We start from the raw sequence: 47,763 nt of genomic DNA, 5'->3' as shown, positions 1-47,763 counted from the left end.
GTTTGTTTCCGCCTGAGATTTGTCCGAATGATTGTGAACCAAAGCGCCGGTGCAAAGCTTGCACCGGCGCTTTGGCTTTGTTATCCACCGTCAGAGGAGGTGTTGATATTGCATCCTTGCAAAAGAAAGTCTATAATAAAGAAAACTGCGGACAGCAGGACGGAAAGGACAGAGGACAATGAAAACATCATACACCCATGAGCAGGCCTATGAGCTGCTCAAACAATATAACAAGGACCCATTTCATCTTCGCCATGCACGCACTGTAGAAGGCGTTATGCGCTATTTTGCCCGTGAACTGGGTTATGGAGAGGATGAGGATTTCTGGGGCGTTGTGGGCCTGCTGCACGACCTCGACTTTGAAATGTATCCCGAGGAGCATTGTGTCAAGAGCCGAGAGCTGATGCGCCAGGCAGGACTGGAGGAAGAGGTCATCCATGCCACTGCCAGCCACGGCTATGGTCTGGTCAGTGATATTCAGCCGGAGCACGAGATGGAAAAGGTGCTGTTCGCTACCGACGAGCTGACCGGTCTGATCGGTGCAGCAGCACTGATGCGTCCGTCCAAAAGCACCAAGGATATGGAGTTAAAATCGCTCAAGAAAAAGTTTAAGGACAAACGCTTTGCAGCCGGCTGCTCCCGTGAGGTAATCCAGCAGGGTGCAGAGATGCTGGGTTGGGAGTTGGACGACCTGCTGCAGCGCACACTGACCGCAATGCAGCAGATTGAGGACGATCTCAACGCTGAATTTGGAGCATAGGAGGACATCATGGCACTCAGAGCAATTCGCATTAACAATGACCCGATTCTGCGCCGCCGCTGCAAAGAGGTGGCAGTGGTGGACGACCACATCCGCAGCCTGCTCGACGACATGACCCAGACACTGCACGCCACCGACAACGGCGCTGCCATTGCCGCACCACAGGTCGGCATCAGCAAGCGTCTGGTGGTGATCGACCTGGGAGAGCTCAGCGGCGGTGTGCTCAAGCTGGTGAATCCCAAAATTGTCACCAGCGAAGGAGAACAGCTCTGCGAGGAAGGCTGTTTGAGCTTCCCTGATCGCTGGGTCAGAACACGCCGTCCACAGAAGGTGACAGTGGAAGCACTGGACGAATATGGAACACCGATCACCCTCACTGGAGAAGGATTGATGGCGCAGTGCTTCTGTCATGAACTGGAGCACCTGGACGGCATTGTCTTTCTTGACCACGCCGTCGAGCAGATTGTCCCTGTCAAACGTGTTCGCCGCGGCGCTCAGAACAGAAAGGACTGCCGATGATGGATTGGATTCAGCTGGTTCTGCCCACCGAGGGAATGCAGCGGGCATTGATAGAATATGTACAGGCATTCGAGGAGCAGGGACGAAGCTGCATGCACCTGTGCAGGGAACAGCTGGAAAACGATTATTATGAATGGCTGGAGAAGCTGCAGGACCGGATGCTGGGCCTTGATGGCGCGCAGGAAATCCTCTATTTGGCAGTGGATATGGAGGATCAGGTGGTTGGAAGTCTGCTGCTGTGTGCAGAGGAGGAACAGGCGCCATCTGTGCTTGTTCGTCCCGACCGTCAGGATCGGAATTATCCGCAGCAGATGTTGCAGCAGCTGCAGGATTTGATGGGAAAGAAGGAATTATAAATGGAGTACAAACGCTTTGGCAATCAGATTGTTATTCGTATGGACCGTGGAGAGGAAATTTATGAGCAGCTCAAACAGGTTGCTCTGAAAGAAAACATCAAGCTGGCACAGGTCAGTGCTCTGGGAGCGACCGATGACTTTGAGGCCGGTGTCTTTGATACCAAAGAAAAAGTATTCTGTCCCAACCACTTTCAGGGAGATCATGAGATCGTGTCGTTGACCGGCACCATCAATACCATGAACGGCGAATACTATGCACATCTGCACATGAGCGCCGGCGGAATGGATGGAAGGGTAGTAGGCGGCCACCTCAAGTGGGCGAAGATCAGCGTCACCTGCGAGATGGTCGTCACGGTGATCGACGGTGTGGTTGATCGCGTATTTGATGAGCAACTGCAGTTTAACCGCTTTCAGTTTTAAAAATGGCTTGATAAAATATACAGCATCAAAAAAAGACCTGCTTATGGAAAAGCAGGTCTTTTTTTGATGCTCAAGTGAAGATGGGATATGTACTGGAATGAATTTATCTTAGTATTATTTTTTACAAAATGAAAATAAAAAGAAGTAATTCACCAAATTAAGCAAAACAACCAGAATTTTTTGAAATTGTTGTAAAAATTAGAACAAAGTGATAAAACTGTATTGACACCTCAAAAATAGTTTGATAAAATGAAATTAAATTAAATGAAAAATAAAAATTGATAAAAAATAAGCAATATTTTTTAAAATTATTCATATTTGTTATAGATTTGGAGGTGTGATAAAAATTCGCTGATTCAATTATAACCACAAAGAAGGAGAGAGAAGAATTATGAAAAAAACAATATCCAAATGGTTGGCACTGCTTTTGACAGCAGCGATGGTTTTGACAGGTTGTTCGGGCGGCAGCACCGGTGCCGAAGGAGAAAACGGCGGCGAACAGGAACAACAGGAAAGCGCAGAGATTAAAGATCTGGTTATCCCAGTACTTGTCAGCCGTGAGCTTGAAACCTTTAACATTCTGTATGCACAGAGGGCAGAGGACAGCGAAAACCTGACCAATCTGGTGGACGGTCTGCTGGAAGTTGACCACGAAGGTAAGCTGGTTCCGGCGATTGCAGAAGATTGGGGAACCGAGGACGGCGGACTGACCTGGACTTTCCATCTGCGTGAAGGTGTCAAATGGGTCGATGTAAATGCGCAGGAAAAAGCAGACTGCACAGCGCAGGACTTTGTCACCGGTTTGGAATGGGTGCTCAACTTCCATAAAAACGATTCTTCCAATACCTCGATGCCTCTGGAGATGATCGAAGGCGCAGAGGAATATTATGAATATACCAAGAGCCTGTCCAAGGAAGAAGCTTATGAGCTCAATGCTGCGGAAGGCTCCAAGTTCCTGGAGACAGTCGGTATCGAAGCACCGGACGACTACACACTGGTTTATCACTGCCTAGCTCCAAAGCCATACTTTGATTCGCTGGCAACCTACAACTCGCTGTATCCAGCATCTCAGACACTGATTGATGAGCTGGGTATCGACGGCTTCAAAGCGATGGACAACACACAGATGTGGTACAACGGCTGCTACACCATGACCTCTTACTTGCAGGGAAATGAAAAGATTTATACCAAGAACCCAACCTACTGGGATCAGGATTGTAAGCTGTTTGATACGGTTACCTTCCGAATGGTAGAATCCAACGATGTTGCATTCCAGCTGTATGAAAGCGGTGAGCTGGATTCCGTCGGCCTGGGTGAAGCACAGATCAACACCATCGCTAAAAACCCTGATGACGAGATGTATGACTATATGGTACCGGCTGTACCATCCAAACATTCCTATCAGTTCCACTTTAACTACAACAAAAAGACTGAGGATGGAGCTCCGGACGACAACTGGAATACAGCCATTGCCAACGAGGCTTTCCGTAAATCCTGGTACTATGGTCTGAACCTGAAAGATTATTGGAAGAGAACCAACGCGATCGACCCAATGGCTTGCGAAAACAACTTCTACACCATGAAGGGCCTGTGCTACACCAGTGACGGTACCGACTACACCGAACTGGTAAGACAGGAACTGGGTCTGCCGGAAAGCAACGGTGAAACACCAGCAAGAGTGGATGCAGAAAAGGCAGAGCAGTATAAACAGCAGGCGATTGAGGAGCTGACAGCACTTGGCGTCACCTTCCCAGTACAGATTGATTACTACATCATCGCTTCCAACCAGACCGCTCTGGACAGCGCAAACGTGCTCAAACAGGCATTCTCTGACAGCCTGGGCGACGACTTTGTTCAGCTGAATATCAAGACCTATATCAAGAGCCTGCGTCAGGAAGTCCTTGACCCACATCTCCAGTCCTTCGTTTCCAATGGCTGGGGCGCAGACTATGGCGATCCACAGAACTTCCTGGGACAGGAAATGTACGGCTATGACAACGCAGACTATTCTGCAAACTACTCCTTTGTCAACGAAGTTTCTGAGGAGACCGAGGCAAACAAAGAGCTACTGGCAACCTATAAAGAGTATACTGCATTGGTAGAGGCTGCAGACGAGATCACCGACGATCTGGATGCGCGTTATGCAGCTTATGCAAAAGCAGAGGCTTACATGCTGGAGCATGTACTGGTACTGCCATGTAACTATGGTGTTGGCTGGTCCCTGACCAAGATCGACAACGACACCAAGATGAACGCAATGTTCGGTATTCAGAACAACAAGATGAAGAACTGGGATACCAATGTTAACGGCTATACCTCCGAAGATAAAGGCGTTGCAGATCAGATCGCAGCATATTCACAGCAATAACAGCTATAAAAGCCCCAGAACCATCCTGTGTGGTTCTGGGGCTTTATTTGCCATTATTTGTTTTTACACTGTACTAAAAACTTTAAGATCCTTTTTAGCAAGAGAACTTGTTTTATTATAAAAATATTTATAAAATTGTTTTAAAACATGAAATTGCAAAATGGAGGAAAAAGTCAAAAATAAGGGGATTTTGCAGGATTTTAGTTTATTACATGCATTGGATTTTTCTCCAAAAGCGAATAAATTCTTGATGATATATATAAAATATACAAAATAAAACTGGAGAATTCACAAAAAATAATATAAATATTCGAATAACTATTGACGAAATGTGAACTGTTTGGTATTATTTAAACTATTAAATGAAAAGGAACAGAACAAAAACTGAATTTTTGAGCGACGCATCCGTTTTTAGCCCGTTCAATCTTCTTTTAGGAAGGTGAAATTTAAAGAGGCAGGAAATTATTTTTGATTTTGAAGGAGAATTAATATTATGAAAAAAACAGTATCCAAATGGTTGGCGCTGCTTTTGACAGCAGCACTCGTATTGAGTGGATGTGGAACAACATCCGGCGAAACAGAAACCACCGATAACAACGAAAACACCACAACAGAAGAGAACACCGAAAAAGAAGAAACAACAGAATCCACAAGCGCAGACAACGAGATTAAGGACCTGTATACTTATCAGCTGGGCGTAAACGAGATTGAAAGCTTTAACATTCTGGGAAGCCAGAGCCAGAAGGAATTTGACGTTCTTTGTAATATGGTGGACGGCTTGCTGGAAGCTGATGCACACGGCAAGCTGGTACCATGTATTGCAGAAGACTGGGGCACCGAGGATGGCGGAAAAACATGGACCTTTAAACTGCGTGAAGGCGTTAAATGGGTCGATGTCAATGCACAGGAAAAAGCAGACTGCAACGCCTGGGACTTTGCAACCGGTCTGGAATGGGTACTTAACTTCCATAAAAATGACTCTGTCAACACCTCTATGCCTCTGGAAATGATCGAGGGCGCTGAGGAATACTACGAATATACAAAATCTCTGAGCAAAGAAGAAGCCTATGCACTGACCGCAGGAGAAGGCTCCAAGTTCCTGGAAATGGTCGGCATGGAAATTCCAGACGATTACACCATCGTTTATCACTGCACCGCTCCAAAGCCATACTTTGACTCGGTTGCAACCTATGCATGTCTGTTCCCAGCCTCCCAGGCTGTAATCGACGAACTGGGTGTTGATGGCTTCAAGGCAATGGACAACGAAACAATGTGGTACAATGGCTGCTACACCATGACCACCTATGTTCAGAACAACGAAAAGGTTCTGACCAAAAACCCAACCTATTGGGATCAGGACTGCAAACTGTTTGATACCGTCACCACAAAGATGGTAGAATCGGTCGACGTTGCTTTCCAGCTGTATCAGAATGGTGAAATTGATGAAATCGCACTGAGCGAAGGTAACCTGAACACCATCTACAATGATCCAAGCAACCAGTACTATGATTATCTGGTAGAGAAGATGCCTACTAAATACTCCTGGCAGATTCACTTTAACTTTGATAAGATGAATGAAGACGGCACTCCAGATACCAACTGGAACCTTGCAGTTGCCAACGAAGCATTCCGTCTGTCCTGGTACTATGGACTGGATCTGACCAATCACTGGAAGAGAACCAATGCAATCAACCCAATGAGCTGCGAAAACAATGCTTACACCATGAAGGGCCTGTGCTATACCAGCGACGGCACCGACTATGTTGACCTTGTAAGAGAAGCTCTGGGTCTGCCGGAACCAAACGGCGAAACTCCTGTCAGACTGGACCCTGAAAAAGCAGAACAGTACAAACAGCAGGCAATCGAAGAGCTGACCGCAGCAGGCGTTACCTTCCCAGTAGAGATTGACTACTACATCCAGGGCAGCAACCAGACCATGCTGGACAGCGCAAACGTTCTCAAACAGGTATTCTCCGACTGCCTGGGCGACGATTATGTCACTCTGAACATTCTGACCTATGTACAGAGCTCCACACAGGAAGTTTACAATGCGAAGAAACATTCGATCGTAGTCAACGGTTGGGGCGCTGACTATGGCGATCCACAGAACTACCTTGGTCAGGAGATCATGGGATACGACAACGCATACTATGCAAGACAGTATTCCTACATCGACGACGTTCAGGAAAATGAAAACACCAAAGCACTGCTGGATACCTACAGAGAGTTTACCAGCATGGTAGAGGCAGCCAACGAGATCAACGATGATCTGGATGCAAGATACCAGGCATTTGCTGAGGCAGAAGCTTATATGATCAGCCACGCACTGTGCTTCCCACACTACTATGATGTAGGCTGGTGTCTGACCAAGATCAACCCATACAGCAAGATCAACGCAATGTATGGATGCGTCAACGGTAAGATGAAGAATTGGGAAACCAATGCAGACGGTTACACCACCGAAGAGATGGCAGAAATCGCTGCTGCTTACAACGCATAAAACAGATAAAAAAAGAGACTTGCAATTTGCAAGTCTCTTTTTTGTGCTTGCCTTCAATGTGATAAAGGCAAAATCCTTTTAGCGCAAGAGGAAAGCTCTGTGCAGCCTTTATCATCAGGAAGCAGGAAAAAGGGTACCGCACCTGAAAAGATGATGTCAGAAGGAAAGAGAGGGCTTTTGTGTGATGCCTAAAGAAGTTTGTATAAAGAAAAAAAGAGGACCGGAAACTTGTCCGGTCCTCCAATGTGGATACGATTATTCGTAGATTGGGTATTTGCTGCAAAGTGCGGTGACACCGGCACGGATTTCATCTGCTTTTGCTTCAAAGTCGGTAGCTGCCCATTTGATGAACTTGGCAACCTCAACCATGTCCTCTTCTTTGAAGCCACGGGTGGTGACAGCAGGAGTGCCAACACGCAGACCGCTGGTGATGAACGGGCTGGTTGGATCGTTCGGGATAGCATTCTTGTTTGCGGTGATATAAACCTCATCCAGACGTTTTTCCAGCTCTTTACCGGTGATGTTCATGTTCTGCAGGTCGATCAGAATCAGATGGTTATCTGTGCCACCGGAAACAAGACGGAAGCCCTGATCCATCAGTGCTTTTGCAAAAGCCTGTGCGTTGTTGATAACCTGCTGCTGATATGCTTTAAATTCCGGTTTGAGTGCTTCGCCGAAGCAGACAGCCTTAGCAGCGATGATGTGCTCCAGAGGACCGCCCTGTGTACCTGGGAATACCGCTTTGTTGATCTGTTTTGCAAGAGCTTCCTTGCACAGGATCAGGCCGCCGCGAGGACCGCGCAGGGTTTTGTGGGTGGTGGTGGTAACAACATCAGCGTATGGAACAGGGTTCTGATGCAGGCCTGCTGCAACCAGACCAGCGATGTGTGCCATATCGACAAACAGATATGCGCCAACTTCATGGGCGATCTCTGCAAATTTATCAAAGCGGATCTCACGCGGATAAGCGGAAGCGCCGGCAACGATCAGTTTTGGTTTGTGTTCCAGAGCCAGTTCACGAACCTTGTCATAGTTGATGTGCTCGGTATCATCCAGGCTGTATGGAACAAAGTTGTAGTAGCTGCCCGACAGGTTGACAGGGCTGCCGTGGGTCAGGTGACCGCCGTGTGCAAGATTGAGGCCCAATACGGTGTCGCCTGGTTTGATCAGCGCAAAATAAACTGCCAGGTTTGCGCTTGCACCCGAGTGAGGCTGTACACAGGCATGTTCAGCGCCAAACAGCTTCTTAGCACGCTCGATAGCGATGTTTTCGACAACGTCAACACATTCGCAGCCGCCGTAGTAGCGTTTGCCAGGGAAACCTTCGGCATATTTGTTGGTCAGTACGGTGCCCATTGCAGCCATGACAGCTTCAGAAACGATATTTTCAGAAGCAATCAGCTCGATGTTGCGTTTCTGACGGGCATATTCTGCTTTGATAGCGTTGCCGACTTCAGGATCGTACTGTGCGATGAAATTCATGATTTCGTTTACCATAGAATGAGCCTCCTTGAAACTTAAGATAAAAATAACCGGACGGACGGCAAAGTCCGTCCGGCAAAGAACAATGAGAGCAGTACTCTCATAAAGTTTGGGGAACGAATTTAGCGTTTCTTTGGTGCAAGATGAATTGCCATGCCGTGAACATCTTCGACTGCCTCGGTGACACCCTCACAGAAGGTTGGGTGCGGACGGATGACTGCGGCCAGCTGATCAACGGTCAGACCATTGACAATGGCGGTAGACAACTCGGAAACGATGTCGGTTGCGCGGGAACACATCAGCTGTGCACCCAGAATGACATCGGTATCCTGATGAGCCAGAACCTTGATGAAGCCGCGCTCCTGTTCGTCGATGATGGATCTTCCATTTCCGGACATGATGAATTTGCCTTTCTTCACCGGAATACCTTGCTTTTTGGCTTCGTCCTCGCTCAGACCTACCGATGCGATCTCCGGATCGGTGTAGATACAGCCAGGAACAGCCTGCAGGTTGATCGGTGGGACTTTTCCCGCAATGATGTGTGCTGCACAGATTCCCTGTGCGCTTGCCATGTGGGCAAGCTGAATCTTGGCAGAAACATCTCCGATGGCATAGATCGAATCGACGCTGGTGCGGAAGGATTCATCGGTTACAATATGTCCGCGCTCCATCTCGACCGAAAAGTCGTTGCCGAACAGCCCCTGAGTGTTGGCGCGGCGGCCAATCGCAACCAGAATCTGCTGAGAGGAAATCTGCTGCGGCTTTTCCTTTTCGGTGAAGTGGCAGACCAGTTTGCCGTCGGATTGCTCCAGTCTTTCGACCATGGCGCCAGTATGGATTTCGACGCCGCGTTTTTTCAGAATCATGCTGAGATTCTGAGAGATCTCGCGGTCCATGGTGGAAAGGATACGATCAAGCGCTTCCACGATGGTAACTTTGCATCCAAAGGAGGAGAACACACTTGCAAACTCAACGCCGATGACGCCGCCGCCGATGATCAAAATTTCCTTTGGCAGGCTGTCGGTCTGCGCATAGGACGGATCATCCAGCAGCTCATCACTGGTGACGACCCCTGGCAGGTCAAGTCCCGGGATGGGTGGGCGGGATGGCACCGAGCCGGTTGCAATCAGAATGTTGTCTCCATAAAGAGTCGTTTCTTCCCCTTGCTCTAATTGTACCTCATGTGGGGAAAGAATGGAAGCGGATGTATTGAAAAAATCTATCTTATTTGCTTTGATAAGCTGTTCGATTCCACTGCGCAGCTTGGAAACGACGTCATTTTTGCGCTGGTGGATCTTTGCCCAGTCAAAGCTCGTGTTTTCGGTGTGAAGTCCAAACAGTTCGAAGTGAGCTGTTTCTTTGTAAAGCTGCGCAGAGTGCAGCATTGTTTTGGTAGGAATGCAGCCGCGGTTGAGGCAGGTGCCGCCGACCTGACGGCGTTCAATCAGTGCGGTGTGCAGACCCAGCTGTGCGGCGCGGATGGCGGCTTCATATCCGCCAGGGCCGGCGCCGATAACGATCAGTTGATATTGTTTCATGTTAAAATCCCCCTCGGCAGATGTAGTACAAAAGATGGTTCATCTAACTTTTTTGCATGGTCAGGCTGGCGATGTCCAGCAGAATCTGACGTTGTTCTTCGGTGTGGTCGATTTGCAAAAGACGCTGCTGTACCGCCTTTGGTTCCATGCGGCATCCGGTCAGATGAGCGGACACCGAGCCGATCAGCGGCGCATCCAGCGCGTCGGAGTAGAGGATAGCATCCTGGATCATTCCTTGGTCAACCTGTAATTGCAGCTGTACCTCGCCCCAGTCAAAGCGTTCATCGGCTTCCCAGGTGAAAGCCAGCTTTCTGCCGAACTTCCATTCCCAGGAGGCATTGCGCTCGTACATCGCCATCACCTTTTTGTGGTCGATATCCTCGTCCCGCAGAGCCACCGGCGTGTGTCCGTACACCTCGCCCAATGCCTGCAAAAGCTGCTGCTGCATCTGCTCGACGGTCAGGTCGGGAACAAAGTCGCACAGGTTGCATACGCGGGAGGAAACCGAGGCAACGCCTTTGGAGCGAAGCTTCTTTTCCGAAACGTTGAGGTACTGTGCCACCTGCTCCTTGTTCACCCGCAGCATCAAGGTGCCGTGGTGATAGGAGTTTTCTCCCTTCTGACAGAAGGCATTGCCGGAAAATTTCTTTCCGTCGACGGTGATGTCGTTGCGTCCGGTTTTTTCTGCGTCGATGCCAAGGATTCGGACTGCCTTGAGGATGACGGACATCTGACGCGAAAGGTCATAGTCTTTGGTGGAGACCAGGAAGGTAAAATTGAGATTGCCCAGGTCATGAAAGACCGCTCCGCCTCCCGAAAGACGGCGGGCCAGATGCCCGCCGTCGGCTTCGAGCTGCTGGAAACGACATTCTTTCCAGGCGTTTTGATTTTTTCCGATGACAACGGTGCGTTCATTCTGCCACAGATACAGGATCAGCTGGCCTGGGCGCACCGTATCCAGGAGGTACTCCTCGATGGAAAGATTGAGATAAGGGTTTTTCGATTTGCCAATCACATAGGACAGGTGTTCAATCATCGGGAAATACCTCCGTAGTTACAGTTTAAACTTAAAATTCAAAGCGCAGATGTGGATTTCTTGCTGCGCCAACTTCATCCAGACGGCGAACAGGAGTGTGCAGCGGCATTTCATGCAGCTTTTCCGGTTCGGTCTGTGCCATCTCGTAGATGTTGCGGAATACTTCGATGGCGTGGTCGAGCACCTCGCGAGGTTCGGTCTCGGTCGGCTCTACCATCAGTGCTTCGTGGACGATCAGAGGGAAGTACATTGTCGGCGGATGGATGCCGTTGTCAAGCAGCGCTTTGGCAACATCCATTGCGGAAACGTCCTTTTCCTTCTTCAGATTTTCCAGCGTCATGACAAACTCGTGCATGCAGCCGGTATCGAATGCCATCTCGTAGATATCCTTGAGGTGGGACATCATGTAGTTGCAGTTGAGCACGGCATTGGAGGAAGCCTCCGGAATGCCCTCTTTGCCCAGCGTCAGCACATAGGTCAGCGCACGGATGACAACCAGGAAGTTGCCGTAGAACTCTTTGACTGCACCGATCGACTGCGGATTGCAACGGCAGAGATGGTAGCCGTTTTCATCCTTAGTCACTACCGGAGAAGGCAGGAAGGGTTTGAGCATCTCCTTGCATCCAACAGCGCCGGAACCAGGACCGCCGCCTCCGTGCGGAGTGGAGAAGGTTTTGTGCAGGTTCAGATGAACCACATCAAAGCCCATGTCGCCTGGGCGAACAATGCCCATGATGGCGTTGAGGTTTGCACCGTCGTAGTAGCACAGACCGCCGGCGTTGTGAACAATGCTGGTGATCTCGGAGATGTTCAGGTCGAACAGACCGACGGTGTTCGGGTTAGTGAGCATCAGGCCGGCGGTGTGTTCATCGGCAGCCTGGCGCAGCGCTTCGGTATCGACGCAGCCGTTTGGCAGCGAAGGAATGCTGACAACCTGGAATCCAGCCATCGAAGCGGAGGCAGGGTTGGTACCGTGCGCCGAGTCTGGAACCAGAATCTTTTTACGTTCAAAGTCGCCGCGCGACTCATGGTAGGCTTTGATGAGCATCAGACCGGTCAGCTCACCGTGAGCGCCTGCTGCCGGCTGGAAGGTCATGGCATCCATGCCGGTGATTTCGGCAAAGTAGCGGTCAGCCAGATACAGAGCCTCCAGGCATCCCTGGGCGGTTTCTTCCGGCTGGAGCGGATGGATCTTTGCAAAGCCTGGCAGTGCAGCCATCTCGTCGTTAATCTTTGGATTGTATTTCATAGTGCAGGAGCCCAGCGGATAGAAGCCGTCGTTGACGCCGTGGGTCTGCTTAGCAAGTTCAGTGTAGTGTCGGCTGATCTCATTTTCGCTCAGCTGCGGCAGGTGAGGAGCCTGTGCCCGACAAAGGGATGCATCCGGCAGTTGATAAGAGACGTCACATTCCGGCAGGATGGTGCATTTTCTGCCGCTATGACTGCGTTCAAATAACAGTTGCATTACATCAGCTCCTTTCTGACGATTTCGACAACGCGGTCGATGTCCTCTTTGGTGTTCTTTTCGGTTGCACACCAGAGGATACCGCCATCTTCCAGAGGCAGACCGCCGAGGATGCCCTCTTTCTGCAGAGCATCCAGCACTTTGGCTGCATCCGGCTGGTCGGTGACAAATTCATGGAAGAAGCTGCCGGTGTAGCGCAGCGATACGCCTTCGATCTGGCTGAGCTGTTCTGCCAGATAGTGTGCCTTCTGGTAGCAGCTGCAGGCGGCCTGTCTGAGTCCGTCCGGACCAACGGCTGCCAGATAAACCGAAGCAGTCATTGCACAGAGTGCCTGGTTGGAGCAGATGTTGCTGGAAGCTTTTTCGCGGCGGATGTGCTGCTCTCTGGCCTGCAGAGTCAGAACAAAGGCGCGTTTGCCGTCAACGTCGGTGGTCTGACCGACGATGCGGCCTGGCAGCTTACGCATCATAGCCGAGGTGGTTGCCATAAAGCCGAGGTATGGACCGCCAAAGGAGAGCGGCATGCCCAGCGGCTGGCCTTCGCCGACGGCGATGTCTGCACCCTGTTCCGCAGGAGTCTTGAGCAGACCCAGTGCGATCGGGTTGCAGGCGCAGATCAGTTTTGCGCCGACCGAGTGGATCAGTTCGGCAGCCTGCTGGACATCCTCAATCTGTCCGAAGAAGTTCGGGCTCTGGATGTACAGGCAGGCGCCGGTCTTTTTGTCCAGCTGTCCGGCAATCTGGGAAAGATCGGTCTTGCCGTCCTTGACAGGAACCATTACCAGCTGATGACCGGAAGCCCAGCAGTAGGTTTTGATGACACGGATGTTGTCAGGATGAGCAGCTTCCGAGCAGAAAACAACCTGACGGCTGCGCTCGCAGCACATATTGACCGCTTCTGCAGCGGCGGTAGCACCGTCGTAGACCGAAGCATTGGAAACATCCATGCCGGTCAGCTCGCAGATCATGGTCTGATATTCAAAGATCGACTGCAGAACGCCCTGACTGATTTCAGCCTGATAGGGAGTGTATGCAGTGACAAATTCCTCTTTGCCGGTGACGCTTTTAACGATCGAAGGAATGTAATGATCGTAAGCGCCGGCGCCGCGGAAGATCGAGTCGAATACAACGCTGTGGGAAGCGATGTTGTTCATGACGCGGCTGACCTCCATCTCGGACTTGCCGGAAGGAAGATCCAGTTCCCGATCGAGTTTCAGCTCCTCGGGAATGTGGGAAAACAGCTGGTCAATGGACGACAGTCCGATTGACTCCAGCATTTCCTGCCGCTCTTTGACAGTGGAAGGAATGTAAGAGCCCATATTATGCCTCCTCGCTCAAAAATGCCTCGTAGCTTTCAGCGGACAGCAGTTCTTCTTTGTCGGAAACTTCGTTGACCTGGATCATCCATGCGCCATAAGCGTCCTGGTTGATCATTTCAGGATGGTCGAGCAGCTCTTCGTTGATAGCGCAGACAACGCCGGAAACAGGGCTGTATACATCCGAAACAGCTTTTACCGATTCAACGTCGCCAAAGGCAGCGCCAACTTCTACTTCGTCGCCTTCCTGTGGGAGGTTGACGAATACCAGGTCACCCAGCTCTTTCTGTGCATAGTCGGTCAGACCGATGCGGTAGGTGCCGTCGCCCATATCCTGTACCCATTCGTGAGATTTTGCGTAAAGAAGATTGGTTGGATTGCTCATAGTAAAAGTCCTCCTTAATCAGTATGAATCAGATGATCTTGTAGTTTAGTATCGTTTAAAAAAGCAGAGATGCTTTTTGCTTAGCGTTTGTAGAACTGTACTTTGACAACTTCGGCAGGGATGCGTTTGCCGCGAACCTCTACCTCAACGGTGCTGCCCAGCGGAGCAGGCTCTTTTTCGACGATGGCCATTGCATAAGCACCGCCCAGGTATGGACAATGGGTACCGGAGGTGGTGTGGCCGATCTGACGGTCGCCGACATAAACAGGGCAGTTTTCACGGGCGATGCCTCGACCGGTGATCTTCAGGCCGCAGCGTTTAACGGTTGGAGTTCCCATTTCCTCCATCGCTTTCTTGCCGATGAAGTCTTGCTTATCCATCTTGACGAAGATACCAAGGCCGGTCTGCTTTGGAGTGATTTCGTCGTTCATCTCATGTCCGTACAGCGGCATGCCTGCTTCCAGACGCAGGGTATCTCTTGCGCCCAGTCCGCATGGGATCAGGCCATTTTCCTTGCCTGCTTCCAGCAGTGCGTTCCAAACCTTGACGGCATCTTCCTTTGCACAGTAAACTTCGAAGCCGTCCTCACCGGTGTAACCGGTACGGGAAACGATGCTGCGGCAGCCTGCAACCTCGACATCCTTGGTGTAGGTGTAATATTTTGGAGGAATGTTTTCCTTTGCACAAACCTTTTCCAGAATGGCTTCGGACTGCGGGCCCTGAAGAGCAACCTGTGCAATGCGGTCGGAGTAGTCCTCGAACTGAACGTCGCCGGTCAGGTGAGAGGAGATCCATGCAGCGTCTTTGTCGTGGTTGGCAGCGTTGACAACCATCATGTAGCAGTCGCTGCGGATGCGGTAGACGATGAGGTCATCCACAACGCCGCCCTTGTCGTTGCACATCGGGCTGTAACGAACCTGACCATCCTCCATATCGTCGAAGTTGTTGGTCAGCAGCATCTGGACGTTGTTGAGTGCATCCGGACCGGAGAGGACGATCTCACCCATGTGGGAAACATCGAACAGGCCGGCTTTTTCTCTGACAGCCATGTGTTCGGTGATGACACCAGTTGGGTACTGTACCGGCAGCAGGTAGCCGGCAAAGGGAACGATCTTGCCACCCAGAGCGACATGAACATCATATAAAGGCGTTTTAAGTTCCATAAAAAACACTCCTTTTTTAGTGATAGAATAAAACAGGGTATAAGAAAGCAGAGGCACAGAAGTATCCTTACCTCCACGCCTCTGCTAAATAAGACCTTGTAAGATTCCCTCGGGCGGTTTCTGCTCAAAGACCTGCCTGAGGTTGCATACCTGGTGCCGCAATTGCGGCTTTACAAAGTTTCGTCCAAAACCGATTCTTTTGCCAGAGAGATTTTGCGTGTTTTCCCCGTTGGCTCCACTCTTTCGGGTGGTATCTCTCGGTTTCTTCATCCGAATGATTCACTTGACAAGTTCATTATAGGATGGAGAAATGGTTTTGTCAATGAAGTTATTTGTTTAACAAGCATAAAAATAATTGTTAAAGTTAACACAAATACACAATTTACACAAAAATCAATACACCTTTTGGAGAAACAAAATAAATTTGGGGGCAGAGAAGATGGAGAAATATCCTCCGAAAGCTTCAAAATTAGTTATCAGGTACAAAAATGAAGAGTGAAATCGTCAGCAGAAATAAAATCCGGAGAGAATTGTAGGAGAAAAAGAAATCTGATATAATGTAGACAATATAAATTTGTCAGTAAAAGGAGAGCGACAAACGTGAAGCTGAACACACTGGGAGTTGCCCATAAAATTATCGAAGAAAAGGTGAAAGCGGGAGATTTCTGTATCGACGCCACGGCAGGCCGAGGCCATGATACCGCCTTTTTGTGCAGTCTGGTGGGAGAGAGCGGCAGAGTGATCGCCTTTGATATTCAGCAGCAGGCGGTGGATTCCACCCGCGAGCTGCTTCAGGAGCAAGGCTATGCGCAGATAGCTCAGGTTATTCTGGACAGCCACAGCAATATGGATCAGTATGCCCAGCCGGAGAGCGTAGATTGCATCACCTTTAATTTTGGCTATCTGCCAGGAGGAGATCACAGCATCTTCACTACACCGGCGACCAGCATTCCTGCCATCGAAAAAGGCTTGAAGCTGCTCAAACCAGGTGGACTGATGAGCCTGTGTGTCTACTATGGAGGAGACAGCGGCTTTGAGGAAAAGGATGCACTGATGGAGTATTTCCGCACCATCGACAGCAAACAGTACACGGTGCTGATTACCGAGTTTGCAAACCGTCCCAATAATCCTCCGATTCCGGTGTTTATTCTCAAACAGATTTAAAAATAGAGCAGGTGTAGACCTGCTTTTATTTTCTATTTAAAATAAAGCAAATACTTTATTATTATTATTAAATAAGCTATTTTAAAACAGATAGATATTGATGGAGAAAAAAGGAGTTGTCATTTTAATTAGGATTTTAAATCAGTTTTTGGTTTAAATAATGAATATTAACTGTATATATTGACAACTAATTCCTCTTTTGCTATCCTAAAGTAAGTAAAGTAACCACAATATTTTTAAAGAACAAAAAATTAAAAAATCAAAGATTTTGTGAGGAGGAAGAGCAATGAAAAAAATGTTTCGGAGGTTGGTAGCTTTATTGTTGGTAAGTTCTTTGATGTTGAGTGGTTGTTCTACTGCATCCGGTGAGAAACAAAGCGACTCGTCGCAGACAACAGCAGATGTAGATGAACAGGAAAATCTCAATGAAATTGAAGATTTGGTCATTCCTAAAATAGCGACATCGGAATTATCTACATTTAACATTCTTTACTCGGAATTATCTGCGGAGACACAATTTTTGACCAATATGTGGGATGCCCTGCTGGAGGCTGACTCTTATGGCAGGCTGGTACCGGCAATTGCAGAAGATTGGGGAACAGAGGACAACGGTTTGAGTTGGACTTTTAAGATCCGGGATGGAGTAAAATGGGTAGACGTTGACGGAAATGAAAAAGCAGATTGCACATCCTATGATTTTGCAACTGGTATGGAATGGGTGCTGAACTTCTATAAGAATGAATCAGCCCATACTTCGCAGCCAATGGAATTGATTGATGGTGCGAAGGAATATTATGAGTATACCAAGACACTGACACAGGAAGAAGCTTATGCATTAACAGCCGGAGAAGGCTCTAAATTCCAGGAAATGGTTGGAATTTCTACACCTGATGAACATACCATTACCTATCGTTGTGTCGCTGAAAAAACCTATTTTGATACTGTTGCAATCTGGGCTGGTATGTACCCACTTTCTCAGGCAATGGTAGATGAACTGGGTGTTGATGGCGTTAAAAGCATGAACAATGAGAATATGTGGTACAATGGTTGCTATCTTATGACAACATTTGTACCAGGCAATGAAAAGGTATTCACCAAGAACCCAAAATATTGGGATCAGGATTGTAAGAGATTTAATACTGTTACCATTAAAATGGTGGAATCCAACGATATTGCATTTCAGATGTATCAATCGGGAGAACTGGATTATGTTTCATTGACAGAGAGCAATGTCAATACGATCAATGGTGATGAAAATAATACATACCACAATCAGATGATTGAATGGCCGACTGATTTCCGTTCTTACCAATTCCATTTTAATTATGATAAACGTAATGAAGATGGAACTCCGGATGAAAACTGGAATACAGCGATTGCAAATGAAGCATTTCGACTTTGCTGGTATTATGGACTTGATCTTACACCTTATTTCAGCAGAACTAATGCAGTCAACCCGATGAGCTGCGAAAACAATTTCTATTCCATGAAGGGATTGATTTACACCTCGGATGGAACAGATTATACAGAGTTGATAAGAAAAGAATTGGGTCTGCCAGAAGCAAATGGAGAGACTCCTGCCAGATTGGATGCAGATAAACTTGCTCAATATAAACAGCAGGCAATCAAGGAATTAACAGATTTAGGCGTAACTTTCCCAGTAATGGTAGATCATTATATCGCTGCCAGCAATCAGGCAGCCTTAGACAGTGCCAATGTTTTGAAACAGGCAATTTCGGATAGCTTGGGAGACGATTTCGTCCAGATGAATATTAAGACATATGTTTCCAGTGCATCGCAGGAAGTTTATAATCCGAAACTGCAGTCAATCAATATTTCCGGTTGGGGTGCAGACTATGGCGATCCTCAAAATTACCTTGGACAGGAAACTTACGGAAATGATACTGCATATTACACAAAAACAGTTTCTAATATCAACGATGTAGAAGAAAACGAAAAAACAAAAGACCTGTTGGATACTTATAAAGAGTACACGAGTTTGGTAGAAGCGGCCGATGCAATCCACGATGATATGGATGCACGACTGGAGGCTTATGCGAAAGCAGAAGCTTATATGATTCAGCACGTATTAACAATGCCAGCTTACTATAATATTGGTTGGGTTCTGACCAAAATCAACCCGTATAGCAAGATGAAGGCGATGTTTGGTTGCCAGAATGAGAAGATGAAAAACTGGGAAACCAATGCTGAAGGATATACTACCGAAGAAATGGAAAAGATCGCTGCAGAACATGAGGCGAATCAATAGCAACAAAAAAAGCTCACACGTTCAAAAACGTGTGAGCTTTTTTGTTGCTATGATACAGGTGATGTTGTTACAGTGTAATCGAAGCGCTTATAGATCCGCTCTTATCGTTGCCTACCCAGAGGCTGACCGATGTACCGGCAGGAGCAGCAACCATCCAGCTGAGTTTCTTCAGATATTCCGGCTGGTAGTATGCTTTCACATTGCTGTATCCATAGGAATTGTTGTTCAGCTTGTAGTTCTTGACACCACTGAAGCCTTCCAGATGTCCGATTTCCTCGGGAGTGTCGGTGAGGATGGTTCCGTCCAGGGTCAGTTTTGCCTTCAGAGGATGATCTACCCGCAGTGTCTTTGCTTCGTTGCAGACAAAGGTCGGCAGATAACCGGCGTTGCGGACAACGGCAGTGATCTGGTAAACGCCCTCTGCCTGCTTTTCAGCGGTAAACGATTCGATCTGAAGGTGTGGCAGGGTAGCGGCCATTCTCAGGCAGAAGTTGACGTTCTTCTCCACCTCCTGCTCCAAATATCCAACAGGACAGTTCTGCCAGGTGAATTTGAAGTCCAGACCGCCGATCTCGACCGTTCCGAGCTGCGGATGCTCAAACTCGGTCCACGGAAGAATGGCAGGAACAGGGTTGTTCTGTGCGTTGGCATCCAGCCACTGATAGCACAGATAGATATTTTCAGCCTGCTGCTGATCGGAAACTGGTTTAGTGCGCGGATAAACGTCAGGAACACCGGCGCGGATCGCCAGATCCCACAGTTCAGCGGTATAAGTCGGGATGCCCTGGCACTGATACATCCAGTCGTCAAAGGCGCCGGAGGAGTAGTTGACAGTATCGGTCAGAAAAGCATCGAAGATGTTGAAGCAGCCGTAGCCGGTTTCTTCGGTTGCCATGGCGCCGATTTCCTTGAACATCCGCATGTCACGGCTGTCTGCCTGTGCTTCCGGTTTTGTGCCAGGTGGATAGATGTAGCAGCCGCCCGAGGTGTGGAAGGTGACGCCGCAGCAGATGTTAGGATGGGAGAGTACAAACTCTGCCACAGCCTTGTTTTCCGGATTGCTCAGCGGGTAAGCGCCGGCACCTGGCTGACGAGACTCCGGAAACCATCCCAGCGGATAGTTTCGGTTGAAGTCCAGATTCCACTTGCCCTCGCCTGGCTGGATGTGCAGACCGTCATAACCAAGGATTTCGCCCTCTGGATAGAGATTATAATAGGTGCCGCCGAAGTCGGACGGAGAACGTTTTACCAAAATACGCGGGTCTTTGTCCATTGGTTTCCAGACGCCGTTTGCATCTTTGACGCGCATCATGCGGATGACACCGTCGCCATCCATATCTTTTGGATGCAGTCCAGGTGTCATTTCATCATAAGGGTAAGGACGATTGACCGAACGGAACTGTTCCGGTGTGGTCAGAATCAGCTCTGCACCATCGGGACTGATACGCGGGATGACATAAACCGTCGAGTGGTCGAGCAGAGTGGTGATATTTTCCTGATTGCCATATCCCTGAACCAGTTTGACGATCAGTCCCAGCGCAGCCATCGAACCGGTTACCTCACCGGCATGATGGTTGCCGTCCGCGTAGTAGGCAGGCTTTTTGAGAGGATCACCGGTGGCAAAGTTGGTGATCGTAGCGGCCCATACTTCGTGCTGATCGGGAGTGGTGCAGATGGACTCAACCTGAATCAAATCAGGATAGTCCTGCATCAGCTGCTGCAGTGTCTGCGTCAGCTCAGGATATGTATAGTAATGATCAAATACATAAGTTTTCATTTTTTGCCCTCCTTTTTGCATTATTATACATCCCTTGTTTCTGCTTTACAAGCAATGTTTCCTACAAAAAAAGAGACAAATTGCCCGAAATTATTGGCAATATTATGAAAAATAGTTAGTCGGAAGCTTTTTGAAAGCAAAAATGGTAGTGTATATTTTTTCAAAGAAAGAAGCGGAAAGGAGAAAGAAAAACAGGGGAAACTTTGCTTTGGGGAAGGTTTGTACATCAATTCTCATATAATAATAGAAAAGATGGAAAAGTTTCTCTGCAAGTAAAAATCAGAATTGGTATTAAAATAAAGTGAAAGAGATACTCCGACACAAAATAGACACAATTATAAAGTATATACTTAGATTTATTAAAAAGCAAGAAGATGATTTTATCAATATAAAGTGAAGATGTAGTGAAGCCGTATGAGCGGTATTTTTTCTCATTTTTGTGAATATCTGAGGATAATTGTGCAATTTAATTGTATATATAAAATAAAATTGTTTAGTGTGCTAAAATATAAACTTCTGTTCTTGACAGGTGGATTATGTTCTGTTATCATAAGCGAGTAAAGTGATTGCCGCACATATTACGGGCGAAAATCATTCACTGTGTGTGAACGTCCATTATGAAAGATGGATGCACAGAACTGAACATAGTTCGAAGGAGGATTCGTAATGAAGAAATCATTGTCCAGAATGCTTGCGCTTGCTTTGACAGCAGCTCTTGTGCTGAGCGGCTGCGGCGGTACAGGCACAACGACAGAAAGCGAAAGCAACTCCACCGACAAACAGGAGAATGCTTCTGCTGAGACAGAAGAAGCCGAAGAAGAAAGCAGCGCAGATGAGATTACCGACCTGGTTATTCCAAAGCTGGCAACTTCCGAGCTGGCAACTTTTAACCTGCTCAATTCAGAAACATCGGCGGATTTCCAGTACCTGACCAACCTGGTCGACGGTCTGTTGGAGGTAGACAGTTATGGCTCGCTTGCGCCTGCTATTGCTGAGGAATGGGGCACCGAAGATGGTGGACTGACCTGGACCTTCCATATCCGTGAAGGCGTGAAATGGGTCAATATGAACGGGGAAGAGATGGCTGATTGCAACGCGCAGGATTTTGCAACCGGTCTTGAGTGGGTACTCAACTACCATAAAAATGACTCGGCAAATACTTCGATGCCAATGGAAATGATTGAGGGCGCTTCCGAGTACTATGAATATACCAAGAGCCTGTCTGCCGAGGAAGCGAATGCGCTGACCGCCGGAGAGGGTTCTAAATTCCGTGAAATGGTAGGTCTGGAAACGCCGGACGATTACACTCTGATTTATCACTGCACCGAAGCGAAACCATATTTTGATACCGTTGCAGCGTATGCCTGCCTCTATCCAATGGCACAGGGCTTGGTTGATGAGCTGGGCGTTGACGGTATCCGTTCGATGGATAACACCAATATGTGGTACAACGGCTGCTACACCATGACCTCCTATATCCAGGGCAACGAAAAAGTATTCACCAAGAACCCGCTGTACTGGGATACCGATGCAAAACTGTTCAATACCGTTAGCATCAAGATGGTAGAATCCAACGATGTTGCCTTCCAGCTGTATCAGACCGGTGAGGTTGACTACGTTTCCCTGACCGAAAGCAACGTCAAGACCATCAGCGGCGACGAAAACAACGATTACCACGATCAGATGATCGAATGGCCAAACGACTTCCGTTCTTATCAGTTCCACTTTAACTATGATAAGAGAACCGAGGACGGCTCGGTCGATACCAACTGGAATACCGCTGTTGCAAACGAGGCATTCCGCCTTGCATGGTACTATGGCCTGGATCTGACTCCATACTTCAGCAGAACCAATGCAGTCAACCCGATGAGCTGTGAAAATAACTTCTATTCGATGCCTGGTCTGCTCTATACTTCGGATGGAACAGACTACACCGAGCTGGTAAGAGCAGAGCTTGGTCTGCCGGAAGAAAACGGCGAGACCCCAGTCAGACTGGATGCTGAGAAGGCAGAACAGTACAAACAGCAGGCAATCGAAGAATTGACCGCAGCAGGCGTTACCTTCCCGGTTGAAGTTGACTACTATATTGCAGCTTCCAACCAGACTGCACTCGACAGTGCAACCGTTCTCAAACAGGTATTCTCCGACAGCCTGGGCGATGACTTTGTAACACTCAACATCAAGACCTACGTTTCCAGCGCAAGCAAGGAAGTCTATGAGCCAAAACTGCAGTCGATCAACATTTCCGGCTGGAACGCAGACTACGGTGATCCGCAGAACTACGTCGGTCAGGAAACTTACGGCAACGACAGCGCATACTACACCAGAAAACTTTCCAACGTCAATGATCTGGTAGAGGATGAAAACAACAAGGCGCTGCTCGATACCTACAAAGAGTTCAGCTCGATGGTAGATGCTGCAAACCAGATCTGTGATGACCTGGATGCTCGTTATCAGGCTTATGCCGAGGCAGAGGCTTACATGATTCAGCATGCACTGACAATTCCAAACTACTACAACGTCGGCTGGTGTCTGACCAAGATCAATCCATACAGCAAGATGAAAGCGATGTTCGGTATCCAGAACGAAAAAATGAAGAACTGGGAGACCAACGTCAATGGTTACACCGCTGAGGAAATGGCAGCGATTGCGGCAGAGCATGACGCAAAATAAATAATTTTATGTTAGTAAATAAAAACCGGTCTTTTTGACCGGTTTTTATTTTTGGGCTAAAATAATCGAGATGAAAAGCATGTGAAAATGAAAATTGTGTCTATAATACAAAAAGACAGGCCAATCAGGCAAATTTTTGTAAAAAAAGACTATATATTATATTGACAAAGTATAAACACTATGGTATTCTAGTAAATGCAATGAAGAATGTGTGGCTTTTTCATCTGCCTGGCGATACATTCTAAAAAAATAATAAGGCAGAAAGATACTTGATTGTGCGTAACAACAAGTAGCAAGGAGGAAGTTTATGAAAAAGACAGTATCGAAACTGCTCGCATTGGCTCTGACTGCTGTTCTGGTTCTGACCGGCTGCGGCGGCACCAATAGTGGCTCTGGCAATGAGGGCGGCGACGCTTCTGGAGAAGCAAGTGCAAATGAAATCACTGATCCGGTTCTCGGTATTATTTCAAGCCGTGAGCTCGAAACTTTCAACTGGCTGTACAGCCAGAGAGCAGAGGACTTTGAAAACCTGACCAACCTGGTTGATGGTCTGCTGGAAGCTGACCATGAAGGTAAACTGGTTCCAGCAATCGCTGAGAAGTGGGGTACCGAAGACGGAGGTCTGACCTGGACCTTCAATATCCGTGAAGGCGTTAAATGGGTCAATATGAACGGCGAAGAGATGGCAGATTGTAACGCTCAGGACTTTGCAACTGGTCTGGAGTGGGTGCTGAACTTCCACAAGAACGATTCCAACAACACCTCCATGCCTCTGGAAATGATCAAAGGCGCTAAGGAGTACTATGAGTACACAAAGAGCCTGACCAAGGAAGAAGCTTACGCGCTCAACGCTGCTGAAGGCTCCAAATTCCGCGAGATGGTTGGCCTGGAAACTCCAGATGACTACACTGTAGTTTACCACTGCATCACTCAGAAACCATACTTCGATTCTCTGGGCGCTTATGTATGTCTGTATCCAGCACCACAGACCCTGATCGACGAACTGGGCGTTGACGGCTTCAAAGCTATGAACAACGAAAATATGTGGTACAATGGCTGCTACACCATGACTTCTTACCTGCAGGGTAACGAAAAGATCTTCACCAAGAACCCACTTTACTGGGATACCGAGTGCAAGCTCTTCAACACTGTAACCTTTAAGATGATCGAATCTACCGACGTTGGTTATCAGTTGTTTGAATCCGGCGAGATCGATGCTATCGCTCCATCCGAAGCAAACCTGACCACCATCGCAAAAGATCCTAACCACAAATTCTATGATTATCTGGTTCCAGCAACTCCTTCCAAATTCTCTTATCAGTTCCACTTCAACTACAATAAGATGAATGACGACGGTACCGCTGACGAAAACTGGAACAAAGCTATCGCTAACGAAGCATTCCGTAAAGCTTGGTACTACGGCCTTGACCTGACCAACTACTGGAAGAGAACCAACGCAATCGACCCAATGGCTTGTGAAAACAACTTCTACACCATGAAGGGTCTGTGCTACACCAGCGATGGTACTGACTATGTTGAACTGGTAAGACAGGAACTGGGCCTGCCAGCTGAAAATGGCGAAACCCCAATCAGACTTGACGCTGAAAAATTTGAACAGTACAAACAGCAGGCTATGGAAGAACTGAGCGCTCAGGGCGTTACCTTCCCAGTTGAAGCTGACCACTGGATCATGGGCGGCAGCCAGACCGGTCTGGACTCCGCAACCGTTCTTGCACAGTGCTTCTCCGACAGCCTGGGTGACGACTTCGTTACTCTGAGCATCAACACCTACATCAAGAGCAGCCGTCAGGAAGTATTTGCACCACATCTGCACTCCTTCGCACTCAATGGCTGGGGCGCTGACTACGGTGACCCACAGAACTACCTGGGCCAGGAAGTTTACGGCAACGACAACGCTTACTACTCTGCTAACTACTCTTATATCAATGATTTAACTGAAGAAACAGAGTGGAACAAAGATCTGCTGGCTACATACAAAGAGTACAGCGAAATGGTAGCTGCTGCTGACGCTATCACTGACGATCTGGATGCACGTTATGCGGCATATGCGAAAGCTGAGGCTTATATGCTCGAGCATGTTCTGGTAATGCCTATGAACTACTCTGTCGGCTGGTCTCTGACCAAGATCGACAACGACAGCAAGATCATGGCTATGTTCGGTTCTGTCAACGACAAGATGAAGAACTGGGCTACCAATGCTGACGGCTACACCTCTGAAGAAAAAGGCGTAACTGAAAAGATCACAGCTTACACTGAGTCTTTCCAGTAAACCGTAAGCAACAACAGAATCTCTGATAAAAAAAGCCGACCTTCGGGTCGGCTTTTTTTATGTGCAGAAATCGAATAAAAAGGTAGAAAAGTAAAGTATATGCTGCCTGTTAAATAGAAAACAAAGCTAAAGTTTAACAAAATAAAGCGAAAAAGTATGTAACATGATGTATGAAAATAGAATTTTCTTGAAAAAGTTTAGGCATAAATAAGACACAAATCAGCAATATAACAAGAAAAAACAGCTGAAATTAGAAAGAATAATACAAAATTTCTGGTGATTATTGACATTAAAAGTGCTTTTTGCTATGATATAGAAAATTAAAGTAAACGTTATACAATGCATCGTTTCTTAATTTTATACGTAAAATGGTAATGGTAAATCTGTCTGAAAATCAATAAAGATAGATTTTGCTATAAATTTTGTTTTTCTTGTTAGGAGAGAAATGAAAAGTTTGAAGGAGGAACAGATATGAAAAAACAGATGTCTAAGCTGCTTGCGCTTATGTTGGCAGGCGTCCTGACTCTCAGCGGATGCTCTGGTTCCACAAGCGGCAGCACTTCGGAAGAAGGATCGTCTCAGGAGACAACCACAGAAGAATCCGGCGAAACCAGTGCTTCTTCGGAAAATGCAATTTCCGACCCTGTCATTGCAAAACTGGCTACCAGAGAGTTGGAAACCTTCAATATTCTGTACAGCCAGAGCTTCAGCGATTTTGAAAACCTGACCAATATGATCGACGCCCTGCTGGAAGTTGATACCTACGGACGCGTTGTTCCAGCAATCGCAGATGAGTGGGGAACAGAGGATGACGGTCATACCTGGACCTTCCATATTCGTGAAGGCGTTAAATGGGTAGATGTCAACGGCAACGAAAAAGCTGATGTCACCTCCTACGACTTTGCAACCGGTATGGAGTGGGTACTGAACTACCACAAGAATGAATCTTCTCATACTTCCCAGCCAATCGAAATGATCGAGGGCGCAGAGGAATACTATGAGTACACCAAGAGCCTGTCCAAGGAAGAAGCATACGCACTGACTGCAGATGATAACTCCAAGTTCCAGGAAATGGTTGGCATCAAAACTCCTGATGCAAATACCATCGTTTATACCTGTAACGGACAGAAACCATACTTCGACACCTTTGCAACCTGGGCTGGTATGTACCCAATGGCACAGGGTATGGTTGATGAGCTGGGCGTAGATGGCGTCAAAGCAATGGACAACGAAACATATTGGTACAACGGCTGCTACCTGATGACCTCTTACATCCAGGGCAACGAAAAGGTATTCACCAAGAACGAAAGCTACTGGGATACCGAATGCACCCGCTTTGATACTGTAACCATCAAGATGGTAGAGTCCAACGATGTTGCTTACCAGCTGTATCAGTCCGGCGAAATTGACTACGTCGACCTGACCGAAAGCAACCTGACTACCATCCATAACAACACCGATCATGAATACTATGATTACCTGGTAGAGCTGCCAGCTCAGAAATATTCTTATCAGATGCACATCAACTTTGATAAGAACAAAGAAGATGGCACACCAGATACCAACTGGAACACAGCGATTGCTAACCTTGCATTCCGTAAATCCTGGTACTATGGCCTTGACCTCACCGAGTACTACAAGAGAACCAACCCAATCAACCCAATGAGCTGTGAAAACGAATACTACTGCATGAAGGGCCTGATCTACACCACCGACGGTACCGATTACACCGAGCTGGTTCGCCAGGAACTTGGTCTGCCGGAAGAAAATGGCGAGACAATGACCCGTCTGGATGCAACAAAAGCAGAAGAATACAAACAGCAGGCGATTGAAGAGCTGACCGCGGCAGGTGTTACCTTCCCAGTCGAAGTAGATTACTACATCTCTGCATCTAACCAGACCTCTCTGGATAGCGCAAACGTACTGGCACAGTGCTTCTCTGATAGCCTTGGCGATGACTATGTCAAACTGAACATCAAGACCTACGTATCCAGCGCTACTAAGGAAGTTTACACACCACACCTGCAGTCCATCACCATCAACGGTTGGGGCGCAGACTTCGGTGATCCACAGAACTACCTGGTTCAGGAAGCATACGGCTATGACAACGCTTTATACTCTGCAGACTACTCCAACATCAACAATATGACCGAGACAGAAGACAACAAAGCTCTGTTCGATGCTTACAGAGAGTACACCGCTCTGATGGAAGCTGCTAACGCAATTTCTGACGATCAGGATGCCCGTCTTGCAGCATTTGCAAAAGCAGAAGCTTACCTGATTGATAATGTACTGGCAATGCCAATGTACTACAACGTTTCCTGGTGCTTGACCAAGATCGATCCATACAGCAAGATGAACGCAATGTATGGTTGCCAGAACGACAAGATGAAGAACTGGGATACCAACGTCAACGGTTACACCACCGAAGAAATTCAGGCAATCGCAGAAGAACATGCTCAGAATCAGTAATTGAGTTAACCATTTTCTGTCAAATTCTCTCAAAAAGACAGGAGCTGCATCATGCAGCTCCTGTCTTTTTTTATGTCTTCCGAGATAATCATCTGATGTTCCTATTCTCTGTTTTTACTACTTCTAGAAATGAAGTATTGTTCTGGTATCATTTTAGTGGAAAAATTTTCATGTATTATTACGGTACGCTTTTGAATAATTTGCATACAAACTAATTGCGGAGAAGTTGGAAAGTGACGAATTTTATAAATATTATTGACTGAATAAATATTTTTTATTACAATTAAATAAAAAACAGGGGCAAAAGCAACTTAATTTAAAACATTTGCCCAATCCCAAACGGGATCAAAGCCGGCATCTGTTTTATCATAATTCAGAACTGAAGGAGGAAACAAAGTATGAAAAAAACAATGTCGAGGTTGCTGGCAGCACTTTTAGTTGGTTCCTTGTTGCTCAGTGGCTGCTCTGGTACAACATCCTCTGAAACTGTCGACGACAGCAGTGCAGATGCTGGAACAGAAGAAAGCACAGAAGAATCCTCAGAAAATGAAATCAAAGACCTGGTTATTTCGAAGCTTGCAACCAGGGAGCTTGAAACCTTCAATGTGCTCTACAGCCAGAGAGCAGAGGACGGAGAAAACCTGACCAACCGGTAGATGGCCTGCTGGAAGTTGATTCTTACGGCAAGCTGGCTCCATGTATTGCTGAAGATTGGGGAACAGACGATGGCGGATTGATCTGGACATTCCACCTCCGCGAAGGCGTTAAATGGGTAGACGTAAACGGAAATGCAACAGCAGATTGTACCTCTCAGGACTTTGCAACCGGTCTGGAATGGGTATTGAACTTCCATAAAAATGACTCGGTCAACACCTCCATGCCGATTGAAATGATCAAGGGTGCATCGGAATATTATGAATATACCAAGACACTCTCCAAAGAAGAAGCTTATGCGTTAACTGCAGAGGAGGGCTCCAAGTTTAGAGAAATGGTTTCCTTGGAAACTCCGGATGATTTGACGCTTGTTTATACCTGCGTATCTCCAAAGCCATATTTTGATACCGTAGCGACCTATTCCTGCCTCTATCCGGCGCCACAGGCTTTGATAGATGAATTGGGAGTCGATGGTTTCAAGGCAATGGACAATGAAACAATGTGGTACAACGGCTGTTATATCATGACCTCCTACATTCAGGGCAATGAGAAGATTTTCACCAAGAATCCATTGTACTGGGATACCGACTGCAAGCTGTTCGATACTGTTACAATCAAAATGGTGGAATCCAACGATGTTGCCTTCCAGCTCTACCAATGAAGTTATAGAACCACAGCTGCATTCCATTATGATCAATGGCTGGGGCGCTGACTACGGTGACCCACAGAACTATCTGGGCCAGGAAACTTACGGAAACGACAATGCGTACTATTCCAGCAAATACTCCTGCATCAACAATGTCACCGAAGAAACAGAAGCAAATAAAGAACTGCTTGCTACCTATAAAGAATACACCTCGCTGGTAGAAGCAGCAGATGCAATCACCGATGATATGGATGCCCGTTATCAGGCATACGCAAAAGCAGAAGCATATCTGCTGGAGCATGCACTGGTAATCCCATGCAACTACAGCGTTGGCTGGTGTCTGACCAAGTATAACCTGTACAGCACCATGAACGCAATGTACGGCGGCGTCAACTCCAAGATCAAAAACTGGGAAACCAATGCAAATGGTTATACCACTGAGGAAATGAATGCGATCGCTGACGCACATAACCAGGCAACAGAATAAGGACAAATAAAAAAGCCGGTCTTTAAGACCGACTTTTTTATTTGCTGTATGGAAGGTATGATTGCACATGTTCATTTTTATGAAAAAGAAATCAGAAAGAAGCGGTGAAAAGAAGGAAATAGACTGGTAATAATGTACAATGAATAAGGAAGATAATTAATTAAAAAGGATAATATTGTCTGCTTTTTTAATATATTGAAAAATAGTGATTGTAATTTAAGTAAAAAGATATTATATTAAAATAAAGGATATTTAAGGTTGGAGGAGAGACAATGACCAAAAACATTGATATTGGAACCAAGATCAAAAAATACAGAAAGGATAAAAAATATACGCTGAAAATGCTCTCGGAACAGACGGGACTTTCCATCGGCTTTTTGTCCCAGCTGGAACGCGGAATGACCACCATCGCGATTGATTCGCTGGCAAATGTTGCAAAGGTACTCGGCATTGAGTTGTCCGACTTCTTCGAAAGTGATACTCGTGCGGGAAGTGATCCGGTTACACATGGCTATGATATGCCAATGACCCAGATCACACCGGAGATTATCCAGTACACCCTGAGCAAAAACGTGGAGCAGAGCGAATTGTTCCCGCGTCTGTTCTATCTGCTTCCGTTTGGAGAGGAGCCGGAAAGCGAGCCGGAACCATATAAGCACGAGGGAGAAGAATTTATCTATGTATTGGAAGGAATTCTGACTTTGGAACTGGAGGGAAAACACTATACCCTCTATCCTGGAGACAGCATTCACTTTAGCTCCGCAGTTCGCCACAACTGGAAAAATCAGACCTCAAAAATCACAAAAATTCTGATGGTGAACACTCCGAACCCGATGAAAACAGCAGAATAAATGAATGAACAAATCCTTCTTTTTGATGACGAAGTGTCCAACCAAAAAGAAGGATTGTTTTTTATGAGAAGATAGAATAGAACGAAAAAAAGGAAAATGACTGTACCTGAAGGCCAAATAACTTTTGAAGGAAATGGTAGTTTTTTGTAGCTATATTCAGGATTTTATACGAAAAATAAAGAAATGTTTTGACGTGGATTTTTAGGCGGTATTTTTGTCTGGCAAGGACGAAGTGGTGCACAAAAACGCTTCTAATATTGAAAATAATTATGCAATTTATACAGTATTTTGCGCGCTTTAGGAAATGAAAACTTTATATCAGGGACAAATGTTTGTCGATAAAAAACAGAAAATGCTTAAAACAGGAATTTGTCATAAATTTAACGCTTGACGGAAGGGTGCAGACCCAATATAATTTTCATATATAGATGAAGTCTATCGGAAGTAGGATAGGACTATCATCTTTTATATGAAAAAGATTGTTCTAAAAAACAACAACAGGCGCGCGGAATGTATATAAGAAACAAATATAACAAAACAAACAACAAGTCACCGTTTCGCACGCTGAAAAAAAGTTTGGGGGAGGAATTTTTGGATGGCAACAGAAACTCTGAGCAGAGAACGAGTTCTGGAGATCATCGAGGAATGCGGAGGAGATAAAGAACATCTTCTTTCGATTCTTATTGAGATCCAGAGGGAGTGCAGAAGAAATTATATCAATGAAGCCAGTGCAAGGGTGGTTGCAGAGAAACTGGACATCCCGCTGGTGCAGCTTTATGACATCCTGACCTTCTATGCGATGCTGGAAACCAAACCAAGGGGAAGATACATCATCGAGGTGTGCAACAACGCCCCATGCTATATCTCCAAGTCCCATGTGATGGCAAAATTCCTGCGTAAAGAGCTTGGCATCAACTTTGGTGAAACAACACCGGATGGAATGTTCAGCCTGCAGTATATGCCCTGTGTTGGTGCGTGCAACATCGGTCCGGTTATCAAAATCGGCGACAAGGTGTATGGAAACCTGAATGAGGAGAGAATCAGAAAGATTCTCAAAGAACTCAGAGAAAACGCCCAGTAATCCCGGGCTCCGAGGAAAGGATGTCAGATTATGGCAAAAACAATTCAGCTTTTGACCGCGCGCTGCGGCAAGATCCGTCCGGACTCTGTGGCGGACTATATTGCACACGACGGTTTTTCCGCTTTGAAAAAAGCGATGAATATGGACCCGATGCAGATCATCAACGAGGTCATCGACGCCAAACTGCTGGGACGCGGCGGTGCCTCCTATCCGGCGGGCAAAAAATGGAAACAGCTGTATGAGATCGAGGGCGATCCCAAATATATCGTCTGCAACGCCGACGAGGGCGAGCCTGGAACCTTCAAAGACATGGTCCTGCTGGAAAAAGATCCACTGAGCATCATCGAAGGTATGGCGATTGCCGGTTATGTATTTAACTCGCACGATGGCTATATCTATATCCGCGGCGAATACCGTGAGATTCAGAAACTCTTCCAGGCGGCAATCGACAATGCCGTCAAAGCAAACTATCTTGGCGATAACATCATGGGCTCCAACTTCAGCTTCCATGTACATATCGTATCCGGTGCAGGTGCTTATATCTGCGGCGAAAACTCCGGCCTGCTCAACTCCATCGAGGCAAAGACCGGCCGTCCGCGTGTAAAACCACCGCATCTGGCAGAGGTTGGTCTGTACTCCAAACCAACACTGGTCAACAACGTAGAGTCCTTTGCAAGCGTGCCGCAGATTGTCAATATGGGCGGCAAGGCCTTCCAGGAGCTGGGCGTTGAGGATTCGGGCGGTACCAAACTGATCTGTCTGTCCGGTAATGTAAAACGCAGAGGCACCTTTGAAATTCCAATCGGCGGTGTCACCCTGAGAGATATTATCTTTGATCCTGAATTCGGCGGCGGCATTCCAGACGGCAAGGAACTCAAGTGCTATCATCTGGGCGGCCAGTCCGGTCCAATCGGTTTCCCTGAGCAGCTGGATACCCGTTACGATCACACCTCCCTGAAGAAGGTTGGTCTGAGCATCGGTTCGGGTGCAGTCGTTGTTCTGGATGATACCATCTGCATGATTGATTACCTGAAAAAGGTTTCGGAATTCTTCATTCACGAAAGCTGCGGCAAATGTGTTCCATGCCGTGAAGGTAACCGTCAGATGTACATGATTCTGCACAAATTTGCAACAGGTCTTGCGACTGAAAAGGATTTTGAGCGCCTGGAGCGTCTGTCCTTTACCATGTCGACAGCTTCTTCCTGCGGCCTGGGCCAGTCTGCATGCACTGCACTGGATTCCTGCCTGCTGCACAGAAGAGAAGAATTTGAGGCACACATCAACGGCATTTGTCCGGTTTGTTTAAATAGCAGAAAGTATGGTGACCAGTATGCATATTGATCCAAATAAGATGGTTACAATTAAGATTGACGGTATTCCGGTAACCGTGCCATCCGGTACCACTATCATGGAAGCCGCAAGAAAAATCGGCATCAAGATTCCATCCCTGTGTCACCATCCTGACCTGGGTGTCCGCGCATTCTGCCGCGTATGTCTGGTTGAGGACAGCCACAGCAGAAGATTAAAGACTGCCTGCAACAACCTGGTTGACGAAGCAGGCGATATCACCACCAACTCTCCAAAGGTCCGCAAAGCCCGCAAGACCGTCCTGGAGCTGCTGCTGGCAAACCATCCGCAGGATTGTCTGCACTGTGAAAGAAACGGCAAGTGCGAATTGCAAACCCTGGCTGCAGAGTACAATATCCGCGGCAACATCTTTGATCCAGTTTGGAAACCAGTTCCAAAAGAGATGAGCAATCCTTCTCTGGTTCGCGATATGACCAAGTGTGTTCGCTGCGGACGTTGCGTAGAAGCTTGTCAGGCAATCCAGACTACCAATGCGATCGGTTACAGTGGACGTTCCACCGATTTCAAGATCACCACTGCATTTGAAAAACCGCTGAGCGAATCCCCATGCGTCTACTGTGGACAGTGTGTAGCAGTTTGTCCAGTAGGTGCTCTCTATGAAAAGGACGACACACAGCGCGTCTGGGATGCACTGGACAACAAAGATAAATTTGTCGTTGTTCAGACCGCTCCTGCAGTTCGTGTTGCCATCGGCGAAGAGTTTGGCATGGCAAGAGGCGCTATCGCCACCGGCAAGATGGTTGCTGCTCTGCGCAGACTGGGATTTGATAAGGTGTTCGATACCGACTTCTCCGCTGACCTGACCATCATGGAGGAAGGCTATGAGCTGATCGACCGCATTAAAAACGGCGGCACTCTGCCAATGATTACCTCCTGCAGCCCTGGTTGGATCAACTTTGTAGAAAAGACCTACCCAGATCTGCTGCCTCACGTTTCCTCCTGTAAATCTCCACAGCAGATGTTTGGTGCAATCGCAAAGACCTACTATGCTGATAAGATGGGCATTCCGCGCGACAAGATGTTTGTTGTTTCGATCATGCCTTGTATCGCAAAGAAATATGAGTGCCAGCGTCCGGAGATGAATTCTTCCGGTTATCAGGATGTCGACGTCGTTCTGACCACCCGTGAGCTTGCGAAGATGATCCGTATGGCTGGACTGGACTTCAACTTCCTGCCAGAGGAAGAATTCGACCATCCGCTGGGCCTTGGCTCCGGCGCAGGTGCGATCTTCGGTACCTCCGGCGGTGGTATGGAAGCTGCAATCCGTACCGTTTATGAGGTTGTTACCGGCAAAGAGCCACAGAGCCTCGACTTTACAGCCTGCCGTGGCCATGAGGGCATCAAGGAAGCAACACTGGATCTGGATGGTATGCCAGTCAAGGTTGCAATCACAAACGGCCTGAAGAACGCACGTGTTCTGATGGATAAGATCCGCGCAGGAGAAGCAGATTACCACTTTATCGAGGTTATGTGCTGCCCAGGCGGCTGTGTAGGCGGCGGCGGTCAGCCATTCAGAACAACTGCTGCTATCCGTGAACACCGTATGGATGGCCTGTACAAGGTCGATAAGAGCCTGCCACTTCGTCAGTCTCACAAGAATCCGGATATTCAGACACTGTACAGCGAGTTCCTCAAGGAGCCAAACAGCCATCTGGCTCATGAGTTGCTGCACACCCACTATCAGGATCGTTCGGCTAAGTAAAATTCTATTTTATACAATACAAAAGAGGACAGTACCTAATGGGTACTGTCCTCTTTTGTATTGTGCTGGATATTTTCGATGCCAAGTTTGATAAATTCGCGCATAGCCAGCGTGACATAGGAGGCGTTTTTGTAATAGAAATAGGCAAAGCGGCGGGTATGATTTGAATCAATCTTGAAGTAGACCAGATTGGATACCGGGGGAGTGCGGGTGACCAGTGTGTCACTGACCAGTGTGATGCCGATGTTGTTGCAGACAATGTTGTAGGCGGTGGTAAGCTGGTCGACCTCCAGCTGGATTTTGGGAGAGAAGCCCGCCTCCTCACAGAGAAAGTCCAGCTGGATGCGGGTGTCATTGCCGTGGCGCAGCGCAATAAAGGTGTGGCTGCAAAAGCTGTCCATAGAGATGGCCGGTGTCTGTATGCAGGTGTGCTTTCCTTTTAGGATATCTTCATGGGTGAGCGCACAGAGCGGGTGTCTGGCGCAGACCGGATCGCTGGCGGGGACGGCCAGCAGCAGCTGCTCGGAACAGAACAGTTCCCGCAGGTAGATGCTCTCGTCCATCGGATGGTTATCCAGCACCAGATCCAGGTCGCCCTTGAACAGCTTTTCCTCCAGATAGGAGATGTTCCCTTCGCTGAGCTTGACATCCACCCCGGGATAGAGGCGGTTAAACTCGCTGATGATCTGTGGCAGGACCAGCGCAGAAAAGGCGTTGTTCGAACCGATCGAGAGATGACCGGTTTTCAGGCCGCGCACGTCGTTGAGATAGTTTTCAAACTCGTTTTCCAGCGCCATCATCCGCTCAATGTAGCGGATATACTCCGCTCCGCACTCGGTCAGCTGTAAAGGCGAGGTGTTGCGGTTAAAGATGGGGAACCCCAATTTCTGTTCCGTCTTTTTGACCAGGGCGCTCAGGCAGGGCTGGGTGACATACAGATTTTTGGCAGCGCGGGTGAAACTCTTTTCCTTGTACACTTCATAGACATATTCCATGTTTCGAAACATCCGATCACCATCCATAAATGAAAATTTATGATTTTTATAAATATATAAATATTTGATTTTATTATAAAACAAATCTATACTAAAGTCAAAATCAAAAGGAGGCAACATGATGAACCGAGTGATTGGAATTATTGGAGGCATGGGACCGCTTGCCACCTGTGACCTGATGACAAAAATGATCCATTTTACCGATGCAGATACCGACCAGCAGCACGTCCGCCTGTGCGTGGACAGCAATACCAATATCCCCGACCGCACCGAAGCGATTCTGCACAACGGTGCCGACCCGGTGCCGGAGATGGTGAAGAGTGCGCTGCGCCTGCAGGGGATGGGCGCTGAGGTGCTGGTGATGTCCTGCAACACCGCGCACTATTTCTATGACGAAGTGGTGAAGTTTGTGGAGATCCCCTTCCTCAATATGATCGACCAGACGGCACTCTATCTTCAGCGAAAAGGGGTAGAGCGTGCCGCCGTGCTGGCGACCGACGGAACCCGCGACAGCGGCATCTTTGAACGGGCCTTTCAGAAGGCGGGCATTCAGACGATCTACCCCTCCAGGGAGCACCAGAAGGTGCTAATGTCGCTGGTGTACGACTATGTCAAGGCGGGCAACTTTGCGCTGGATGAGCTGCCGCTGTGGGACATCATTCACCAGCTGCGCGAGAGCGGCGCCCAGCAGCTGGTGCTCGGCTGCACCGAGCTGCCGTTGGCATTCCAGAAAATCGGCTGTACCGAGGGGGTTGTCGACCCGACCGAGATCCTCGCGCTGAGTGCGCTGCACTTTGTGGGAGCAAAGGTAAAAAAGGAATTTGACTGGGAATAGAACCATCTTTCAAAGATCAATGGGAAAAAACTGTATGACAGCGTGCGCAGGAGAAAACGGGAGCAATCGGGAGCGAGCGGAGAATGCCAGGCATCAAAAAATGACTGCCAGTGCCTTTAAAAGATGTTTTTTGATAATTGGCGGATATTGTGTGCGGAAGTATTTTATGGTATGATTAGTCCATAGAGAACGACAAGATATTTCATCGATGGAATAGCGAAAAACGTTGTTCCTATACTACAATGGAAGCTGAGAAAGGATGCGTGATTCTATGATGTCTTTTGCACCGATCATCTGGCTGATCCTGGTTATCTTGCTGATTGTGGTGGAAGTCGCCACCTATCAGCTGGTGGCAGTATGGTTTGCACTGGGCGCAGCAGTGGCACTGATTGTTTCGTTGTTTGATCTTTCAACAACAGTACAAATTCTTGTATTTGTCATTGTTTCCCTGATTGCCCTGGTGCTGAGCCGTCCGATGGTCAAAAAGCTGCAGTCTGCTCCAAAGGAAAAGACCAATGCTGACCGAATCATCGGGCAGACAGCCAAAGTACTGCAGCCAATCACTCCCGACCAGAAGGGAAGGGTGCAGGTGGATGGACAGGACTGGGCCGCTGCTGCACAGAACAAAGGCGACAGCTTTGCTGCCGGAGAGGATGTCACCATCATCCGCATCGAAGGCGTAACGCTGTATGTACAAAAACAGTAAGATGTTTTCTCGCTTTTCCTGGGAAACATTTTCACAGACAGCATGTGATTTGAAAGGTGGTTTATTTTATGCTATGGATTATTATTGCTCTGTTAGTCTTGGTTGTACTGATTCTTTTAGTTTCTAACATCAAGATTGTTCCTCAGTCGATGGTATTTGTCGTTGAACGTCTGGGCGCCTACCAGCAGACCTGGGAGACCGGCCTGCACTTCAAGGTCCCATTCATCGACCACATCGCCAAACGTGTTTCGCTCAAGGAACAGGTTGTTGATTTTAAACCGCAGCCGGTAATTACCCGCGATAACGTTACCATGCAGATCGACAGCGTTGTGTTCTATCAGATTACTGATGCCAAACTGTTCACCTACGGCGTGGAGCGTCCGATTTCCGCAATCGAAAATCTGACCGCCACCACTCTGCGTAACATCATCGGTGAGCTGGAGCTGGACCACACCCTGACCTCCCGTGATGTTATCAACACCAAGATCACCACGACCCTCGACACTGCCACCGATAAATGGGGCATCAAGGTCAACCGTGTCGAGCTGAAGAACATCCTGCCTCCGGCAGAGATTCAGGATGCGATGGAAAAACAGATGAAGGCAGAACGTCAGCGCCGTGAGTCGATCCTCCGCGCAGAAGGTCAGAAGCGCAGCCAGATCCTGATTGCAGAAGGTGAGAAGGAAGCTGCGATCCTGAAAGCACAGGCAGAAAAAGAATCTGCTATCCTGCGTGCAGATGCAGTTCGTGAACAGAAGATCCGTGAGGCTGACGGTGAAGCAAATGCAATCCTGAAGGTTCAGCAGGCATACGCAGACAGCTTGCGGATGCTCAATGAAGCTGCTCCGACCGATAAAGTCCTCACCCTCAAGAGCTTCGAGGCTCTTGCTAAGGTGGCAGACGGCAAGGCAACCAAGCTGATTATCCCAAGCCAGATGCAATCTATCGCCGGATTGGCTGCATCCATCAAAGAGGTCGTCACCGACCAGGCACCGGAAGAGCCACAGCAATAATCATGGTTTCTTTTACAAAAGCCCTGTTTTTCAAAAAACAGGGCTTTTGCTCTGTCATCGACATAATTTGATAATAAAATAACAAAAAGCGGAGAAAACACAGAAGGATTCGACAGAATCATAGATAATATGAACAAATATCCGTGCAAAATGGCAGGAAAATTAAAATACCTGTACGATTTTTGCGGGGGCTGTTGCGGGACGCTTGCAATTTAGACGCGATTCAGATAAAATAGTAATATCAAATCGAGGTAAAATCCAACGCCGTGTTTTGGCAGAATGGAGGAAGAAGCTGTGGAAATCTGTGCAATTTTTCGTTGGCAGCATTGCAACTGGAATAAGTGTAGCCAGCTGTCGGCAGCAGAGCAACAGGGCTTTTTCCGCGCTTTTTTCAAGACAGGTGCAGGATTTTTGCAGGCAAAAGTAGAATACAGGTAAAGTGTATGCTGTGGCAGGAGTGTCGCAGCGTTTTTTTATTGGCAGCATTTTCGGATGCAGCCAAACAAGAATAGGAGGAGAACGACCATGGCAAACGTTACTGCAAAAAAGGTTGCTGTTATCATGGGAAGCGACAGCGATCTTCCAACCGTAAAACCAGCGATTGATAAGCTCAAATCCTTTGGCATTGAGGTAGAGGCTCATGTGATGAGCGCACACCGTACACCGGCACAGGCAAGCAAATTTGCATCTGAGGCAAAGGCAAACGGCTTTGGCGTCATCATTGCAGCAGCTGGAAAAGCAGCTCACCTGGGCGGCGTACTGGCTGCACACACCACTCTGCCAGTCATCGGTATTCCGATCAAATCTTCCACTCTGGACGGTCTGGATGCACTGCTTGCCACCGTACAGATGCCATCCGGCATTCCGGTAGCAACCGTTGCAATCAACGGTGCAGAAAATGCAGCAATTCTGGCTGTACAGATGCTGGCACTTTCTGACGACAATCTGGCTGCACAGCTCGACCAGATGAAGAAAACCATGGAAGAATCGGTCATGGCAAAGGATGCAAAGCTTCAGCAGGAGCTGGGCTGCTAGTCCAATCAAATACAGTTGCTAATAATATTTATTAGATAGAAGCCGAAAAAGGCAATAGAAGCAATGGAGGTAATAGACATGAAAAAGTGTGAAATGCTCTATGAAGGAAAGGCAAAGAAGGTTTATACAACAGAGGACCCAGAACTGTTTATCGTTGACTACAAAGACGATGCAACAGCTTTTAACGGCCTGAAAAAAGGTACCATCCTGGGCAAAGGTGCAATCAACAACCGTGTTACCAATCATCTGATGAAGATGCTCGAAACCAAAGGCATTCCTACCCACTTTGTAGAGCAGCTGTCTGACCGCGAAACCGTTGTTAAAAAAGTAAAAATCGTTCCACTGGAAGTTATCATCCGCAACATCGCAGCAGGTTCCATGTCCAAACGTCTGGGCATTGAAGAAGGCAAAGTACTGCCTGTAACCGTTTTGGAATACAGCTACAAAAACGATGAACTGGGCGATCCACTGATCAACGACTATCATGCACTGGCAATGGAGCTGTGCACCAGAGAAGAGCTGGATCAGATTGCAAGCTATGCATTCAAGATCAACGAGATCCTCAAACAGTACTTCAAAGAGGTTAACGTTGACCTGGTAGACTTTAAACTCGAGTTCGGTAAACTTTCCGATGGCACCATCGTTCTGGCTGACGAGATCTCTCCTGACACCTGCCGTTTCTGGGATGCAACCACCCATGAGAAACTGGACAAAGACCGTTTCAGAAGAGATATGGACAATGTTGATGAGGGTTATCATGAAATCCTCAAGAGACTGCTGGGAGAATAATTCCCGTTCTTTTGCCAAAAACTGTTATCGGAAGGGACTCCTTCCGATAACAGTTGTGTAATAAAAACCGAGGATTGAAAACCGGTTTGTCACCGGGACAGGCTGTTGTTTTCATATTATGATCCGATTGGAAAGGGGACTTTTTGATGTTTGATCAGATTCATGAGGAATGCGGCGTTTTCGGCATTTATTCGCCGGAAAGCAGTCCAAGCGTTGTAGGGGATACCTATATGGCACTGTACGCTTTGCAGCACAGAGGACAGCAGAGCTGCGGTATTGCCGTCAATGATGATGGAGTAATCAGATCCTATCGCGACCTTGGTCTGGTGCCGGATACCTTTAACAAGCAGGTGCTCAGCGATTTGGGCAGCGGCAGAATGGCAGTTGGTCATGTGCTGTACGGCGCAACCAATCCAGAACGTGCAGATGCACAGCCACTGGTTGTCCGCCATATCAAAGGCAGCATGGCACTGGCTTTTAACGGCGCGCTGGTAAATGCTCCGGAACTGAAAGAAGAGCTGGAGCTCAAAGGCGCTATCTTCCACTCCAATTCGGATGCAGAGGTCATCTCCCATGTAATCATCAATGAGCGTCTGCACACAAACTCGATTGAGGAAGCAATCGAAAAAGCGATGGATAAGCTCAAAGGTGCTTACTCGATGGTTGTAATGTCTCCACAGAAACTGATGGCAGTCAGAGATCCACAGGGTATCAGACCGCTTGCAATGGGTAAGATGGGCGGCGAAATTGTTTTTGCTTCGGAAAGCTGTGCATTCGACAGCATCGGTGCAAAATTCGTAAGAGATGTTCGTCCAGGCGAGATCATTGTTGTTGACAGAAGCGGCGTTCGCAGCCTGGAAAGCCACTGTGGACAGAAGAGCGGTCTGTGTGTATTTGAATATGTATACACCGCTCGTCCTGACTCGGTCATCGAAGGCGAAAGCGTACACATGGCAAGAAAACGTGCAGGTGCATTCCTTGCACAGGAACATCCGGTAGAGGCTGATATCGTTATCGGTTCTCCAGACTCCGGTCTGGATGCAGCGCTCGGCTATGCTGAGGAATCCGGTATTCCATACGGAATCGGTTTTATCAAAAACCGTTATATCGGACGTACCTTCATTCTGCCGACACAGAAGGAAAGAGAACGTGCAGTTCACATCAAGCTCAATGTTCTGGAAGCAGCAGTAAAAGGCAAACGTGTTGTTCTGGTCGATGACTCCATCGTAAGAGGAACCACCAGCATCCAGATCACCAAGATGCTGCGTGATGCCGGAGCAACAGAAGTACATCTCCGTATTTCTTCCCCTCCGTTCATCAACCCATGCTACTTCGGTACCGACATCGACAGCAAGGACAAGCTGATTGCCTGCCGTATGTCTCAGGAAGAAATCCGTCGTACACTCGATGTTGATACTCTGGGTTACCTGAGCATTGAACACTGTGCACAGATCGCACAGACCACCACAGGATGCGAGTTCTGTATGGGCTGCTTCACCGGAAAATATCCAATCGATGTTCCGGAAGAAAAACCATGTGACAAATTTTCTCAGAAGCTCTGCAATAAAAAATAAGGGCAGAGTGGATTAACAGGAAAGGATTTTTACGATATGAGCGAAAGTTTCAGCGAAAGCTACAAGGCAGCCGGCGTTGACGTAACAGCCGGATACAAAGCAGTTGAATTGATGAAGGCACACGTTGCAAGAACCATGACAGCAGGCATGATGACCGGAATCGGCGGCTTCGGCGGCGCTTTTGAGCTGGACCTGACCGGTATCACCAAACCGGTTCTGGTTTCCGGTACAGACGGCGTTGGCACCAAGCTGAAGATCGCGTTTCTGCTGGATAAGCATGATACCGTCGGCATCGACTGCGTTGCAATGTGTGTCAACGATATCATCTGCTGCGGTGCAAAACCACTGATCTTCCTTGATTATATTGCACTGGGCAAGAACATTCCTGAAAAGGTAGCGGACATCGTCAAAGGTGTCGCTGATGGCTGTGTCGAGACCGGCTGTGCGCTGGTTGGCGGCGAAACTGCTGAGATGCCAGGCTTCTATCCAATCGACGAGTACGATGTAGCCGGCTTCAGCGTAGGTGTTGTAGACAAGGACAAGATGATCGATCCAGAGAATGTTGAGGTCGGTGATGTGCTGATCGCACTTCCATCCTCCGGCGTACATTCCAACGGTTTCTCGCTTGTCAGAAAGGTATTTGACCTGGACAACACTCCACGCAACATCTTCAAGGAATTTAATGGTTCTACCCTTGGTCAGACCCTGCTGACCCCAACCAGACTGTACGTCAAACCAATGCTCAAGCTCATTGACGAAGTCAAGGTAAAATCGATCGTCCATGTCACCGGCGGCGGTTTCTATGAAAATATTCCGCGTGCGCTCAACTCCAGAACCAAAGCGGTCATCGACCGCAGCAAAGTTCGCGTGCTGCCAATCTTCGAGGAGATTCAGCGCGTCGGCGAGATTCCAGAGCGTGACATGTTCAACACCTTCAATATGGGTGTCGGCATGATCGCCATCGTTTCCCGCGATCAAGCAGATAAAGCACTGGAAGTGCTGCATCAGGCGGGCGAGGACGCTTATGTCATCGGCGAAGTTCAGGCCGGAGAAAAGAATATCGAGATTCTCTAGTCTGATTGGACCTATCTGGACAAAAGCAGACGCGGCACCCATTGCGACGCAGCGTCTGCTTTTCATTTTTACAGGAAAAGGAGCGGTAGAAATGGTCAAGATTGCAGTGTTGGTGTCGGGAGGCGGTACAAACCTTCAGGCGCTGATCGACCGTCAGCGGGACGGCAAGCTCGGCTGCGGACAGATCAACCTGGTGCTCAGCTCCCGTGCAGATGCGTATGCACTGGAACGTGCAAAACAGGCAGGCATCGAAACAGCAGTTGTCCGCAAAAAGGACTGCGGCAGCGCGGAAGCTTATGACCACAAAATCGTCGAAGAACTGCACGCGCATGGCATCGAGCTTGTCGTGCTGGCCGGCTTTTTGAGCATCCTTGGCAAAGAGGTCATTGATGCTTATCCAAACCGCATCATCAATGTTCATCCGTCGCTCATTCCTTCGTTCTGCGGCAATGGCTTCTACGGACTGAAGGTACATGAGGCGGCACTTGCCTACGGCGTCAAGGTGACCGGAGCTACCGTTCACTTTGTCAACGAGGTGACCGACGGCGGCAGCATCATTCTGCAAAAAGCAGTGGATGTTCTGCCAGGGGATACACCGGAAGTTTTACAGCGACGTGTCATGGAGCAGGCAGAATGGGAGCTGCTGCCGCAGGCAACAGCGATGCTCTGCGACGAGATACAGAAGGAAAAAGGCAACTGTTAACCATTTTGGAGGAGGAATCAGCAGCATGAATTGTGTTAATCTTGCAGAAGAACTGCGCAGCAATACATATCCTGGACGTGGCATCGTTCTGGGCAGAAGCGAGGACGGCAAAAAGGCAGTCATCGCCTACTTTATCATGGGCCGCAGCGAAAATAGCCGCAACCGCGTCTTTGTAGAGCAGGACGGCGGAATCCGCACCGAGGCATTCGATCCGGCAAAACTGGAAGATCCGTCCCTGATTATCTATGCGCCGGTCCGCGTACTGGGCAGCAAGACCATCGTCACCAACGGCGATCAAACCGACACCGTCTACGACTTCCTCAAGGAAGGCAAGACCTTTGCTGATGCACTGCGCACCCGCACCTTTGAACCGGATGCACCAAACTTCACTCCTCGCATTTCCGGTGTGGTCGAGGGCTTTGACTACAAGCTGTCGATCCTCAAGAGCAACAACGGCGATCCTTCCAGCGCACATCGCTACTTCTTTGAGTACAGCGATCCAAAGGCAGGAGAGGGTCACTTCATCCACACCTACAAATGCGACGGCAACCCGATCCCTTCCTACGAAGGAGAGCCGACACCGGTTGTTATCCGTGGTGACATCGACGCATTCACCAAGGAAGTTTGGGAAAACCTGAACGAAGCAAACAAAGTTTCGCTGTTCACCCGCTTTATCGACGTAGAAAGCGGAGCAACAGAAACTCGCATTATCAATAAAAACAAGTAAGGGCAGAAAACCGGACATAGCAGAAAGGATTGATTTTTCATGGCAAATGAGCTGGCACTCAAATATGGATGCAACCCAAACCAGAAGCCATCCCGCATCTTCATGAAGGACGGCAGCGAACTGCCGATTCAGGTATTGAGCGGTAAACCTGGTTATATCAACTTTTTGGATGCTTTCAACAGCTGGCAGCTGGTCAAAGAGCTGAAGCAGGCAACCGGACTTCCGGCAGCAGCTTCCTTCAAACACGTTTCTCCAGCCGGTGCAGCAGTTGGCCTGCCGCTGGACGACACAATGAAGAAGATTTACTTTGTTGACGACCTCGGCGAGCTTTCTCCAATCGCCTGCGCTTATGCAAGAGCCAGAGGTGCAGATAGAATGTCCTCCTATGGTGACTTCATCGCACTGTCCGACGTCTGCGACGAGAGCTGCGCAAGAATCATCAAACGTGAGGTTTCCGACGGTATCATTGCTCCAGGCTATACCGAGGGAGCACTGGAAATCCTCCGTGCAAAACGCAAAGGCAGCTACAACATCATCCAGATCGACGAAAACTATGTTCCAGCTGAAATCGAGCACAAGGATGTATTCGGTATCACCTTTGAACAGGGCAGAAACAATCTGAAGATCGACAAAGAGCTGTTTAACAACATCGTTTCTCAGAACAAGGATCTGCCGGAGAACGCAAAGATCGACCTGCTCATCTCGCTGATTGCCCTCAAATACACCCAGTCCAACTCGGTTTGCTACGTCAAGGACGGTCAGGCAATCGGTATCGGCGCTGGTCAGCAGTCCAGAATCCACTGCACCAGACTGGCTGGCAACAAGGCAGACATCTGGTACCTGCGTCAGCACAAGAAGGTGCTCAACCTGCCATTTAAGAAGGATATCCACAGAGCAGACCGCGACAACACCATCGACGTCTATATCTCTGACGATTACATGGATGTTCTGGCAGACGGCGTTTGGGAGAACTTCTTCACCGAGAAACCGGAACCACTGACCAGAGAGGAAAAACGTGCATGGCTGGATACCCTCAGCGGTGTATCTCTCGGCTCGGATGCGTTCTTCCCATTCGGCGACAACATCGAACGTGCACATCGTTCCGGCGTTCAGTACATTGCAGAACCAGGCGGCTCGATTCGTGACGACAACGTCATCGAAACCTGCGACAAGTACAACATGGTACTGGCCTTCACCGGCATCCGTCTGTTCCATCACTAATCGAAACCAACCACAGGGGAAGGAAGCGTTCCTTCCCCTCTTTTAAAATGATCTGACAGGAAAGGAAGATTTGCCATGAAAATTCTGGTAGTAGGTTCCGGCGGCCGTGAACATGCCATTATCCGCAAGCTCAAACAGAGCCCAAAGGCAGAAAAAATCTACTGCTGTCCTGGTAACGGCGGCATCAGCGCCGATGCAGAGTGTGTGGACATCAAAGCGATGGACATCGACGGCGTCGTTCGTTTCTCCAAGGAAAACGCTATTGACCTGGTCGTCGTTGCTCCTGATGACCCGCTGGCAGCCGGTATGGTTGATGCGCTCAATAAGGAAGGCATCATGACCTTTGGTCCAACAAAGGATGCTGCACAGATCGAGGCAAGCAAGGTCTTTTCCAAAAATCTGATGAAGGAATTTGGCATCCCGACTGCCTCCTATGAGGTATTCGACGATCCAGCCAAAGCACTTGCCTATATCGAGCAGAAGAACGAGTATCCGGTAGTCATCAAGGCAGACGGTCTGGCGCTGGGCAAAGGCGTTATTATCGCCGCAAGCCACGAGGAAGCCAAAGAGGGCCTGCACGAGATCATGGAGGAAAAGGTGTTCGGCACCAGTGGCAACCATGTTGTTGTCGAAGAATTCCTGACCGGCCCTGAGGTTTCGGTGCTGGCATTTGTCGATGGCAAGACAGTGGTTCCGATGGTCTCCTCGATGGACCACAAACGCGCTCTGGATGGCGACAAGGGTCTCAACACTGGAGGCATGGGAACAGTTGCACCAAACCCATTCTACACTCCAGCGGTCGCACAGGAGTGCATGGAGAAGATTTTCCGTCCAACAGTGGATGCAATGCAGAAGCTGGGCAGACCATTCAAGGGCTGTCTGTACTTCGGCCTGATGCTGACACCAAAGGGCCCGTACGTCATCGAGTATAACAGCCGCTTCGGCGATCCTGAAACACAGGTTGTACTGGAGCTGCTGGACAGCGATCTGGTCGACATTATGGAAGCGGTCTATAACGGCACACTGACCGAAGAGATGGTTCACTTCTCAGATGAGAAAGCTGCCTGCGTCATCATTGCCAGCGGCGGCTATCCAAAGTCGTATAAAAAAGGACTGCCGATCAGCGGATTGAACGAGAAGGGTCAGCGCGAAGGCGTAAGCATCTATCATTCGGGCACCAAGCTGAGCGACGGCGTTTACTACAACAACGGTGGACGTGTGCTGGGAGTCACTGCACGGGCAGAGAGCCTGCAGGCGGCACTGGATAAGGCGTATGCAAATGTGGACGAAATTCACTTTGAGGATTGCTTCAGCCGTCGGGATATTGGTAAACGGGCGCTTAGTGCGAAAAACGACTAGTTTTTGATGAAACGAACCTAAAACAAAAACTAAAGTTTTTTGTCAAACTTTTGTACACAAAAGTTTGTAGGGGTACGGGGGCAACGCCCCTGTGACACTTTAATAATACAAAATAAAAACGATAGGGGCACAGACCCTTTTCGATGTAGGCGTACGAGAGTACGAAGGCCGCCATTTGGCGGCCTTTTTTCTATATGGGCATTAAATATCTGCAATATTTCTGGTGTAGAAATTTTTTGACAATATAGAAGATTCCTTAAACAAAAAAACCGGAGATGGATTTTTTCCATCTCCGGTTTGACATTTTATTTACCCTCTTTCAGGAATCGGCTCGCCTCGCCGGTGTACAACACCGCCAAACGATGCAGCGCACGGGTGCAGGCAACATAGAGAAGCTGACGGTCGTACTCATTGCGGTAGTTTTTCTCATCGGCACCACAGATGATGGTGGCGTCGAACTCCAATCCTTTGGACATGTAGACCGGCATCAGCATGACGCCGGAGAAAATCTCCTTGCGGTTGGTGTCCACCAGATGAATCGGCAGTTGATCCTTGAGCAGGGCATACAGCTTTTTGGCTTGCTTCTGGCTCTTGCAGATCAGTCCTACCGACTCGTAACCCTCTGCAAGATAGCTGCGGGTCAGTTCGACAATCCGCGCAACCAGTGCATCCTTGTTATCAAGCTGCTCGATCAGCGGCGGCTGCTCATGACGGTCAAAGCTCTCCATGCCTTCGTCACAGCTTAAGAAGCGGCGGGAAAATTCGTTGATCTCGTAGGAGCAGCGGAAGCCTTTACTCAGGGTAATCAGGCAGGAATTGCGCTTTGCAAAGATGGCTGCCGTGTCCTTGTAAAACTGCGGACCTTCCTGCTTTTCGATGGTTTGGTTGTAGTCGCCCATGATGGTGTAGCGGGCGGATGAGAACATCTTTTTGAGGATGTAAAAATGCAGTGGATAATAGTCCTGCGCCTCATCTACCACCACCTGACGG

The 47,763-nt window shown here is 48.1% G+C and carries 39 protein-coding genes and 1 riboswitch; of the genes, 29 read left to right on the top strand and 10 right to left on the bottom strand.

Annotation, left to right across the window (positions count from 1 at the left end; all coding sequences use genetic code 11):
• The first annotated feature begins 178 nt into the window (after positions 1–178).
• The 6 genes from Q0L39_RS03030 to Q0L39_RS03005 all read left to right on the top strand — a co-directional run bounded on the left by Q0L39_RS03030 (position 179) and on the right by Q0L39_RS03005 (position 6,923).
• Positions 179–760: an HD domain-containing protein gene (locus Q0L39_RS03030; protein ID WP_296626859.1), complete on the top strand. Its 582-nt coding sequence runs from the start codon at positions 179–181 to the stop codon at positions 758–760.
• A gap of 9 nt (positions 761–769) precedes the next feature.
• Entirely contained in the window at positions 770–1,279 is a 510-nt protein-coding gene (def, locus tag Q0L39_RS03025) for a peptide deformylase (RefSeq protein WP_296626858.1), read from the top strand.
• Positions 1,276–1,635 (top strand): hypothetical protein, encoded by a 360-nt coding sequence (locus tag Q0L39_RS03020; RefSeq protein WP_296626857.1) that lies wholly within the window; start codon positions 1,276–1,278, stop codon positions 1,633–1,635. The genes def and Q0L39_RS03020 overlap by 4 nt, the downstream gene beginning before the upstream one ends.
• Positions 1,636–2,055: a PPC domain-containing DNA-binding protein gene (locus tag Q0L39_RS03015; RefSeq protein ID WP_296626856.1), complete on the top strand. Its 420-nt coding sequence runs from the start codon at positions 1,636–1,638 to the stop codon at positions 2,053–2,055.
• Positions 2,056–2,446: 391 nt separating this feature from the next.
• Positions 2,447–4,423 carry an ABC transporter substrate-binding protein gene (locus Q0L39_RS03010; RefSeq protein ID WP_296626855.1) on the top strand — a complete coding sequence of 659 codons (1,977 nt, stop codon included), beginning with the start codon at positions 2,447–2,449 and terminating at the stop codon, positions 4,421–4,423.
• Positions 4,424–4,916: 493 nt separating this feature from the next.
• Positions 4,917–6,923 carry an ABC transporter substrate-binding protein gene (locus Q0L39_RS03005; protein ID WP_296626854.1) on the top strand — a complete coding sequence of 669 codons (2,007 nt, stop codon included), beginning with the start codon at positions 4,917–4,919 and terminating at the stop codon, positions 6,921–6,923.
• 255 nt (positions 6,924–7,178) lie between these two features.
• On the opposite strand, the gene glyA is transcribed toward Q0L39_RS03005, so the two are convergent.
• The 7 genes from glyA to gcvT all read right to left on the bottom strand — a co-directional run bounded on the left by glyA (position 7,179) and on the right by gcvT (position 15,308).
• Entirely contained in the window at positions 7,179–8,420 is a 1,242-nt protein-coding gene (gene glyA / locus Q0L39_RS03000) for a serine hydroxymethyltransferase (protein ID WP_296626853.1), read from the bottom strand.
• A 107-nt stretch (positions 8,421–8,527) separates the two neighbouring features.
• Entirely contained in the window at positions 8,528–9,943 is a 1,416-nt protein-coding gene (gene lpdA, locus Q0L39_RS02995) for a dihydrolipoyl dehydrogenase (protein ID WP_296626852.1), read from the bottom strand.
• 43 nt (positions 9,944–9,986) lie between these two features.
• A complete protein-coding gene (locus Q0L39_RS02990; RefSeq protein ID WP_296626851.1) occupies positions 9,987–10,979 on the bottom strand; it encodes a lipoate--protein ligase in 993 nt (330 codons plus the stop codon).
• Between the two features lie 31 nt (positions 10,980–11,010).
• Positions 11,011–12,444, bottom strand: a complete 1,434-nt coding sequence (gene gcvPB / locus Q0L39_RS02985) for an aminomethyl-transferring glycine dehydrogenase subunit GcvPB (protein WP_296626850.1) — start codon at positions 12,442–12,444, stop codon at positions 11,011–11,013.
• Positions 12,444–13,763 carry an aminomethyl-transferring glycine dehydrogenase subunit GcvPA gene (gene gcvPA, locus Q0L39_RS02980; RefSeq protein WP_296626849.1) on the bottom strand — a complete coding sequence of 440 codons (1,320 nt, stop codon included), beginning with the start codon at positions 13,761–13,763 and terminating at the stop codon, positions 12,444–12,446. Before gcvPA ends, gcvPB begins: the two co-directional genes overlap by 1 nt.
• 1 nt (position 13,764) lies before the next feature.
• Positions 13,765–14,145 (bottom strand): glycine cleavage system protein GcvH, encoded by a 381-nt coding sequence (gcvH, locus tag Q0L39_RS02975; protein ID WP_296626848.1) that lies wholly within the window; start codon positions 14,143–14,145, stop codon positions 13,765–13,767.
• A gap of 80 nt (positions 14,146–14,225) precedes the next feature.
• Entirely contained in the window at positions 14,226–15,308 is a 1,083-nt protein-coding gene (gene gcvT / locus Q0L39_RS02970) for a glycine cleavage system aminomethyltransferase GcvT (RefSeq protein ID WP_296626847.1), read from the bottom strand.
• 181 nt (positions 15,309–15,489) lie between these two features.
• A riboswitch (glycine riboswitch) is annotated at positions 15,490–15,578 on the bottom strand.
• A 330-nt stretch (positions 15,579–15,908) separates the two neighbouring features.
• On the opposite strand from gcvT, the gene Q0L39_RS02965 reads away from it, so the two are divergent.
• Both Q0L39_RS02965 and Q0L39_RS02960 read left to right on the top strand, forming a co-directional pair.
• Positions 15,909–16,472: a class I SAM-dependent methyltransferase gene (locus tag Q0L39_RS02965; protein ID WP_296626846.1), complete on the top strand. Its 564-nt coding sequence runs from the start codon at positions 15,909–15,911 to the stop codon at positions 16,470–16,472.
• A 286-nt stretch (positions 16,473–16,758) separates the two neighbouring features.
• The gene (locus Q0L39_RS02960) at positions 16,759–18,741 is read left to right on the top strand and encodes an ABC transporter substrate-binding protein (protein WP_296626845.1); all 1,983 of its coding nucleotides are present in this window, start codon (positions 16,759–16,761) and stop codon (positions 18,739–18,741) included.
• A gap of 67 nt (positions 18,742–18,808) precedes the next feature.
• On the opposite strand, the gene Q0L39_RS02955 is transcribed toward Q0L39_RS02960, so the two are convergent.
• Complete coding sequence (locus Q0L39_RS02955) at positions 18,809–20,518, bottom strand: M14 family metallopeptidase (RefSeq protein WP_296626844.1); 1,710 nt, start codon at positions 20,516–20,518, stop codon at positions 18,809–18,811.
• A gap of 666 nt (positions 20,519–21,184) precedes the next feature.
• On the opposite strand from Q0L39_RS02955, the gene Q0L39_RS02950 reads away from it, so the two are divergent.
• The 10 genes from Q0L39_RS02950 (at position 21,185) to Q0L39_RS02905 (ending at position 34,742) form a co-directional block, all read left to right on the top strand.
• Positions 21,185–23,191, top strand: coding sequence for an ABC transporter substrate-binding protein (locus Q0L39_RS02950; RefSeq protein ID WP_296626843.1), 2,007 nt, complete (start codon positions 21,185–21,187; stop codon positions 23,189–23,191).
• Positions 23,192–23,498: 307 nt separating this feature from the next.
• Positions 23,499–25,481, top strand: a complete 1,983-nt coding sequence (locus Q0L39_RS02945) for an ABC transporter substrate-binding protein (protein ID WP_296626842.1) — start codon at positions 23,499–23,501, stop codon at positions 25,479–25,481.
• 471 nt (positions 25,482–25,952) lie between these two features.
• The gene (locus Q0L39_RS02940; protein ID WP_296626841.1) at positions 25,953–27,953 is read left to right on the top strand and encodes an ABC transporter substrate-binding protein; all 2,001 of its coding nucleotides are present in this window, start codon (positions 25,953–25,955) and stop codon (positions 27,951–27,953) included.
• A gap of 398 nt (positions 27,954–28,351) precedes the next feature.
• On the top strand, positions 28,352–28,609 hold the full coding sequence (locus tag Q0L39_RS02935; protein ID WP_296626840.1) for a hypothetical protein: 258 nt from the start codon (positions 28,352–28,354) through the stop codon (positions 28,607–28,609).
• A 77-nt stretch (positions 28,610–28,686) separates the two neighbouring features.
• Positions 28,687–29,268 (top strand): ABC transporter substrate-binding protein, encoded by a 582-nt coding sequence (locus tag Q0L39_RS02930; RefSeq protein ID WP_296626839.1) that lies wholly within the window; start codon positions 28,687–28,689, stop codon positions 29,266–29,268.
• Positions 29,243–29,740: a hypothetical protein gene (locus tag Q0L39_RS02925; protein WP_296626838.1), complete on the top strand. Its 498-nt coding sequence runs from the start codon at positions 29,243–29,245 to the stop codon at positions 29,738–29,740. Before Q0L39_RS02930 ends, Q0L39_RS02925 begins: the two co-directional genes overlap by 26 nt.
• Before the next feature lie 272 nt (positions 29,741–30,012).
• Positions 30,013–30,591 carry a cupin domain-containing protein gene (locus tag Q0L39_RS02920; RefSeq protein ID WP_296626837.1) on the top strand — a complete coding sequence of 193 codons (579 nt, stop codon included), beginning with the start codon at positions 30,013–30,015 and terminating at the stop codon, positions 30,589–30,591.
• A 595-nt stretch (positions 30,592–31,186) separates the two neighbouring features.
• Positions 31,187–31,672, top strand: a complete 486-nt coding sequence (locus Q0L39_RS02915) for an NAD(P)H-dependent oxidoreductase subunit E (protein WP_296626836.1) — start codon at positions 31,187–31,189, stop codon at positions 31,670–31,672.
• 30 nt (positions 31,673–31,702) lie between these two features.
• A complete protein-coding gene (locus tag Q0L39_RS02910; protein WP_296626835.1) occupies positions 31,703–33,013 on the top strand; it encodes an NADH-ubiquinone oxidoreductase-F iron-sulfur binding region domain-containing protein in 1,311 nt (436 codons plus the stop codon).
• Entirely contained in the window at positions 33,003–34,742 is a 1,740-nt protein-coding gene (locus Q0L39_RS02905; protein WP_296626860.1) for an NADH-dependent [FeFe] hydrogenase, group A6, read from the top strand. The genes Q0L39_RS02910 and Q0L39_RS02905 overlap by 11 nt, the downstream gene beginning before the upstream one ends.
• A gap of 35 nt (positions 34,743–34,777) precedes the next feature.
• Here the strand turns inward: Q0L39_RS02905 and Q0L39_RS02900 are convergent, their stop codons facing one another.
• On the bottom strand, positions 34,778–35,749 hold the full coding sequence (locus Q0L39_RS02900) for a LysR family transcriptional regulator (RefSeq protein ID WP_296626834.1): 972 nt from the start codon (positions 35,747–35,749) through the stop codon (positions 34,778–34,780).
• Between the two features lie 109 nt (positions 35,750–35,858).
• Between Q0L39_RS02900 and Q0L39_RS02895 the strand changes: the two genes are divergently transcribed.
• The 11 genes from Q0L39_RS02895 (at position 35,859) to purD (ending at position 46,773) form a co-directional block, all read left to right on the top strand.
• Positions 35,859–36,572 carry an amino acid racemase gene (locus tag Q0L39_RS02895; RefSeq protein ID WP_296626833.1) on the top strand — a complete coding sequence of 238 codons (714 nt, stop codon included), beginning with the start codon at positions 35,859–35,861 and terminating at the stop codon, positions 36,570–36,572.
• Between the two features lie 271 nt (positions 36,573–36,843).
• Positions 36,844–37,278 (top strand): NfeD family protein, encoded by a 435-nt coding sequence (locus Q0L39_RS02890; protein ID WP_296626832.1) that lies wholly within the window; start codon positions 36,844–36,846, stop codon positions 37,276–37,278.
• A 68-nt stretch (positions 37,279–37,346) separates the two neighbouring features.
• Entirely contained in the window at positions 37,347–38,291 is a 945-nt protein-coding gene (locus tag Q0L39_RS02885; protein WP_296626831.1) for an SPFH domain-containing protein, read from the top strand.
• A gap of 525 nt (positions 38,292–38,816) precedes the next feature.
• Positions 38,817–39,326 carry a 5-(carboxyamino)imidazole ribonucleotide mutase gene (purE, locus tag Q0L39_RS02880; RefSeq protein ID WP_296626830.1) on the top strand — a complete coding sequence of 170 codons (510 nt, stop codon included), beginning with the start codon at positions 38,817–38,819 and terminating at the stop codon, positions 39,324–39,326.
• A gap of 78 nt (positions 39,327–39,404) precedes the next feature.
• Positions 39,405–40,115, top strand: coding sequence for a phosphoribosylaminoimidazolesuccinocarboxamide synthase (purC, locus tag Q0L39_RS02875; RefSeq protein WP_296626829.1), 711 nt, complete (start codon positions 39,405–39,407; stop codon positions 40,113–40,115).
• Positions 40,116–40,261: 146 nt separating this feature from the next.
• Positions 40,262–41,689, top strand: coding sequence for an amidophosphoribosyltransferase (gene purF / locus Q0L39_RS02870; protein ID WP_296626828.1), 1,428 nt, complete (start codon positions 40,262–40,264; stop codon positions 41,687–41,689).
• A 36-nt stretch (positions 41,690–41,725) separates the two neighbouring features.
• Entirely contained in the window at positions 41,726–42,763 is a 1,038-nt protein-coding gene (gene purM / locus Q0L39_RS02865) for a phosphoribosylformylglycinamidine cyclo-ligase (protein WP_296626827.1), read from the top strand.
• A gap of 91 nt (positions 42,764–42,854) precedes the next feature.
• Entirely contained in the window at positions 42,855–43,466 is a 612-nt protein-coding gene (purN, locus tag Q0L39_RS02860; RefSeq protein WP_296626826.1) for a phosphoribosylglycinamide formyltransferase, read from the top strand.
• A gap of 25 nt (positions 43,467–43,491) precedes the next feature.
• Positions 43,492–44,193 (top strand): IMP cyclohydrolase, encoded by a 702-nt coding sequence (locus Q0L39_RS02855; protein ID WP_296626825.1) that lies wholly within the window; start codon positions 43,492–43,494, stop codon positions 44,191–44,193.
• A gap of 39 nt (positions 44,194–44,232) precedes the next feature.
• Entirely contained in the window at positions 44,233–45,414 is a 1,182-nt protein-coding gene (locus Q0L39_RS02850; protein WP_296626824.1) for a phosphoribosylaminoimidazolecarboxamide formyltransferase, read from the top strand.
• Between the two features lie 75 nt (positions 45,415–45,489).
• Positions 45,490–46,773, top strand: coding sequence for a phosphoribosylamine--glycine ligase (gene purD, locus Q0L39_RS02845; protein ID WP_296626823.1), 1,284 nt, complete (start codon positions 45,490–45,492; stop codon positions 46,771–46,773).
• Positions 46,774–47,078: 305 nt separating this feature from the next.
• Here purD and Q0L39_RS02840 read toward each other — a convergent pair.
• Positions 47,079–47,763: 3'-5' exonuclease (locus Q0L39_RS02840; protein ID WP_296626822.1), on the bottom strand; the 685-nt coding region annotated here is incomplete at its 5' end.

The sequence above is a fragment of the uncultured Negativibacillus sp. genome (genome assembly GCF_944388365.1).
Lineage (GTDB): Bacteria > Bacillota > Clostridia > Oscillospirales > Ruminococcaceae > Negativibacillus.
The sequence above is the reverse complement of the archived record's forward strand: the minus strand, read 5'-3'. Positions and strand labels throughout refer to the sequence as shown.

Bases quoted from the DNA above. Each gene is read 5' to 3' on its own strand.
- Q0L39_RS02855 (WP_296626825.1), top strand. From the start codon at position 43,492: ATGAATTGTGTTAATCTTGCAGAAGAACTGCGCAGCAATACATATCCT.
- Q0L39_RS03015 (WP_296626856.1), top strand. From the start codon at position 1,636: ATGGAGTACAAACGCTTTGGCAATCAGATTGTTATTCGTATGGACCGT.
- Q0L39_RS02960 (WP_296626845.1), top strand. From the start codon at position 16,759: ATGAAAAAAATGTTTCGGAGGTTGGTAGCTTTATTGTTGGTAAGTTCT.
- purD (WP_296626823.1), top strand. From the start codon at position 45,490: ATGAAAATTCTGGTAGTAGGTTCCGGCGGCCGTGAACATGCCATTATC.
- Q0L39_RS02850 (WP_296626824.1), top strand. From the start codon at position 44,233: ATGGCAAATGAGCTGGCACTCAAATATGGATGCAACCCAAACCAGAAG.
- purF (WP_296626828.1), top strand. From the start codon at position 40,262: ATGTTTGATCAGATTCATGAGGAATGCGGCGTTTTCGGCATTTATTCG.
- Q0L39_RS02895 (WP_296626833.1), top strand. From the start codon at position 35,859: ATGAACCGAGTGATTGGAATTATTGGAGGCATGGGACCGCTTGCCACC.
- glyA (WP_296626853.1), bottom strand. From the start codon at position 8,420: ATGGTAAACGAAATCATGAATTTCATCGCACAGTACGATCCTGAAGTC.
- Q0L39_RS03030 (WP_296626859.1), top strand. From the start codon at position 179: ATGAAAACATCATACACCCATGAGCAGGCCTATGAGCTGCTCAAACAA.
- Q0L39_RS02890 (WP_296626832.1), top strand. From the start codon at position 36,844: ATGATGTCTTTTGCACCGATCATCTGGCTGATCCTGGTTATCTTGCTG.
- Q0L39_RS02940 (WP_296626841.1), top strand. From the start codon at position 25,953: ATGAAAAAACAGATGTCTAAGCTGCTTGCGCTTATGTTGGCAGGCGTC.
- Q0L39_RS02950 (WP_296626843.1), top strand. From the start codon at position 21,185: ATGAAGAAATCATTGTCCAGAATGCTTGCGCTTGCTTTGACAGCAGCT.
- Q0L39_RS02935 (WP_296626840.1), top strand. From the start codon at position 28,352: ATGAAAAAAACAATGTCGAGGTTGCTGGCAGCACTTTTAGTTGGTTCC.
- Q0L39_RS03020 (WP_296626857.1), top strand. From the start codon at position 1,276: ATGATGGATTGGATTCAGCTGGTTCTGCCCACCGAGGGAATGCAGCGG.
- Q0L39_RS02920 (WP_296626837.1), top strand. From the start codon at position 30,013: ATGACCAAAAACATTGATATTGGAACCAAGATCAAAAAATACAGAAAG.
- purE (WP_296626830.1), top strand. From the start codon at position 38,817: ATGGCAAACGTTACTGCAAAAAAGGTTGCTGTTATCATGGGAAGCGAC.
- Q0L39_RS02990 (WP_296626851.1), bottom strand. From the start codon at position 10,979: ATGATTGAACACCTGTCCTATGTGATTGGCAAATCGAAAAACCCTTAT.
- gcvPB (WP_296626850.1), bottom strand. From the start codon at position 12,444: ATGCAACTGTTATTTGAACGCAGTCATAGCGGCAGAAAATGCACCATC.
- Q0L39_RS02910 (WP_296626835.1), top strand. From the start codon at position 31,703: ATGGCAAAAACAATTCAGCTTTTGACCGCGCGCTGCGGCAAGATCCGT.
- purC (WP_296626829.1), top strand. From the start codon at position 39,405: ATGAAAAAGTGTGAAATGCTCTATGAAGGAAAGGCAAAGAAGGTTTAT.
- gcvH (WP_296626848.1), bottom strand. From the start codon at position 14,145: ATGAGCAATCCAACCAATCTTCTTTACGCAAAATCTCACGAATGGGTA.
- def (WP_296626858.1), top strand. From the start codon at position 770: ATGGCACTCAGAGCAATTCGCATTAACAATGACCCGATTCTGCGCCGC.
- gcvT (WP_296626847.1), bottom strand. From the start codon at position 15,308: ATGGAACTTAAAACGCCTTTATATGATGTTCATGTCGCTCTGGGTGGC.
- Q0L39_RS02905 (WP_296626860.1), top strand. From the start codon at position 33,003: ATGCATATTGATCCAAATAAGATGGTTACAATTAAGATTGACGGTATT.
- lpdA (WP_296626852.1), bottom strand. From the start codon at position 9,943: ATGAAACAATATCAACTGATCGTTATCGGCGCCGGCCCTGGCGGATAT.
- Q0L39_RS02955 (WP_296626844.1), bottom strand. From the start codon at position 20,518: ATGAAAACTTATGTATTTGATCATTACTATACATATCCTGAGCTGACG.
- Q0L39_RS02900 (WP_296626834.1), bottom strand. From the start codon at position 35,749: ATGTTTCGAAACATGGAATATGTCTATGAAGTGTACAAGGAAAAGAGT.
- purM (WP_296626827.1), top strand. From the start codon at position 41,726: ATGAGCGAAAGTTTCAGCGAAAGCTACAAGGCAGCCGGCGTTGACGTA.
- Q0L39_RS03010 (WP_296626855.1), top strand. From the start codon at position 2,447: ATGAAAAAAACAATATCCAAATGGTTGGCACTGCTTTTGACAGCAGCG.
- Q0L39_RS02945 (WP_296626842.1), top strand. From the start codon at position 23,499: ATGAAAAAGACAGTATCGAAACTGCTCGCATTGGCTCTGACTGCTGTT.
- Q0L39_RS02885 (WP_296626831.1), top strand. From the start codon at position 37,347: ATGCTATGGATTATTATTGCTCTGTTAGTCTTGGTTGTACTGATTCTT.
- Q0L39_RS02925 (WP_296626838.1), top strand. From the start codon at position 29,243: ATGTTGCCTTCCAGCTCTACCAATGAAGTTATAGAACCACAGCTGCAT.
- purN (WP_296626826.1), top strand. From the start codon at position 42,855: ATGGTCAAGATTGCAGTGTTGGTGTCGGGAGGCGGTACAAACCTTCAG.
- gcvPA (WP_296626849.1), bottom strand. From the start codon at position 13,763: ATGGGCTCTTACATTCCTTCCACTGTCAAAGAGCGGCAGGAAATGCTG.
- Q0L39_RS03005 (WP_296626854.1), top strand. From the start codon at position 4,917: ATGAAAAAAACAGTATCCAAATGGTTGGCGCTGCTTTTGACAGCAGCA.
- Q0L39_RS02915 (WP_296626836.1), top strand. From the start codon at position 31,187: ATGGCAACAGAAACTCTGAGCAGAGAACGAGTTCTGGAGATCATCGAG.